Raw genomic sequence first — 44,559 nt, 5'->3', positions numbered from 1 at the left:
AATTATTTAGTGTATTAAAATCCATATTGTTCCTCTAACCTCATTACTTCATTCCAATGTTATCCATGCTAAATCACTCCTAAATTGATTATTATTAAATTAATGCTTATACTAAATAAACAAATCCTGCTTAATAAATTTCTATTAGCTGATTCAGTTGTAATTGGATTTATTTTAATAAGTATCTTACATATGGTAGATGGTTATTTTTCTTTTACCAAGAATAAAAAAGTTGATGGAGTTGTATTCTTTAATCAAAACTAAGGCTACAGTTCATCACCGTAGCCTTAATAAATGAGTCTATTCAACATTTTATTGTTATTCTTGTGTATCATTTATCTACTTCCATTAAACTCCTTATATAACTTACTAAGTGCCTTCTTTTCAATCCTCGAAACATACCCTACTGTCAAGGAAGGGCTAAAAAGCTTATATGAGTTGTTAAATAAATATCTATGATTGGATAACAGCAAAGTAGAATAATAGTTTATCAGCTGTTTTTAAAATTATAGTTCTCGTTTACCGTGAACTTACTTATTAACTTATTACTTTCCAAGTACTATTAAATCACCTAACGCTCTAAATCCATTTTTCACATAGAATCTATATGACGGATAATCTTTTTCTGTGTTTAATATCATTCCATTCATTCCTTGTTCTTTAATATCTTTTTCTATTGCCTCCACAAACCAGCTTCCAATACCTTTTCCTTGCATTTTATGACTAACACAAAATTCATCAATGTAATACTCTAAACCTTCTATCCACGGCTTTTTCATACCAACACTTAACGCTACTACTTTATCATCTAGCATAACTACATATCCTACAAAATAATTATTAGCATAAAGGTTCTCAAAAAATGTCATTACTTGTTGCCTCGATTCATAAACATCGTTCCATGGCTCTTTAGTAAATGTATCAATAAATAAATCCACACAAGCAGCTATCATTTGCTTATCTATTTTAGCTAAAACTAATCCCTTCATATTTACCTACCTTTCATATTTACCTACATTACGGCGTAAAGCCGTCACAAATAATTTATTAAAAAGTTGTCAACACTACTTGCTTTTAGTAAAATTAAGTTTATTTCCGAGTTACCTGGTATAACAAAGCTATCCGCAAGAATTAGTTAATCCAAAACCTAATGAGCCAAAGGTTGTATTAACTATGGAAACGGCATTATCTTTTATTGCTTCACAAGGTATAGATGTTTCTGTATTGAATATATATGATAATCGTTAATAAAAAATTTAGTTAACCTCTTTATTAAGGTCGGCCTTTTTTTAAGTGTTCTTTTTCAGACTTCATCCTCTTTACACCGTATAATCCAAACCAATGTTCTAACACTTTTATAATTTATATACTGTAAAGGGAATTTCAACTTATATTACCTATATCATTACTAATATCAATATTTTACTAGCCATACTTCTATGTATTTTATCCATGCTAGTCCTATTATGGCCAGTAGTTTTATTACACTTTATAAACAACTTCAAACTCTTCAAATACTACCGGCATATCCTCACTAAACTCATACCCTAATTGTTCACCTTCTTCTTTAAAGAAACGAGTATGTCCATTAACCCAAGATATCAATGTATCATCTTCACCTTCAAGTTTACAAATATCATAGGTGATTTCGCAAAAGGGAATAACTCTTATATTAGTAGTTTTAATAACACATCTAGGTACACCATCCCAGTCAGTGACAATACTAAAAGCTCCAACTTGTGGAACTGGTTCACCTTCTATTTCATATGATAATAAACTGCTTACTGTAGCTTTTTTTTGACCTATTAGTACCAATCTCAATAACTCATTTGCCCATTTTTCAGTTAATTCAAAGTGAAATACTTCTAAGTACTTTGTTTCCTTATCCATACTACGTTTCTTCAAAAACTTTGTCCAAAATATATCTATATCTTCTTGAGAATATTTATGATTTTCCATATGATTACCACCTAGGTACTATCTTTCCTTTATTTTACTAATTTTTGCAAACTAAAAATAACTATAATAATATTTTGTATACTACTATTTAAAGCTATTAATTATATCTTATTATATATCTTTTCAGTTTTCAATCTTTATTCCAAGAAAAAAGCACCTAATGCCTCAAGTAAATAATATGACACTCCTAGTTTATAGATAAACTTTTCTAAAGTCCTTGTAGCAACACTTGATTTATCTTATTTATCATATGTTTAATATCCTCATCAAAAATTGTATGCTCGTCTCCGTCTACATTTAAAACCTGTATATTATTTTCAAAGTATTTTTGCCATATATTAATATTGTTCTCTTTATTGTCTATAGTTATATCTCTGGTAGGGTTAAAATAATAAACTTTAACCTTTACCTTTTCTCTTGGCACATAATATAACCTAGCTCTATGAAGTACTCGCATACAAACCAAATAGTAAATTATATCTTGGACTGTTAGCGTTTTATAATTCGGGATTGAGTGTAATATTTCTTCAGGTACTTTATTTAATATATCAGTATTTTCTATTACATATGGCAATATATTCTGCCACACTTCTTCAACATCCCTAGCTTCACCAGACACCTTGTTCAATAAATCTGCATCAACTATTCCTTTTAAATACTCTATTTCACTTTCCATATTAAAACTAATCTTATCTTCCCATTTTCTTGGTGCTATGGCGTTAAATATTAGGAGTTTCTGTACACTAATTTTCCTTTTCTCAAGGATTTTAGCAATTTCTGTTGCTATTAAACTTCCAATACACCATCCTCCCAAGACTATAGATTCATCTTTGAAATACTTTTCAACTATATCTGCATAGTCATCGGCTAAGTCATTTATGGAAATTTCCATTGGCGCGCAGCTTTTTAACTTACTAAATTTTATGGCGTACACATCATAATCTTTATCTATGCTAAATTTCTCTTCTCTAAATAAGTTTGCATATCCTCCAATAGAGCCGCTTCCTCCATGAATAAGAATAAGCTTTTTACTCCTTTTTTTACTTCCTTTACGTAATAATATTATTCCTTCCTTTACTTTTTCTGATGTTAGCTTCTTTTTATCAATAATCTCTGATAACTCTTGTAGAACTGGATATTTGTACAAATCTCCTATTTCAAGTGAAACCTTTATTTCATTCTGTAATTTATCCAGCATGTTTATTATTAGTAGTGAATTCCCCCCTACTTCAAAAAAGCTATCATTTAAGCTCACACTATCTAAGTTTAAAAGCTTTCCCCAAATCTTTGCTAATACCTTTTCTGTTTCTGTTCTAGGTTCAACATATCCTTCACACTTAATGTAATATTCTTCAAGTTGTTGCAGTGCCTTCCTATCTACCTTTCCACTAGATGTCATAGGCATCTCTTCAATTTCTACTATGAAATCTGGAACCCTATAATTAGGTAATGTATCCTTCAAGCTTTTACGTATATTTGTAATATTGGTTCCCTCACATTTTACAAAAGCAACTAAATATTTTTCTCCAACTTTTCTTTCTTTAACAATAACTACTGTTTCTTTAATACCACACTTTAATATTGCATTTTCTATCTCACCAAGCTCAATTCTAAATCCTCTTACTTTTACTTGGTTATCTATTCTTCCTAAGAACTCTATGTTGCCGTCTGGCAACCATCTTGCTAAGTCCCCTGTCTTGTACATCTTAGTACCTAATTCAAATGGATTGTCTACAAATTTTTCTGAAGTTAGTTTAGGGTTATTTAAATACCCTCTTCCTACCCCATCACCTGATACACAAAGTTCACCTGGTACTCCTATTGGTTGTAATTTATTATTATTTACTATATATATTTTTGTATTTCCTAGCGGTTTTCCTATCGGAACTGATTTATCTTCAATCTCACCTTGATTTACATTATAGAATGTTGAACATATGGTTGTTTCTGTTGGTCCATACCCGTTTATTATTTCCATGCTTTTGTTTAATTCGTAAAAGTTATTTAGTGTTTTTCCTCTTATGGCTTCTACTCCAACTAATAGCTTGTTTAGCTTTATTTCCGATTTTGCACTAGATATCTTTAGTTTTTCATACACGCTTGTTAATAATAGAGGTGGAATGTAAGTAAACGTAATCTTATTCTTCATTATTAACCTGCTTATCTCATTAGGGTCAAATGTTTTGTGTTTATCATTTATAACTAATGTTGCTCCATTTGTTAGTGCTGAAAATATTTCGCATACACTTACATCAAATATATAGTTTGTTAGTGACAGTACTTTGTCTTTATATCCAATTAGGTCTTTAAAGCTTTTGTTTAAGCTCATTATAAAGTTGTTTAGGTTTGAGTGCTTAAGCATGGTACCTTTAGGATTACCCGTTGTTCCTGAAGTGTATATGACATATGCTAGATTGTGTGAACTATTTATTTGAGGTAAATTTTTTAAGCTGTCACTAAATGATTCTTTGTATAAATCTATAATTTCACCACCGAATCCTATTTCCTTAACTTGTGATTCTGTCGTTAATAATATTTGACTTTGGCTATCCTTTAGCATATATTCTATTCTTTGCTTAGGATGGTCAGGTTCTATTGGTAAGTAAGCTCCCCCTGCTTTTAAAATTCCTATAATTCCTATTATCATTTCTAATGATCTATCTATCATTATTCCTACTATGAAATCTGCTTTAACCCCTTTATTTCTTAGTAGTTTTGCTAAACTATTTGCTTTTTCATTTAATTCTTTGTACGTTAATTTGTTATCTTCAAATACTACTGCTATATTGTCAGGCGTCTTTTCTGCCTGTATTTCAAATAGCTCTTGTATTGTTTTGTTTCTTGGATACTCTATCTTGGTGTTGTTAAAATTGTGTAGTATTAGGTTTTTTTCTTCATCACTTAATAAATCAATTTGTCCAAGTTTCATTTCTGTGTTTGTTGCTATATTTTTTAATATGGATAAATAGTGCTTACCTAGCCTTTCTACGCTACTTTTGTTAAATAGTTTTGTATAGTAGTCTATGCTAATGATTATTTTGTTTTCTTGTTCTAATGCATTTAATGTTAGATCAAATTTGGCTACTGTATTTTCACTCATATACGGTGTTAGTTCCATATTGTTAAGTTTAATGTTTACATCTGTTACTGTGTCTAACATGTTAAACATAACATCAAATAGTGGATTTCTACTTGTGTCTCTTACAATATTTAATCTTTCTATTAATATGTCTAGTTGATAGCTTTGATTATGATATGCTTTTAATGAGTTTTCTTTTACTTCGTTTAAAAAATCTAAATATTTTTTATCTTCTTCTGGTCTATTTCTTAGTGCTAGTGTGTTTACAAACATACCCATTATGTTTTGTAAGTCTACATAGGGTCTTCCTGCTATTGGCGTTCCTATTACTATGTCTTCTTGTCCACTGTATTTGGATAATAGTATGTTGAAAGCTGATAATAGTACCATATGCATTGTTGTTCCTGTTTTATTTGTTAGCTCTTTTAGTTTATTTAATGTACTGCTTTCTATTTCAAAACTTACATTATCACCTTCAAAGCTTTTTATGGCAGGTCTTTCATAATCAGTTGGCATATTTAACACTGGTATTTCATTATTAAATTTGTTTATCCAATATTGTTCTTGATCTTTTATTTCTTCTGATTGTAAGTATTTATTTTGCCATGTTGAAAAGTCTCTATACTGTAATTTTAGCGGTTCTAACTTTCCGCCATTATGTAGTGTGGTAAATTCATTAATTAAAATGCTCATAGATACTCCATCAGATACTATGTGATGCATATCTATTAATAGGTAACTCCTCCCTTGTATTTCAACTAGTTCAGCTCTAAATAATGGTGCTTTTCCTAAATCAAATGGTTGAACAAAGTCCTTGGCTATTTGCTCAATATGGTTTTTTGAGTTTGTTAAAGCACTAAAAGTTTGCCCTTTTAATATGTCTAACTTAAACTCATATTTATTATCTATCTTTTGTACTATTTTATCATCAACTGCTTCAAAGTAAGTTCTTAATGCTTCATGTCTTTTTACTAATTCTTTTAACACACTTTCTATTTTTTCTTGATCTATTATACCTTGTAGTTTAAAGATTTGTGGCATGTTATAGGCTACACTTTTTTTATCAAAGCCTTGTATTACGTACATTCTCTTTTGTGCTGATGATGCTTCATAATATTCTCTGTCTTGTATCTTTTCTATTTGAAAGTATATATTTTCCTCAGCATCTTGTATAACCTTGCTTATGCCTTTTATTGTTGGTGAATTGAATAGTTCTTTTAATGACACTTCTTTATTTGTCTTTTTATGAATCTTAGAGATAAGTGTCATCGCCTTTAATGAGTGACCTCCCAGTTCGAAGAAATTATCATCTATTCCTATTTTATTTATTCCTAAAACTTCACTCCAAATTTGTGCTAGATTTTTTTCTAGTTCGTTTCTTGGTGCTTCATAATTAGTTAGGCTCTCATCTAGTTTAGGCTTAGGAAGTGCTTTTCTATCTCGTTTTCCATTAGATGTTATTGGCATCTTATCTAGTTTTACAAAGTATGATGGAACCATATATTCTGGTAAACTTTCTTTCAAGTATTCTCTTAAGTTTAAATTACTTATGGATTTTTCGCTTACTATATATAAGCAAATATGCTTATCTCCATTTTTATCATCTATTACTATAGCCGTTGCTTCTTTAACGTCCTTATTCTCCAGTACTTTGTTTTCTATCTCACCAAGCTCTATTCTAAATCCCCTTATTTTTACTTGGTTATCTATTCTTCCTAAGAACTCTATGTTGCCATCTGGTAACCATCTTGCTAAGTCCCCTGTTTTGTACATCTTAGTACCTAATTCAAATGGATTGTCTACAAATTTTTCTGAAGTTAGTTTAGGGTTATTTAAGTATCCTCTTCCTACCCCATCACCTGATATGCAAAGTTCTCCTTGTACTCCTATTGGCATTACTTCATTGTATTCACTAAGTATATATAGATTATAATTAGTCATTGGTTTGCCTATTGGTATAAACTCTAAATCATTTATTTTATCTGAGTTTATTTTATAAATACTAGAATCAACACAACATTCTGCTGGTCCATATACATTATTTATATAAGGCTTTATTTTTTGTCCAAAAGCTTGATATAAATCTTTTACACTATTTAGATTTAGCTCTTCTCCACCAATTATATATTCTTTAATTTTAGTACTTTGAACCTTATTTTCCTCGCAATTTAAAAGTATTTTTATATGCATTGGGGTCCCATCTGAAATATGAATGTTATTATGTTTATAATACTTTATAAGCTTTTCTGCATCTCTTCTCGTATAATCATCTGTTATGTATAAGCTATGACCGTTTAATATAGCCGCAAATATTTGTTGAACTGATGCATCAAAGTAATAAGGTGCCACTAAGCATACATTAAGGTATTCGTTATACTTTTTATAGATGTTTTCATCTAACGCTAACATTAAGTTATTTATACTTCTGTGCTCTATCATTACACCTTTAGGATTACCTGTGGTTCCAGATGTGTACATAACATACGCTAAATCATTACAATTGTTTATTATGCTCAAATTAGTTGAGTTATCTTCAGATAAACTACTACTGTCTTTGAACAAATCTATTGCTATTCCTTCAAAAGTTATTGAATCTACTAGATTTGATTTGCTTAATAAAATATTAGTGCCACTATCTTTTAACATATACTCTATTCTATCTTTGGGACATGAGGTATCTATCGGTAAGTAGGCTCCACCTGCTTTTAATATAGCCATTATTCCTACTATCATCTCTATGGATCTATCCACCATTAATCCTACTATAGAATCTGTGCGAACACCTTTACTTCTTAAAATCACTGCTAGGTTATTAGATTTTCTATTTAACTCTTCATATGTTATTTTTTCTACATCAAATACTACTGCAATATTATCTGGTGTTTTTTCTACCTGCTCTTGAAAGATCTCTTGTATAGTTTTATTTTGTTCATAGTTTTTACTAGTCTTGTTAAATCCATATAGTATTTTATTTCTATCATCTTCATCTAAAATTACTATGTCTTTTATTTTCTTATTATAATCACTTAAAACCGTATTAATAACCTTTGTAAAAGTTTTACACATGTTATTAATAGTGCTTTCAGCAAATTTATTTGCATTATATATAGCATCTAGTTTCAAACAATTCTCCTTTGATGATTCAAATATAAAACTTATATTATTTTTATCTGAATCAACAATATAATTAATATGTTTCTCATCATGAATATTGGTCATTCCTATGCTTACAGGAGTTAATTCTCTAACATCTGAGCACTGCGCTATTTCTAACAAAATATTTTTCTTTAAATAGTCCTGATTCACATATATTTCTAGTATCTTATCTTTTGTTGTAACCATGTATTCTTTATACGTTTTATCATGATTTATTTGTGACGTTAACGGCAGTATTTTATTGTATACAACTTTCTTTGATTTTTTGAGGTTATAATGTGGTATACCTAGTGTAACTGATTTTTTGCCTGTATATTTTGCCAGATTAATTTTCATTGCTGAAACTATAAAAGAGTACATCAAAAACATATTGCCTTTACAAATAACATTTAATTTTCTTGCCATTTCTCCATCTATATCTATTGAATACTTTGCCTTTTTATATCCGTCTTTATGATAATCCCATTGTACAGTTTCTTCTTCTAGATCACTTAGTTCATTAATCCAGTAATTAGAATTATCCTTCTCCGTTAAATCCTTCTCCATAATATCTCCCTCCTATAAGCCTTATCTAACTAGCTATTAGTAGTTATCTGATTGTATCACGCAAATTTATTTAAAGCAACACATTATCTCAACATGCTGCTTTAAAATTTTACTCAAAATCAAATTCAAACTCTTCTATATCAATTACCTTATCGCTAGTCTCTTCTATTTCTATTTCCCCTATGTTCACATTTTTATCAAGTACAATTGAATTTAATATTTTAATATAATAATCTTTTAATCTTTCTATTGTTTCTTCATCAAATAGCTTAGTGCAATACTTTAAATCCAGTTTTATACTACCACTATCCGTTTCTTGAGCACTCATCTCAAGCTCAAATTGTAAGGTTATTTCTTCATACTCATATGGAGTAAATTTTAGACCTTCAAACTCATTAATATTTGAATTAATATTTTGGAAGGAGAACATTGTATCAAAAATAGGATTTCTTCCTGAATCTCTATTAATATTTAAATCTTCTACTAGCATTTCAAATTGATAATCTTGATTTTCATATGCCTTTAATAGCTCTAAATGTACCTCTTTTAAATAATGTTCAAATTCCTTCACATCTGACAGTTTAGTTCTAATTGCCAATGTGTTTACAAACATACCTACTGTACTATCTATATCTGCATGAACTCTTCCAGCTGAAGGTATTCCTACTATAATATCTTCATCCGATGTGCATTTTGATAATAATACGTTATACGCTGCAAATAAAACTGTATGCATAGTAGTTCCACATTCCAAGGCGACCTTATTTAACCCTTGTATTAAATCTTCTTCAATATAAAATTCTAACTTTCCGCCCTTAAATGATTGAATTTCAGGTCTTTCATAATCCAATGGTAGATTCAATGTTGGAATCTCACCTGAAAATACATCTAACCAATACGCTCTCTGCTTTTTAAATACTTCAGATTTAAACATATTATTTTGCCAAATTGTAAAATCTTTAAACTGAATTTTCACTTGTGGAAGCTCATTGCCAAGATAACAATTCACAAATTCTCTTATTAATATCTCAACTGATACCCCATCAACTACAATATGATGCATATCAATTAATAATATATGTCTATTTTCCTCAAGCTTTATAACGGATGCTCTAAATAGTAGCTCTCCACTTAAGTTAAAGGGTTTTATGAAATTTAAGATAACTTTTTTAACAATTGACTCATCTACTTCCATATATTCAACATTGATTTTCATGTTTTTCTCAACTTTTTGTACAATTTCATTGCCTTTCATATGGAATGAAGTTCTTAATGCTTCATGTCTATTTATTAATGTATTGATTGCTTTCTCCATTTTAGTTTTATTCAGGCTACCTTCTATTAAAATAGCCTTAGTTATATTGTAATTTATATTATTATCAAGTTCATTTATTATATAAAGTCTTTTTTGAGCAGATGATGTTGGGTAATACTCTCGCTCCTCTATTGGAATTATAGGCATATGAGTAACCTTCATCTCTTGTTTAATGTATTTGGACATCTCCTTTATAGTAGTAGCTTCAAATAATTTTCTTAATGACACCCTAACATTAAACTCTTTTTCTATTTTAGAAGTAAGTAATGTTGCCTTTAACGACTGCCCTCCTATTTCAAAGAAATTATCATTTATACTCACATTTTCTAAATCCAATATTTCACTCCACATTTTAACAAGAGCTTTTTCGATATCATCTTTTGCTTGCTCAAACTCTGTTTTTATTCTTCCCACCAAATCTACCTTAGGTAAATTCTTTTTATCTATTTTGCCCACTGGTGTTAATGGAATTTGAGTCATAAATATGAATTTATAAGGCACCATATATTCAGGTAAGTATTTTCTTAAAAACCCTTTAATACCATTTGCATCAATGTACTTCCAGTTGTATTCTTCATGGGAATAATACGGATGTTCCATCCATACACAGGGGTCATAATATTCACCAGTCCCTTTATCCATATCAATTTTTACTGGTTGTAACGTGTCTTTAAAATTGTACTCTCCAGACTCATTAATATCTTGTCCAGACCATTTTCCCCACTCTTCTATAGTTCCAACAACATATTGGGACTGAGTTTCAATTCTTAGATTTTTTCCGCCTATTCGTTCATGAATTCTTAACCAATTATCCTCTGGCATTCCGTCTGGCCTTTTTCTTTCGCACCATTGTTCAAATACTACCTCTGGATGATTTGCTTTTCCTGTAGGTCTAACTGGCACAATAATTCTTGATAAGTTATATCTATGTCCTAATGATTTAAACGCCTTTAGAATTAAAGTACTTAGGCCTTTATTTTGATGCTTTTTGTCCACAACTGCTGCCAACACTAATAGGCAATTAGGTTCTTTGTTATTCTCTCCATCAATAAATCCTTTTTCTAAACCTTCATCCCATCCTTTAGGTAAAGTTTCAGTAGTTCCTTCCCAGCAAATTGGTATAGAATTTCCGACTGCTACTATATCCCCATCTTTATTTCTTAATGCCATTTGATACTTTGGAAACTTATCAAATAATTTGCCCCAATATTTTTTATTAGTTTCATCTCCTATGAAATACTCAGGCCACGCATCTACATGCATATTTTTTATTTCATCTTTAAACTCAGATAGCTGAGAAACTGTGAACATTTTATATACGTCATTGTCTCTAGATATAAAACTATTTAACTCTTGCTCAAGTTCAACATATACAACTATCCTGTCTTCATTCTTTTCATCTTTATTTGTTACTACTGCGCACTTATTAATTAGCTCATGGGAAACTAGTTTATTTTCAATTTCATCTAACTCTATACGATTACCAAGTATTTTAACTTGATTATCTAAGCGTGAAATAAATAAAATATTGCCATCTTCTAAATATTTGCCTACATCACCAGTCTTATATAACCTTGTATCTGATGAAAACGGACTTTGAATAAAACTATTCTGTGTTTTCTCAATATCATTTAAATATGATCTTGTACTACCTATGGATTCAATATAAATTTCTCCTGCAACACCTATAGGTGCTAGTTTTAAGTTTGAATCAAGAATATACACTTTGGTGTTAGCGATAGGTTTTCCAATAGGTACAACTTCCCCTTCAAAGTCATTTGAACAATCAAAACTTATTGCATCAACGGTTATTTCCGTTGGCCCATAGTGATTATATATTTTACAATCAAATTGATTTACAAGTTTATCTCTCAAGTTCCTAGTAAGGATAGCTCCCCCACAGATAATAAATCTTAAAGATTCAAGATTTGGGAATTCATTATTTTGTGCCACATCAATAAATGAATCTAACATGCTTGGAACAAATTGCAACCCTGTTACATTATGTTCATATACAAGTTTTCCAATCTCAATTGGGTTTCTTCGTTGTTCTTCATCTGCAATTACAATTTTTGAACCTACTGCCAATGGCCAGTATATATCTAAAATAGACGCATCAAATGTAAACATTGTAATAAACAACATTGATTCATCATCTTTTAAACAATACTTATTTTGTATCCATTCTATTAGGTTAACTACACCTTTATGCTCAATCTCAATCCCTTTGGGCGTTCCTGTTGTGCCAGAAGTAAATATAATGTATGCTAGATTATTTGACTTTACCTGAACATTAGGATTTAAACCTGAGCATTTGCCAATTTCATCCCAATAAGAATCCACTAATACTACTTGTCCATCAAAGTCTATATTTTCAAGGTCAATGGTAGTACAAGTTAATAAAATCTTCATTTCACTTTCATCTATAATAGCTTTTTTTCTTGCATTTGGATAATCATATGCCATTGGAACGTATGCTGCCCCTGCTTTTAAAATTCCAAGTAAACCTACTATCATTTCTATTGACGGTTCCATAACTATTCCAACTTTATCTTCTACTTTAACACCTAGGTTAATTAAGTGATTAGCTAACTTATTTGCTTTTTCATTTAAGCTTTTATAAGATAAAGATTTATCTTTAAATGTTACTGCAATTTTCTCTGAATTTAATATTGCCTGTTGTTCAAATTTATGGTGAATACAAAAATCTTCGTTAAATACAGTCTGGGTATTATTAAATTGCTCCAACATCATGTTACGTTGTTCTATGGACATCATTTCGTAGTTATTTAATAACTCATTTGGTTTTTCAACAATCTGTTCTAACAATGTAATATATTGATCAACCATTCTCTTAGCAGTAGACTTTTTAAAAATATCTGAATTATAATTTAGATTTAATTCTATATTTCCCTCTATCTCATCAACTGCAAGAGTAATATCAAATCTTGAGCTATTTTCAATGAATTCAATAGTTTTGTAGTCCACTTCCATGCCATTAAATTTCGTGTCTACGATTAAATTATTTTTATCATTTTGTACTCCAAAAAATACATTAAATAATTTAGCACGTGATAAATCTACCTTTATATTCATCTCTTCTATGGCTAAATTACTTGGATACAAATGATTTTCATATGCTTTAAGTGCAGTTTGCTTTGTTTTATTTAATAAATCATTAAAAGAATCTTTATTATCTATAGTACATTTTAAAGGAATTGCACTGGCAAAAAGTCCAATTATTTTTTCAAGATGCACATTATCACGGTTTACTATTGGCGAACCAATAACAAAATTATTTTGTTGGCTCAAACGATACATTTGTAAATTTAACACTGCTAAACACAGCATATATAAGGTTACATCTTCGTCTTTGCAAAATTCATCAACCTTTACTTTCAATTCTGGGCTAATACTTTTTAATATAGTTCCTCCATTAAAGGTTTGAACAGCAGGCCTTAAATAATCTGTTGGCAAATTTAAACCATCTGGCACAGTAGAAAATTTGTCCAGCCAATATTGCTTTTGCTTTTCAAATAAGCCGTTGTTTATTGAATTATTCATCCACCTTGCGTAGTCAAGATAATCTACTTGTAATGATGGTAATTTAGGCTCACGATTTTCTGTAAAAGCATTATACAATTCGTTAAATTCATTCATTAAATTCATTGATGATGTTTCATCCCAAATAATATGATGAGCTGTAAAAAGAAATAAAAATCTTTTTGAACTTAATCCTATTAATTTTATGCTGAATAATGGTCCATTTCTAAAATCAAAAATTTGGTTTGCATGGCAATAAATAAGCTTTTTAATTTCTTCTTTCTCATTAGCTTTATCTATATTTTTACCATCTAAAAATATATCACTAACCTTAAAATCTAATTTTGGATATACCTTTTGAATAGGTTTTCCATCAATATCAGAAAAATATATTCTTAAAACTGGATGACGTTTTATTATGGTCTGCCAAGATTTTTCAAAAGCTTGTATATTCAATTCTCCATTAAACATTAAATCAAATGTTACATTATAAAATGGATTGTCTGGTTCAAGTTCATGGAGAAACCATTCTGGAATCTGTACTGGAGCAAGTTCGTAATATTCCTCTTCTGGCAATTTAATTATTGGGTTTTCATCTACTTCTACTTTTGTGTTTTCTAGTACTACTTCATCAATATATTGTCCCAGTTCTTTGACTGTCTTATTGGCAAATATATATCTTATCAAAATATCTATTTTAAAAGTTTCTTTAATCCTACTTGCTACCTGTAGTGCACTTACAGAGTGTCCACCTACTTCAAAGAAATTACTTTGACTGTTAATATTACTTATGCTTAATACGTCTTTCCAAATTTCAATAACTTTATTTTCTGTCTCTGTAAGTGATTCAGTACATTGAATTTCCTCTTCAATTTTATACTCTTCTCCACCAGAATATTTTTTTAACGTTTTTCTATTGACTTTTCCATTGGGCGTTAATGGTATTTTTTCTATTTTTATAAATTTTGATGGTATCATATAATAAGGAATTTTAGTCTCTAAGTACTTTTTAAACTCATCAATGTGTAAGCTTTCACTATCACTAGTAAAATACCCTATTATTTTATTATCATTGTTTTCCTTTTTAATAACCGCAACTAATTGGTCTATATCTTTGTAGCTATGAGCTACATTTTCTATTTCCTCCAGCTCTATTCTAAATCCTCTTACTTTAACTTGATTATCTATCCTTCCAAAGAATTCAATATTTCCATCATCTAGCCATCTCCCCAAATCTCCTGTTTTATACATCAAGTAATCTGACTCAGTATAAAGTGGCACTTTTATAAATCTTTCATTGGTCTTTTCAGTGTTTTTTAAATATCCAGCTCCTACACCTATTCCAATAACACATATTTCACCTTTAACGCCTATTGGTACTAATTTATTATTTTTATCTACAATGTAAATTTTCATGTTTGTTACAGGTTTTCCTATGGGAACTCGTTCAACACTTTGTCCCAAAGATTTATCAATGATATAATGTGTTATATCATCTGATGCTTCCGTTGGTCCATAAGCATTTACCATCTTAATATCTTTATAAAACTCAAACCACCTGTTGACTATTTTTACGGAGACTTCTTCCCCTGTTGGAACACACCATCTTAGATGTTTTAGATTTCTATCTTCTTCATCTTTTTGGCTTACCATATCTAAAAATGCAGATAATAAACTAGGTACTATCTCCAATATAGTTATTTTTTCTGATTTCAAATGATCAAAAAGTAATATGGGTTCCCTTGATACATCAAAAGAAACAATTGATGTTTTTCCCCCAACTAATACGGCTGTTAGGAATTGCCACACAGATATATCAAAACTAATAGATGCATTTTGAACTATTATATCTTCTTCAGTAATTTTAAGTTCTTCTATTTTTCCATATATGTGATTTACCATTCCGTTATGTCTAACCAATGCACCTTTAGGCATACCTGTTGAACCAGATGTATAAATCATATATGCTAAATCCGTTGGGTCATTTATATTATTAATTCCATCCTCACATTGCTCATCAATATAGTTTTTATCAAAGATTCTATACTCAATATCATGGTTATCATAAGTATATTCATCAACACATACATAACCTTTAAAACTATCATGATTGTTAATACCCTTTAATTTTTCTATATATTTTGATTGGGTTATTACAAGTGATGCTTCACTATTGCTAAGTATATAATTAATTCTTTCATTTGGTAGACTGGTATCTACAGGTACATATGCTCCTCCAGCTTTAAATACTCCCAAAATCCCACTTAATACTTCTATGCTTCTGTCACATACTATTGCAACAAATTTATTGTTTTCTATCCCTTGAGAACGAAGCAATCTAGCTATTTGATTAGCCCTTTTGTTTAACCCCTCATAGGTTAGCTCTTTTCCTTCATATGACACCGCAATTCTATCTTGAGTTTTTTGTACTTGGGACTCAAACAGTTGATGTAAACATTTATCTACCGAAAACTCCATTTGGTTACTATTAAAAACGTATAATAATTTTTGTTTTTCATCTTTATTTATAATATCAATGTCTGAAATTTTTATATCTATATTTTTTATAATAACCTTTAATAGCTTCATATAGTTTTTAGCTATTCTTTCAATGGTATTTTGATTATATAATTCCTCGCTGTACTGAATAAATCCACCCATACCATTTCTATCTTGGTATAACTCAAATTGAATGTCAAAGAGTGAGCTTTCTGTTTCATAATCACATTTTTCAAATACAAGACCTTTAGTATTGGTTTTATTGTCCAAATATTTGTTTTCTACTTCCCAATTATGCAGTTCAAATATTATATTGAAAATTGGATTTTTTTCTTCTCTTGGTATATTTAATTTCTCAACAATAACATTGAATGGAATTTCCTGATTATCATATAAGTTTAATACTTTCTTTTTACACTTGAGTAATACTTCCTTAAAGCTATCTTCTGAAGAAATATTGTTTTTTATTGGCAAGGTGTTGACAAAACATCCTATTATGCTATTTAATTCAGGATGCACTCTCCCAGAGGTAGATGTTCCCACAATTATATCATCACAGCTTGTATATTTATTTATTAGCACATTAAATACAGAGAGTAAAAACATGTAGTTACTCACGTTTAATTTTTTGCTTAATTCTTTTATTTGGTCAAATGCTGTATTATCTATGGATAGTGGAACCATTTTGCTTTTATAGTTGCTTTTTATAGGTCTGCTATAATCAAAAGGAAACTCTACTTCTTGAATATCATCTGATAATTCCTTGATCCAATAATTTAATTGGTCATCTAGTTCTCCATCTTTTATTAAACTATTTTGCCAATGGGAATAATCACTATATTGAATACTAAGTTCCTCAGGTTCATATTGCGTAGAACCTACAAAGCTGTGGTAAAAGCCTATAAGTTCATTAGCCAGTATATCCATAGACCAAGCATCTGTAATAATATGATGTGCCTTAAGTACACACAAATGCTCTTTATCTCTTAGCTTATAAAGTTTTACATTAAACAATGGTGCTTTGCTTAAATCAAATAAAATACTCATATCCTTTTTGAGCAAATTATAGATATCCCTTTTATCAAATGATAAATGTGTTAAATCTTCGTAATTCACTTTTAAATCTATTTTTTCAACTACACATTGAACTGGTTTATAATCTACCAATTTAAAAAAAGTACGTAAAGATTCATGCCTATCCATTATCCTTTGTAATGCTTTTTCGTAGGACTGTACGTCTAAATTTCCCTTTATAATAAAGGGAAGTAGCTGATTATTTGGCTTTTCAGAAACAACATCATCTAATAATTGTTCATTTATCCAAAATCTAAATTGTGCCTGAGACATTTCATATGTTCTATATACACTATTCATTTTTTCATCCTCTTTCGTCCAAATTTCATTACTTTGGTGTTAAATAATTCTGTTCTTAGTTTATAGGCTTAGCTTTTGGAATACTTCTAAGTTTTTCTTTCTTTTCGCCCTTTGTTAAAGTATCTAAAATGTAGTTACTCAATTCAATAACCGTACTGTATTCAAACAATATGGAGACATCTACTTTAATTCCATATATGCTACTCAGCTCAAGAACAATTTCTATCCCCGCAATGGAATCTCCACCATAATCATAAAAACTTTCTGTTTCATCAATTTCATCTAGATCAAGTTCACTTTTCCAGATTTCTATTACTTCATTTTTAATATCATCTAGACTGATATTTTTAACATCTGATTTAAGTTCCTTTTCCATCTCATTAGGTTTTATAGATTCATCAATTTTATAAAAACAAGTATCTTTTATGTTTTTAATATCATTATCATCAAACTCTGTAACAATAACGTTGTTTGAATTAGATGATAATATAACATCAAATGAACTTAATCCTTCTTCAACACTAAATCCAATTTCTGATTTTGTTATATTTTTTAATACATCTATATTTTCAAGCATATCTGATTGATCTTGTATGCTTGTACTCCTATTCATACCTGTATTTCTCCATCCACCCCAATTTATAGATATAAATTTCTTTCCATATTGTCTATTCATTATTGAGAATGAATCAACAAATGCATTTGCACATGAGTATGATGTTATATCCTTTGATAAATAAGCATCAGTTGATGAAAATGAAACAAAGAAATCCAAAAATTTATTTCTAAATAATCTTTCTAGCACAATTAATCCATAAACTTTTGATTTAAACACCATATCAAAGTCATTCCATGTTGAATTTATAAATGTTTTTCTATCTCCTAATACTCCTGCTCCATGAATTACTCCATGTATTTGTCCAAACTTCTCTTCAATATGCGAAATAGCGCTTTTCATTTCTTCATAGTTGCATACATCCGCTCTAAATATTTCAACATGATTTCCTCTATCTCTTATCTCCTTAACACTTTCAATAATATTTTTCTTTTTGAAGTCCATATTATCTTTTTGGTTTTCATGTTTAATATCCAAATCTATTTGTGACCTGGATATTAAAAATAGCTTTACATTTTTTCTTTTTGATATATGCTTTGATATTTCTAATCCTACTCCACCTGTACCCCCTGTAACTATATACACACCATTATCTTTTATTTGATCTGCTAGCTTTATATTGGTGAAATCCTTTTTACACAAATATGGCAAAAACCTTTCTCCATCTCTATAACATACTTGGAGTTCTTCATTGTCATTGCATATTTCTTTTAACAAAATACTTTGTGAATCATTTGTATTGCTCACCATATATTCATCCATGTCAATTACATGTGATTTAATGCTACTAAGTTCTTGATTTATAGTTCTACTTATTGAAAATGCCATATTTAAATAAGGTGAGATTATAGCATCATCATCAAATACCTTACAAGCTTTCTGGGTTATGAGATAGTTCTTAATGCTACTTGAATTATAAAATTCATTTAAATATTTAAAACTATATATAGATGATAAAATTAATTGTTTTATCCTCACTTCTATTTCATTATGTGGTGATAAGTACCTCTCGTTAAATATGTTGTAATCATCACTTAATAAAACAAACATATAATCCACTACTTTGAAGTCTTGAGATATGCTTTCATATACCGTCTTGTAATTTTGTTCTTCCATACAGTTTATCCTATAGCGATTAATAGCTTCTTTTATGAATTGGCTACTTAAGGTTATTGTAATTAGATCTTTACAATTATTTTTCAAGGTATCAATTAGCTCATTATAAACCGTTTCTTTGCCTTTAATAACTAATACTGTTTTATCTTTTAGCCCTTCAATACTTGAATTAATTAAAGTATTTTCAGCCTTTTTCCATTCTATTTCATGGAGGATATTTTTGTTATTTAATAATTCAATACTTTTCCCAAAATGAATGCTTGAGTTTTTCAAGCTGAGCTCTTTATCTTTTTTAACCCAATATGATTCTTTTTTAAATGGTTCGCTAGGCACTGGTACGACTCTACCGGCTAATATTTTATCTAAATTCAAATCTATTCCACACTCATAAAGCTGTGCAACTAATTTAATAATATCTCTTTTAAAGTTATGTTGATTAACATTAATTAGCTGTTCTCCACTCGTATCACTGATTCCAGAGCTGTCTTCTTGCTCCCCTATAACAACCTTTATCTTATAGGTATTTTTATTGTTGTTATTTAATTTATTAACTGCGTCATACTCACTTAAGCATTGCTTTAACTCTTCTACTGAAATATCATACTGGTTAATAATTCTAAATGATGCTTGTGCTAATCTATCATTGGAATAATTATTTTCTTTAAATCCTAGATTTGAAAATAACTTTATAACATATAAGTAGCTTTTTAGAACAGCATAATCATGATCATTATCTATGGATTCTAAGTAATTTTTATATTTACTATCTAATTGAGTTTCACCATATATTAACTGTTTTAAATTATCTATCTGTTCATTATCAAATATACAGTTAACAATAATTTCTATACTATCAATACTTATTTGCTCATTGTTCTTTGTTGTTTTATTTTGTAAATATGAGTTTATATCCTCTAAAAGTTTAGCTTTACTTGAGGCAATAAATGCTTTTCGTGTGCTATAAGATTTACGGGTAATCCCTAGTGTATAGCTTAGATCTTTTAAAGATATACCTTCGTCTTTTTGCAAATAATCATAAACCGTTCTTAATTGATTTGATAACACTTCTTCATTGTTACCTGAAACAACTATTAATTCATTACTTTCACCGTTGTTACGGTTTTTACCCATGTTGTTGTTATATTCTTCTAATACTACATGACAGTTTGTACCACTAAGCCCAAATGAGCTAACACCTGCTCTACGTGCTACATCTTTTGATTCTTTCCAATCAATTAATTTATTCTCTACATATACTGGAGAGCTTTCAAAGTTTATATATGGATTAGGGTTTGCATAGTTTAATAATGGTACTATTGTTTTTTTGTCCAAACACATTGCTGTTTTAACTACCCCTGCTAGTCCTGCTGCACTATCTAAATGCCCAATATTAGTTTTTAAACTTCCTATTGGTATTGATTGGTTCTCCACATTACTTCCCTTAAAAGCTTTTTCAATACCACTTACTTCAATAGGGTCTCCTAGCTTTGTACCTGTTCCATGTGCCTCTATATAGGATATGGTTTCCGGATTAATTTTACCGTCATTCCACGCCTTTCTTATGCATTCTGCTTGAGCATCAGAGTTTGGCGCCGTTATTCCATTTGACCTATCACCATCATGATTAATTGCACTCCCTTTAATAACAGAGTAGATATAATCATTATTTTTAATTGCCTCATTTAAAGGTTTTAAAATTACTGCAACACAGCCTTCTCCTCCAATTGTCCCATCTGTTTTATCAGAAAAAGTGTTACAATGTTGTGAAGGAGAAACTATCCCTGAGCTTAACGCATACTCTCGTTCAATAGGGTCTATTTGTATATATACTCCACCTACTATAGCCGTACTACATTCTTTGTTTCTTAAAGATGTAATTGCATAATGAAGAGCTACCAATGATGATGAACATGCTGTATCTATCGTAATTGTAGGACCTTGGAATCCCATATGATAAGCCACTCTACCTGCTATGTTAGCTGGTAAATTTGTTGACAAAAGCTCATCTACAGATGTGTTTTTAACATAATGCATATATGTAGGCATTACAGCACCCATAAATACCCCAACATTTTTAGATGGGTTTTTATCCCCAAAGTAGCCACTGTTTTCAAAAGCCAAATGAGATACTTCTAACATCTGCCTATGATGTGGATCCATACTAACTGCTGTCTTAGGAGATATTTTGAAGAACAACGGGTCAAACTTATCAACATTGTCCATGTATCCCCATTTTAAATATTTCTTATCTGTATATCCCTTTAAATCAAATGCTTTTCTTTCTTCAGATATATCAGATATGCCATCTACCCCTTTAGATAATAATTCCCAGAATTCAAATATATTTTTTGATTTAGGAAATCTACCAGCCATACCTACAATGGCTATATCACTGTCACTGTCCACATCATCACTAGCTTCCTCAAATTTCACATGAGTCTCTGGTTCCACTTCCCCTTTTTTTCCTCTATAATATTTTGCTAGTTCCCCTACCGTAGTATATGAAAATAAATCGCTAATATCTATTTCTATATCTTTAAACTCTTTTTTTAACCTCATGTACATATTGACAAGGGTAATTGAGTCTCCACCAATATCATAAAAATTATCATCTTGAGTAAAGTTTTCGTGCCCTAAAATTTCTACCCATATATTTTTTATGGTTGATACTATTTCATTATTGTCAGTGACCACATTTGGGCTTACTGTATTATTTGTAGGATTTGAATCTTTCATTTTTCTCAGCTTATTTCTATCTATTTTGCCATTAGGATTTTTAGGTAAGCTTTCAATTGAAACAAACCTACTAGGTATCATATAATAAGGTAGTTTTTCTTTTAACTCTTTCCTTATTTTATTTACATCAAGACTTTCAGTTGTCTCAACATATAAAATTATCTGTTGAAAATTATTAACTTTCTTGTCTATAACAACTATATTTTTATTTTTGAAAATACCTTGTAAACGCTTTTCAATTTCTTCTAGTTCTATTCTATATCCGTGGTATTTTATTTGATTATCTATTCTTCCTAAGAAATCAATATTGCCATCATCCATCCAATATGCCTTGTCTCCAGTTTTATATATTACACCGTAATCTTCTTCACTAGAAAAATGATTTTCAATAAATTTTTCCTTTGTTTTCTCATCATCATTAAAGTAGCCTTTAGCTATACATACACCACTTATACATAATTCTCCTGGAACACCTATTGGACATATTTCTCCATGCTTATTTGTTATATATACCTTAGTATTTACCCTTGGTTTCCCTATTAAGAATTTATCAATTTTTTCATTTTCGCTAAAGAAGTAAGTTGTAGCAACCACAGATGCCTCAGCCGGTCCATATGCATTTACTATTTCCCCATCAGTATTAAGGTATTTTTTACATTTCTGTGCTACTTCAATAGGCACATATTCACTACCAAGTGATATGCATCTTAACTCTGGCAATAATTTCTGTCCTGTATATATTTTTTCCTGCTCAATATAATCAAATAGTACATTCATTATGGTAGGAATTTCATCTATTACATTAATCTTTTTTTCTTCTAAGTATTTTAAGTACAGTTTAGGATTTTTCCTCTCATCAGGATCTATCAGATTTAAAGTTCCACCTGATATTAACGGAGGGAATATTTGCAATAACGCACTATCAAATGCAAATGGCAGTGATAATGAGCCTTGTGTTCCTTCAGTATATTTATAGGCCTCTTTAACCCAGGACACAAAATCAGTAAATGATTCATTTTTTACCATTATGCTTTTTGGCTTACCCGTTGTTCCAGAAGTCACGATTAAGTACGCTAAATCTTTTTCTTTTGAGTAATTGGTTTGTTTCATCCCATCATTAACTTCTTCAATAAATACACATTCATCTATGCTTAAATCTAAATCTTCACAATACTTTTTTGTAGTTACTATAAAATTTAATTTAGTTTGCTTTTTAATTTCACTAATTCTTTCTTTAGGATACTTTATATCAATTGGTAGGAAAGCTGCTCCTGATTTCATTACCCCTATCATAGATAAAACTGCTTCTATTGATGTATCCATTATGATTGAAACTATGTCATTATGTTTTACACCCTTTTCAATCAATCTGTTTGCTAATACTGACGAACGTTTATCTAAATCTTCATACGTAATCTCTTTTTCTTCAAATGTTATGGCAATTGACTCTGGAGTTTTTTTAGCTTGCTTAGAAAACATCATGCCAACAGTAACTTCTCTTTGGAATTCTGTTTCAGTATCATTAAAATCATTAAGTAGTTTTACTTGTTCATTCTTAGATAGAATATTAATATCCTTAATTAATATATTTTCATTATTTACAGCAGCATGAATAATATTTTTCATATGATTTGCTAATCTTTCAATTACTTTATTACTATACTTAGTAGCATCATATTCCAGTTCAAATTCAATTTTTTCATTATTAAACACTCCTAAAATAATAGAAAAATTATTTTGCTCCACTACTTCAACAGATTTAATATCCATTGACCCTTTTAAACTAGGTATAGGGTAATTTTCAATAACAACTAGCGTGGAAAACAATTCATCCATATTACTTAAATTTGAGTGTTTTTTTATAAGATGTAGTGGTGTAAGGTTATGCTGGGTTACATCAACTTGATCTTTATTTACACTTGTTAAAAGATCAATAAATTTATTGTCTCTATTAATTTTATTTCTACATGGAATAGTATTTGAAAAGAATCCTATGGCCTCTAGAATCCCAGGTACATCAATATTTCTCCCTGATACTACAGTCCCAAATAATACATCATCCTGTGATGTATACTTATGTATCAATATGGACCACATGGAATATATAAATGATGAAAATAGTATTCCTTTCTCTGTTAATAACTTACTTAAACATTCATTATCTCCTTGAGACAAATTAAATGAAAATTTATGTTTTCCTTCTTTTACTCTACCATAAATTTTATCTGATTTTATTTCTAAACCAGTATTACCTTCAAAGCCTTCTAAATAATTTGCCCAATATTTATAACTGTCACCAGATTTTTTATCATTGATTTTTTTCACATATTTCGAATATTTAAACTTTACAGCTTGGTTTCCATTATCGTAATAACCAAATAAACTCTTAACAAGATTCCCTAAACTCCATCCGTCCATTATTATGTGATGGTATTGTACAACTAAGGTATATTGTTCTTGTGTTTTTTGTATCAATAGAAATTTAATTAAAGAATCTTCATCTAGTTTAATTCCTTTATTAAACAAATCAGTACAAATTGAATCTACATATTGAGAGTAACTATGGTTATTTACCCATGAGTAATTGTACATAGTAAATGGTAGCTTTTCTTGATTCAAAATCATACACAATGGATTCTTTAGGTTTTCCCATCTAAAAGTACTCCTTAATATTTCATTATTATTAACAAGCGTTTTAAGGGCATCACAAAATTTTTCTATATTTAAATTGCCTTCAAACTCAATCTTAGTTTGGATTGTATACATATCATTCTGGTTACTTCTTAAACAGTGATATAAAATTCCCAACTGAGAACTTGTCATAGATATAATGTTATTTATTTTATCTCGGTCTATTTTTCTATGCATAATATCTCCTTTCCCTCTATACCTTAGCTATTTCTAATTTAGCGCATATCCTTATCCTTTAATTTTTTTGTATATTCACCAAGCATTCACTATATATTTTAAAATCCAAACTACTAACAATATGCTTCTATTAAGGATATCACTCTATCTAATATATCTTTATTATCTATTTTTTGTACTTCCTCCATCCACTTCTTATCACATCCGCTTTTACATTTTAGACCTTCTATTACCTTAATATCATTTGTCTCGTTAAACTCTTTAATCTTTAATATCATTTCTTCATCACAATCTGGGCAGTTAGATGTATATTGTTTTGGAATAGGAAAGAATTGAAATCCTCCTATTCTCATTAGTAACCCTAGATGATAGGTTTTTTTAATTATTTCAAATACTGTCCAAATCCAAGGAGCTCTATAGTGACCTAATTTTGATAAATAATCAATAAATGTTTCTTCCTGTATACTAACTGGTTCCAAGGAAATATTATCTACACCTATTTTATGTGCAAACTCAATTGTTGCTATGGCATCATCTATGGCTTCTCTTTCAGTAAGAAAGGGAGCTTTTATCAACACATACATTAACAACTTTATTTTTCTATGTTTAAATTTAGCGCTTACTTTCTCATATTCTTCAAGTTCAGTGCCTTTATTCAAAATTACATTACGAACTATATCATTTGATGATTCTAGTCCTATGCCTACTTCTACTACAATGTTTGGTAAAAGTCTTTCTATTTCATCCAGCACTTCATCTGTAACATGTATAGGTCTAGACTCTATAATTAATGTTTTAATATCCGTAACTTCACTTATTCTTTTAAACATATATTGCCTTAACTCTTTACTTATCTCATTTTCATTAAGAAATGATCCTCCATTATATAAACAAAGCATAGGATGCCTTGAAAAATCAAAGCTTTCCATACTGTCATCAAACTGCTTTTTTATTTTTTCTTCTGAAATTTTTGTTCCTCTTGATGACCCTGATAAGTGTCCACACATTGTACATCCACCATTTTGTTCTCTTGCCCATTCACATCCATTGCCTCTAAGAGTGATTATGGCTCTTTTAATAGCTTCTCCTTCAATAGACCCTTCTCTTGCTACACAATCTCCTGCTTTACTAAAATCTATATCACCTATTCTAACTTCTATACCGTCTCTTATATTTTTATTTGTAATATAAATAAGTTGTTTTGCATACTCTACTTTTTCTTCTGTATTTTTTGGAATATCTAATAATTTCATAAACTTGACCCTCCTTTAAGTACATTTCCCACCCAAAATTAGTTGAAAAATTTTAAGTTACTATTGCCAACTTTTGTTTCAACAAAACATTTTCAATTTTACTAAGACTTTTAATAATATTTTCAATATTGTCATGTAAAAGTGTTATCCTAAACCACACTTCATTTTCACTATCTGGCATTCCAAATACATTACCAGGTAGAATCCCACATTTAACTTCATTGAATGTAAAGTCAAAAAACTCATAATCAGTTCCAGTGAAATATTCTGCATTAACTTTTATCAAAAAAACATTTCCTATATTTTGATTAATATAATCTGAAAATACTTTTGAATCTTTAACATACTCAATTACCCCTTTTATTGCTTCTTCTTGAATGTCATAGGATTTATTGATTCTTTCTTTATATTTTTCAAACAAATTTAACCTTGTAATATTTTCAAATAACTTAGCCTGGTCAACAGTTTGACTCCATCCAAAAACTCCATAGCTAAAATAGTGCATATCTTCTAATGTAGGCACCGTATTAGTTAAACATTTAAGTTTAAAATACATATTTAATGAAAACTTTGAAAGAGTATAGGTATTTAAACTGTTTTCCGTTGATGATATATAATACTTATATATGTCCAATAATCTAGGATCTCCAAACCAATATCCTGTTCTATATCCTGAATAAAAAGGTGTATCTTTCGAACTTCCATAAACCTTTATAATATAATCTAATGAATCCACTAAATTAAAAATTTCAGTAAATTTTCTATCCCTAGGATAGAGCATATCTTGATAAATATTATCTACAACTAAAAATACTTTATTTTTTTGACAATACTTTGCTATTTTCTTTAGCTCATCAACACTTTCACCTTCATAAGTAAATTGTGCAGGATTATTGGGATATGTTATTATAACTGCCGCTGTTTTTTCCGAAATTGCATTAACTATTTCTTTATACGTAGGTAAAAAATTGTTTTCCCGCTGAGTGTACACATATTTTGGTTTAACATTCTTACTTAGATTGGATAACTGAGCAGTATACACTGTATAATTGGGAAGTATTAATGCAACCTCATCATCTTTACATGTTTTGCTTTCATTATTGTTTCTAAATTTAATAATGGAATTAACCACCCCATTCATTACATTGGTGCAACCATTACCACAGCCTATTCCCGCTTTATCAACAAGTTCTCTTACTTCTTTACTTTGTACATTTCCACTTGTAGTAAGTCTTGCATACTCCAAATCTCTTATTAAAATATTTAATTCTGTAAAGCCATCTGGGGATGTGTATCCAGGTTCTATTTTATGAAACTGCTCCATTTCTTCACTCTTTATTATTTCAGGAAACATTGAAATATTATAATTCATGTTATCAAGAACATCTACACAGTTTCTTTTATCAAATATCATACTCCAATACTGAATTAATCTTTGATACATTTCCAGTTTATCTAAATCTTGTTTGTAATAATAATTGTTTTTCATTTCCTATCTCCTCTTTAGTTTCCAATATTATATTTACCTGTTTTCATGTTACTAAGCTCTTCCCCATATATTATATTTGTTTATCCTTTATCTCTCCTCATTTTCAACTAACATCCATGCCCATATTTAGCTTAATAAACTTGTCTGCTAAATCAAAATACTGATCATCGTGAGTTATTGCTATAACGCACTTTCCTCTTTGTTTAAGCTCAGGAAGAAGATTGTTATAGAAAAATGCTCTAAACTCTGGATCTTGATCTGCTGCCCATTCGTCAAACAAATATATTGATTTATCTTCTAAATATTATACAAGCAATGCTAGTCTCTTTTTTTGACCTGTTGATAATTTAGTTATGCTAAATTTACCATTTTCTACTTTAACCTTTTTATCAAGTTGCAATATTTCCAAATGCTTTTGTATTCTTTCCTTATTTTTTTCCCACTCTATGCCATAAAGTTTGTTAAACAAATAGAAATCTGAAAAAATAGTAGTATACTTCTCACTTAAATTTTTAGATTCCATTAGCTCTCCATTTAAACATATGTATCCTTTTGTAGGCTTATATAATCCAGTTAATAACTTGGCTAAAGTTGACTTACCGCTACCATTACCACCTGTTATAAATGTTATATCTCCCGATTTGAACTCATGGGTTATCGGTCCCAACTTAAATCCTTTTCCATCCTCTTTTTCATATTCATACTCTATATCATTTAACTTTAGCTTAAAGTTATTTTCCGTATTAATATTTCCAATATTCTCATTACTATTTTCTAATACATAAAGCTCATCAATTAGACCATTAATTCTTTTTAGACTAATCCTAACTTCTATAGCATTAGGTATTGTATCCAATATTGAATGAACTGGTCCTGTCATATAAAGAAGTATGAAAACATAGCTCGCCACACTTGTACTTTCCAAGTTCTTTAAAATCAATGGAAAGATGAGGGCTATGGCACCTATGGCAAGAGTAAATAATAATTAACCTATTACAAACATATTGGCGAAAGCCAAAGATGCTTTTCCTCTTTTGATTCTATATTTGTCACAGCTTTGTTCCATATCATCTTGAAATTCTTGTTTCTTATTCCCATTAAGGCTTAACTCTCTAAAGCCTCCTATCAAATCATTAATAAATTTAAAAAATATGCTTTGGAAATCTCTGGCTTGTTCTCCAATCATATTGGCATACCTACCAACTAAATAGTGAATACTTGAAATTGCCAATATTATTAGTACTGCTAACACTAATGCATATATATTTATAAAGCCTAGATACATAAAACAACATACGAGAGTAACTCCACTTGTAATCCCACTGATTAAAATATTTACAAATCTACTCATGGTTTCAGTGTCATTGTTTAGCGTGGATTGAATTCTTCCTTTTTCAACTTTTTCAAACTTATTATAAGGTGCCTTTAATATATTTTTTACTATTTCCATTCTTTTTGAAAAAACTATATTATTGGTTATTTCTATTAACTTTCCTCTCATAATCTTTTGTCCATAAACATACAAGATTATCCCTAAAACAAAGTATATTAAAAGTCTGACTTTTGTATTGTTATCACTATTTACAGACATGTTTATCGTAAAAATTATCAACGCATTTCCAAATCCACTTGCAACACCTAATAATGATAGTACTAGTATTGGTTTCTCATCTTTTTTTTTAATAGACTTGTTAGTATTACATAAATATATGCTATACAAATACTTATACAGATTAAGTAAACAGCAATTTTTATACTACTCGGAAGCCATACAAATACAAAGTTCCACGATATTCCATTTCCCAGAATGTAAGGAACTAAATATATACAGTACATTACCCCCATAATAATTATTAAGCAAATAAATCCATCTAGTGATTTTCTTACAGATATACCTGTAAATTTTCTGTGCTTTGTTATTATTTCTTTTATTAATTTGCCTATGAAATACAATGTAACTACTATAATCAAACCTACAAACCCTATAATAAATATGGATATACTATCAGCTTTTTTATTTAAATCTTTTATATTTGCTTTATTATACTCTTTACCATTTAATATTGAACTAATTCCTCTACATATAAATCCTACATAGTCTGAATTAATGTTACTAAGTGCTGCAATTCCCTCTTTTTTTTCTGGCTTAAATGTTATGTATGAAGAGTAGTTTGGATTCGAGCCAGTATGAGAAATTCTGCCACCTAATTCTTGATATACATCCCATCCTGCGGCATATGATGCACCGTAGTACGTTGGTGGAATTGTCCTATTAGGTATATGTGATTGCTCCACTAAGGTATTATCAAACACGGTTTCTGTTGATGTCCCCATTTGAATTTTTAGCCATCTAGCCATATCTTCCCCACTGGAAATAATATAGCCTGCCGGCTTATTTCCTCTATAAACCGGTGCGTCATATTCTCTTGGTTTTAGAAATCTCAACTTGTAACCAGTTGACATATGATTAATATTATCTTGGTTTTTAAATAAATAAGTATTATTTAACCCAGATGGTTTTATTATGTTTTCCTCCATATATTTCTCATAACTTACACCTGAGACTTTTTCTATTATTAAACCTAATACATCATAATTTATTGTTGCATATTGAAACTTTTCACCTGGTTTACTATCAAGCTCTATATCAACAAGAGTCTTGACTGTCTGCTCTAATGTATTATCTTTATCCCCAACTGGAATCTTATCTATAGTTTTAAAAGGTATTCCACTTGAATGATGTAATAACTGCTCTAAAGTTATATTTACACTTTGCCCGCTGTAATTTGTCTTAAACCAATTTATATACCTGGACACATTATCATCAAGGTTAATTAATCCATCTTGTTCCAATTTCAAAATTGCCAACCCTGTAAAAGCTTTGCTTGTAGATCCTAACTCAAACAATGTTTTTTCTGTAACAGGAGTTTTTGATTCAATATTTGAGTATCCAAAACCTTTTTGATAAATGGTCTTGTCTCCCCTTACTATAGTTATGGATAGACCTGGGATTTCGCCCTTATCCATATTCTCTTTTATAAATTTCTCTATGGTAGCCTTCTCATCTCGTGTCAGTGAATCTACTTGTCCATTATTGGTTTGTGCCAATGCCACTTGTGGTGATAATAATACACAGATAAAAACACCAAATACCATTAGTAATTTAATTATCTTTTTCATAATATTGCTCCTTGCATAATTATCGTATAACTCAAATTCTTTTAACTGAATAATGCATCTAGATCATCTTGGGAAATATTAACTGTTTCAAAATCTGATGGGGTAAATTCTTTTTCATCTTTATCCCTACAATTCTCTTCAATTAATCTTAGTGTACCTATATAATCATCTATTAATGTTTGAATTGTTTCTTCGCTGAATCTATTCTTGCTAAAAGTAATATTTATTTTTAATTTCTTATTTACTATCCTAGATACCACATCGATTAATGCTGTTAATGCATTTTCTTCATCATTATTTAATCCAAATTCAATATTAGATAGTTTAAACTTTTCTTTATCCACAATATTATCTAAATCACCTAGGTAGTTGAACCTTATAGGTTTATTTTTCATGTCCTCTAGTTCATTTTTTAAGAATCTAATAGCTCCATAATTAAATCCTTGGCTTGGTATATTCCTCAACTGCTCTTTTAGAGATTTTAAGTTACTTTTAATATCTTTAAATTCAACATTAAAATATGCTGGATACATACTTGTAAACCATCCTACAGTTCTAGATATATCAATTAAATTACTTATATTTTCTCTGCCATGCCTTTCAAGCTCAATTACTATATCATTATTCCCAGTAGCATTATTAATAGCAAAAATTAGTCCAATAATTAGTACTTCATTTAAATCCATGCCATAAACTTGATTTACTCCTTTAGATAAAGATTTTAATGTATCTTCATCCAAAATATCCGTTAATTCTTGTGATGTGTTAACTAAGTCTTCCCCCTTGTTAAAATCCAATGGATAGCTAAACTCACTATTCAAAATATTTTCCCAATAAGGTCTTTCATCTTGAAAATCTTTTTTAATATAACTTGTTAACTCCTTTGCCCACTCCTTAAATGAATGAGTTTTCATTGGTAATTGTACTTTGTTGCCCTCTTCCAACTGATTTAATATAGTAATAAAATCATCTAATATAACTCTCCAAGAAACTCCGTCAACAACTAAATGATGAGCTTGAAATAGTAAAATCTGCTTTTCGTCACCTATTTGGAACATGGTGACATTAAACAAAAGATTATTTTCTATATTAAAACTAACATTGTATTCCTTAATTAAGCCCTTCACATCATTACACTGTTTATCATAGTGAGCATCTTTTAAATCAACAAATCTAAACACTCTGTTTGAACCTAAATGTGTGTCATTATAGTATAATTTTTTAGCCTCTTTATCATAGTTAATTCTTAATCCATCGTGATGGTCAATCAACTTATCTATAGCTAAACTAATTTTATCCCTGTCTAAGATTGTATTATATTCTAATAATACATATTGATTATACAAGTGTTCATTTTTAAACCCATTGCTAAAAAACCATTGTTCAATAGGAGTATTTTCTATTACTCCATATATTTTGTCTTGGCTTATGTTAAAGGTTTCCTGATTTTCCTCTATCATATAGGCTATCTCTTGAATAGAATCGTAGCTTAATATATCTTTTACTTTTAATATTAATCCTATATTTTTAAGCTTCGATGATATTTGAATAGCTTTTATTGAATCTCCTCCAAGCTGATAGTAGTTGTCATTCATACTTATGCCTTGTATCCCCAATATTTGCTCCATCGCTTTAACTAATTCCTTTTCATGCAAGCTATTATATTTAACAAATTCTTTATTCTCTACCACTACATCAGGAAGTAGTGAATAATTTACCTTGCCATTTATAGTCAATGGTAAGCTACCCATAAAAACAAAATTAGTAGGTATCATATATTTAGGTAAAAATTTTAAAAGCCGCTTCTTTAATTTTTGTTCATCAACTTCTCCCTTTTTTACAACATACCCATTTAATATTTTATTTCCTAAAGTATCTTCTTTTACTAAAACAACAGCATCTTTAACAAATTTATTTTCTATTAGATATCTCTCTATTTCACCTAATTCAATTCTATGACCTCTTATCTTAACTTGATTATCAATTCTACTTACATATTCAATTTGTCCATCTGCTAAATACCTTGCTGTATCTCCAGTTTTGTACATTCTCTGACCTTTAACAAATGGATTTTTAATAAATTTTTCTTGCGTTAAATCGTTTCTGTTTAAATATCCTCTTGCTACGCCATCCCCTGATATGTATATCTCACCTTCAAGTCCTGTTAATACTGCATTTAGGTCTTTATCCAATATATAAATCTGTACATTATCCGCTGGATGCCCTATTGGTACTGAAGTACCTTTATCCTTTGTCTCATCATATTTATGTATCATGCATCCTACTACTGCTTCTGTTGGACCATATTCATTATATATGTCTACATTTTTACCAAAGCTATTGTAAATCTCTTTTGCCAAATTTACCTTTAAGTCTTCTCCTCCAACTATGAATGCTCTTATGTTACTTTTTGTATTATCCATATCTTTTAATAACGTTAAATGTGCTGGAGTAAGCTTTACCACTGTTGCTCTATTTTCTCTTAAAATTTTATATAGAATAAATTCAGTTTCATCATTATCATAAATAATAATTTTATTACCGGAAACTAATGGAGCAAATATAGATGTTACTGTCAAATCAAAGGATATTGAAGAATATAAAGCCATTGCTTCACAATCACTTTTTAAATACATCTTATTAGCCCACCATATATAGTTTGTAAGTCCTTGGTTTTCAATCATTACGCCCTTTGGTCTTCCTGTTGATCCAGATGTATATATAATATATACCACATCATTTAAACTATTGCATTTTGGCAAATTTTCTTTATTATATTGTTCTAAATCTTTATTATGTATATTTATTATGTTACCATAAAGTTTAATTTCTTTTGTTTTTTCAAAATTGATTAGTAGTATACTACTTCTAGAATCCTCAAGCATATAATTTATTCTATCTACAGGATTGCTAGGATCAATGGGTAAATACGCTGCTCCCACTTTCATACTTGCTAGAATACTCACCATAAGCTCCACCGAGTGTGTTTCCATAATTGCTACCACTGATTTATTGTTTATACCTTTTTGTTTTAAATAGTTAGCTAGCTGATTAGATTTATTATTTAATTCTTTATATGTCACAGTCTTTTGTTCAAACTCTAATGCAATATTATTTGGTGATTTAATAGCTTGTTCCTCAAATAACTCACATACTGTTTTTTCAGGGTAATGACTTATGGTATCATTCAAGTCGTATACTTTGTAATTACTTTCTTTCTGGCTCAAAGCATTCAAATCACTAACTATAGTATTTTCATCTGTTATTACTTGTTTAGATATATTAATTAGTGCTTCATACATTATCTTAATTTCACTATCTGAGTATTCTAACGTCTTATAGTCTAAATTTATCGTTATTTTGTCCTCATCCCACTCTTTAACTGTTAATTGTAATGAGCAACTTTGATTTCCACTATAATATTCCTTAACTTCTACATTTATTTCCTCAATATGATCATCATATTTTGAGTTGTAGTAATTTACACACATTTTGTATAAACTGTCATACCCTTTGTCACCCAATTTTAAATCCTTAATCAAAAGATCATATGGGTACTGTTGATTAAAAAAACATTCTTTTAAATGTCTATTAACCAACTTTATTAAATCAACTGTTTTTAATCCCGTGTCTAATTTTATCCTTAAAGGTACTGTACTAGTAAACATACCTATCATATTTTTTTGTTCTCTATTAATTCTGTTAAACACTGGTGTTCCTATTATTATATCGTTTTTATATGTAATTTTATTTATGTATATAAGTAGCATAGTTATAAAAAAAGTGTTCAATGAGCAACCTTTTAAACCTGAAAACTGTTTTATTTTAGTAGATAGCTCTTTGTCAATATTAAAGCACTGTCTTTTGCCTTCTAAGCTATTATATGTTTTATATAAAAACTCCTCTGGTAAATCTAATAGCTTATCTTTCCAGAAATTTTTATTTCTTACAAATCTCTTTGAGTTTAAATATCCTTTCTCATACTCTATAAAGTCCAAATATGAGCTGTCAGATGTACAAACTTCTTCTTTGTTCATCAACCTTATATATATATCACAAATTTGTTTTTGTATAAGAGATATGGACCAGCCATCAGATATAATATGATAGATGTTTAGTAAAATACCATACTTTTCTTCTCTTATTTTATATATTGCAAAGTAATATAATTTATTATCACTCCAATCAAATTTCTTATCAAATATCTGATTTGACCATATTTTATGCTGTTTTTCTGGATCTTCATATTTACTAAAATCTAAAAAATCTATCTTTTCATTTTGAAAATCTTTAACATATTGAAATGGTTCCCCTTCTTTTTCAAAAATCCTTAGTCTTAAACCTTCATTATTTTTTATTATAAGATTTAACGTTTTTCCCATTACTTTAACATCTATGTAGCCATGTATATTTAAACATCCACCAATATTATGTAACGGTGAGTTTGTGTTTATTTTATCTATGTACCATATTCTTTTTTGTGGATGCGTTAAATTATAAAAAACCCTCTCCTTGTTTTCCATCTTTATTCCCCTTCGTATGCCAATGTATTGTTTATAGTAGGAAGAAACAATTGTAGTAACTCTTCATTGTCTGCTAATTCTTTTGGAGTACCGCTCAAATTAACTAATTCTTCAATGAATTCATCATCTGTCAACAAATATATCTGCTTTTTCTTTCTTGGTATGCTAGGTGACTTACACCCTGAAAAAAATATATGTTTAGGTCTTTTAATATTTTCATTGGATATTTTATAATATAATTCATAGGCTAAAATACTCCCCATACTGTGACCATAAATAGCATACTCCTCATTAACTATTTTGTCCTTTATATTTTTAAATATATCTTCAACAACCTCATCTATATTTTGGTAAAAATCTTCATAAAATCTCTTCCCTCTACCCTTAATCTCTATTGGCTCTAGCTTTATTGAAGAATTTAAATATTTTTTCCACTTATAATATATAAATTCTGTCCCTCCTGCATACGGTAAACAAAATAATATCATTCACTATCCCTCATCTACTTTATATTTTTCACCTCTAAAAGAACAAATTAGCTTACAAATATTAGCAAATAACGACCTTGTTAACAAGTTTTTTGATGAAATTAACCTAAAATTTTATTACTCGAATACAGTTGTTAAGCATCTAAAAGAATTTTTAGTAGCAGCAACATCAAAAGGATTTACTGCTAAGACTACTGATATTGCTGAATATAGTGTAAATCATAGTACCACTATTGGGCACTTTCTATCCCATGGTGTATGGGATAAAAAATATATAGATAGAACTATCAAAAAACAGTCTCTTAACCATGTGGTCGATTTATCAAACCACACAAACAACCTATTTTTGTAAACACTGATGATACAGTTAATGTAAAGACTAAGCCTTTGTCACAGGTGAAAGCACCTATTCAAAAGGATGGTTTTCATCATTCTCATCTATTAGGTAAGACTGTTTGGGGACATCAGGTTCTCTCTACAATGGTTAGTTGTATAGGGCATAATCCTAACTACGATATTTACTTATATGATAAGGAACACGGTAGTAAAATCGATTATATTACACAGTTATCAGAATCTTTACCAACACTCCCTCATATGGGATATGCGTTGTTTGATGCATGGTTTACATGTCCAAAGGTTATAGATGCTTATACCTCCAAGGGTTATCCCTGTATTTGGTGTCATTAAATCTAATCAAATCCGCTCTATAAAAGGTATTGAGAGACTTTGCCTTTTACTATCCTTAGTGCATTTATTCTGCACTATAGGCACTGGAAGTATCATGCAATTTGGTGAAGGATTACGCAAGGCTCGTTGCCAAACTAAAGTGAATAATATTTCTTGGATTTATCAATGTGCTAAAATGATGTTCCTTTGGATCCTGTTCTAAAAGCCTTTAAAGTTGCGTAGGGTTGGTCCAACTAGGTACTGTAAACATTTGTAATCTAATTTGCTCGTTTAGAGTTTTTTACTTTACTTATACTATTAATACCTTTTTCTACAAACTAATTCTTTATAGTGTTAGCTACCACCTTATTATATCTCTTTATGCCATCATTCGACCTATTGCCCCTATGTTTGTATAAATGTTAATATTTAATATATTATATTATATAAATCCTATTTTATTATATATTTTTATATTTTTCAACCTTTATTTTCACTCTTTTGCAGTAACTTTTGTACTATTGGCAGTTTAAACCATTGATTTTACTATTAATTTTCAACTTTTTCATTTTATTTTTTTATCATATTTTGATAAGTTGGTCTATTGAAGTATTCTTTAAACAGGAGAAGAACCAATTAGGATTTGATAAATATCAAATCCGCTCTATAAAAGGAATAAAAAGACTTTGGCTTTTGCTGTCCTTAGTGCACTTATTCTGCACTAAAGGCACTGGATGTACCATGAAATTTGGTGATGGCTTACGTAAAGTCCGACACCAAACAAAAGCAAATAATATCTCTTGGATATATCAATGTGCCAAAAATAATGTTCCATTAGATGCTGTTTTAAAAGCCTTTAAAGTTGCATAAGGATTAATCTAATATCAACTGTAAATATTTGTAAGTTGATTTGCTAGTTTAAATTAAATAAGCATATATTTAAATACCATGATTATCTTACCATGATATATCACACTTGCCTACGTGGGTTAGGATTGACGCTTACCTTCAAAGCTTGAGGAGTCTATTTTTAGAACAAATAAAAGGGGTTAGTCCTAAATACATATCTACCATCAAAAGTCAATTACAGTACTGGATTAATCAACAAGCCAGCTATATCAAGGCTTTATTTGCAAATTTATGCTGGGAAAGTTGAGTTACTACATAATAAAACGAAAAAATTGACACAAAAAAAGCAGGTTCTATATGACCCACCAACAATTTTTTGCTTTATTAAACTGTCAAACTCCTGAGCCTTTTCTAAGAAACATAAAATCACCAATTTCTTTTAATTATACCACAAACATCTAATTTTATTTATTAGTGTAATACTCGAAAATTGTTGATGTATCTAACGATACATCGGTACAAAGAAATGCTTTTAGTGCTTTGGAATTACCAAAGGCTTTTTCAGGTCAGCTTTTTAAAACAACGGCATTATCTATATCATTTAATGCACCTTCATAACGATATAATGATAGCCCTTTGTAGAATAAGCATCTATAACCTTTGGACATGTGAACCACGCATCAAATAAAACATAACCCTTATGAGGGGGTATTGGCAAGGATTTTGCTAATTGGATGATGTAATCTATTTTACTACCATGCTCCTTATCGTAGAGACTAATCTCATAATTAAGGTTATTGCCCATACTGTTAATGGCATAATGAATAAGAATATAAATGGCAAAATGAACATGTAGGATAAAGTACAAAAAGCTGATATACTTTTATAAAAATTATAAAGAGTATATCAACATGAAAAAAGACGTATTAACAGAAATAGAAAGGTTAAAATTAATGGATATTAAAATAAATTTTGCAGAACTAGGTATAAGAATGAATTGTGATCCTAGAACTGCTAAAAAATATTACATAGGAGAGACTAAAACTACAAGAAAACCTGTTATCAAAGAATCTATTCTTACAGATTATAAAGGTTATCAATGGTATCTAGAAGTCCTGCAAGATGATAATTAACGCTACCACGCCAAACAAAGGTGTATCGATTAGCATTGGCTTCAATCTTTGTTCCGTCAATAAATAAGGCTTCAAGGGTTATAAGCCCTTCCTTATGAAGACATCTAATGAATTGATAGTGTAATTCATCTAAAATGTCAATGGTCAGTTTATCATTAATAAAATTATAAAAGGCGTCACGCTTTGGTTTTTCACCTTTTGTCAGCCAGATAAAGGCAATATCTCTTTCACATAGTTCTACAATTCGATCAACAGCTCTAACACCTCTCATATTTGCATAAGTCAGTACTGCAAACATCATAATAGGATTATAGCCTTTTCTTCCCTTGTTTGAATATCTAGCCAATAGACTAGAAAAATTTAATTCCTCCAATATTTTTTTAAGGGTATAGACTGGGTCGTTGGCTGGTAAACCTATTTGATACAGATTAAAGTTAATTTTCTGTTGCCCTATCTCAAAAAATTCGTTATAATAAGTATTCATATGTAGTTACATTATACAATGTATATGTAGCGGAGGGAAGATGCTTATCGTTAGGCATCTTTTTTTCTTGCTAAAAAAGTCAGCCTAACTCTTAATGAGTTACACTGACTTTTTTTGTGGGAGCTGGTCTATTTAACGACAGCCCCCTCATTGATGGAATATATAGATTCAGGTATTACCCTCGCCTTCCCACGGTTAATTACAGTTTACCTTAAAAGCATTCTTTATCAATACCCTAATTGTAAAATTTTTTATTCATCTATAGTTCCTGCAATTCCCGATGTACCCTTCGACTTTAACTATTTTATTCTTACCAACCAGTTTTGTGGTTCTAAATTATATTGAATCTCGTCAAATGGAGGATCGTATATTATTAAGTCTCCCTTACCAGTATGAACATTTAAGTTGTATACTCTGTATATCTTATAATTTTTCTTCTCTTTATACATTTCCTCTGCTACTTTTTTTTCTTCCCTTGAAATGTAGAAATTTGCTGGTTTATTTTGCTTTGTTTTTTAACTTCTATAAATAGAGGTTTTCCATCACTTGAGTAAGACTTTATGTCATACCCAAGACCATCTCCTTTAACCACAGCTGAATGCTCTATCTTTTCAGCTAGTTTGTGCAAACCTTCTGATTTAAGCCTTTGCTTTTCATAATTTAAAACAATTGCCTCACCAAGATTTCCAATCCTCTTTTTATCTGCATTAAGTTTAACGTAGTCAACATTAACTCTTAGATTATTATACGCTACTGTACTCTTTGAATTTTTCCCCTTTGATATAATATTTCTCCTTTGTTGAACTGTAAGAGTATACTCAGTAGTTACAGAATCACCAATACTCTCAACTTCATCTCGATCAGTCATGCCTTCTACTATATCCGAATCAAAATATATCCGAATGTACCAATGCTTCAAATCAGAAGAGTCAATGTTCATTGACGCACTATTAAAATACTCACACACTTTTAAATTGTTCGCTACATAGTATTTTTTGTTATCTACAGTAATTATACATGTCCCATCTTTGATTCGTGTACTATTCTTTTGTTGATTATCAAAATCCTTAAATTGCTCCTCTGTGTATATACGAAATTTCTTTGCCCTATTGTTTAAGAAATTGTGTAATGTTTTTGTAGATAATGAACATGCTTTTTCTACTAACTCGAAGTATGCCCATTTGGAACCATCGGTCTTCCCTTTGAAAACTTCTTCAATCCCATCTTGCTTATGGACAAATTCCATTCTTTCAAATTCCATTTCGTCCTCATAAACATATCCGTTATGTACACAGGAAAAAGATTTAGATGATCCAATATTCTTTTTATGTTTCTCCCAATAGTTTAGGCTAATTTCATCATATATATTTGCCATTAGAACCTCCTAATCTTGTTTACCAAGCAATAAAACTTATAGAAAATTTATAACATTTACAATATATTTCTATTAATTCATTTTACTACATTATAACTCTCAATCATTCTAGCAGAAATTTGATTAATTTAAAATTTGATAAGGCTAATCTCGGTAATACCAAATAAATTAGAAGTATTAAGTGACGTCAATAACTTCTCTTTTTAGAGCTTTATTATGTTAGCGCCAAAATCATAGTTTCCTACTTAGGATTTTAAAATAAAGAGACCCCTATGAAAAGGAGACTCTAAAATATATCCTCAAAATTCCAAACAACGCCCAACCTACCTCTATGATCTATTTCAATATGGTCAATAAATACCTCAACCATTTCTCTGTTAAGCTTCTCAAAAGGAGACAATCTATCAAATTCTTTTACCGTATCCTCACTATCTTCTACATTAGATTGTAATAACGCTATCTTCTGAGTAAGAGTTTCTATCTTATTATCTATTATAGCTTCTCTTTTCTCATAATTTCTTTTCTCTTTCTTAAATACCTCAAGTGAGATATTCCCAGCCTTATATGCTTTATAATTATCAAACTTCTTATTCTGTAACATTAGCAATGTATTTTTATAGATATTAATATCTTTTTCATCTATCATGTTCTTAACACATTTATGTACGTCTACACCGCTATTAGTATTACAAACATACCTTACCACTCTACCGGCTTTATTATCGTATACCTTGGTTACTAAAGTATGATTACATCCTGCACACTTGATTTTAGATGTAAATAGCTCTGTGTTCTTTCTTCTACTCTTCTTAGAGTACTGACTGAACATGCTTTGCACCTTTTCAAAATCTTGACGACTTACGATTCCTTCATGAGCATCTTCTACTACGATCCATTGGCTCTCTGGGACTTTTATATCTTTCTTGCTACCAATGTCAGCTCTCTTATATTTGCCATATACAGCATCCCCTACATACCTTCTATCTTTTAATATTGCTTGTATCCTAGCTGCTCTCCAGTATGTTATCTCATTTGATCTATTGCATGGGAAATTATCCTTTCTAATCTTTCTAAGCATTAGGGGTGATGGAACTTCTTCTTTATTCAGAGTCTTAGCTATCTCTGTTAAAGTTTCGCCATCTAACCGCATATCGAAGATTCTTTTTACTACACATGCACTTTCCCTATCTGGAGTTAGTTTTTTATTCTTATCTTTCACAAATCCATAGGGTGCATAAGCTGTCATATGAATGCCCTTCTCTGCATTAGCTCTCTTCGCACTTATGATCTTCTTAGACAAGTCCTTGGAGTAAAAATCGCGAATCATATTTTTAAAAGCAACGTCAATACCACCTGTACCAGATACCTTTTGACTATCATAGTGATCATTAACGACTATAAATCGAATACCTAAGAAGGGAAATATTTTATCTATATAAGTACCTGTCTCTATATAATTACGTCCGAATCTTGAAAAATCCTTTACAATGACACAATCAATTAAGCCATGTTTAGCATCTTCTATTAATGTCATAACTGCTTCTCTCTCGAAATTTGTCCCACTTATTCCGTCGTCCACATATTCCTTAAGAGAGGCATTTTTTAATTCATTATGATTTGCTATGTAGTCCCTGATTCTTTCTCGCTGAGATACGATACTGTTACTGTCGCAATCTGAAGCTTTCATGTCTTCTGATGAAATTCTAAGGTACACACCAACAACATATTCTTGTCTCATAAGCTACACCATTGCCCCTATGTAGTTAGGATTTTCTAATAGACTCTTTACTGAAGAACCTCGCCATAATGCTTTTTCTTCAATATCCTTACTACCCCGCAACCCCTTCTCCCATAAATATCTATATTGAGATGGGATGTTTATATTATTAAGTCTATGAGCAATGGCCGTTACGCCAAATCCTTTTAGCCTAAGGTCAAAAATCATCGTTACAACATCTTTTGTTTCTTCATTAACTTCTAGAATATACTTATTATCAGCAGATTTTTTATATCCATATGGTGCGTACTTACCTAGAAATTTGCCACTCCTCTTCTTTGCATCTAAAGAGGTACATATCTTCTTTGATATGTCCTTCGCATAGCTATCGTTTATAATCGACTTTAAAGCGATTTCTAGGTCTTGATTATCCTTTATATTCTCACTATCAAAATTATCATTGACAGCAATAAACCTAACTCCTATATTCGGAAATATCTTTTCAATATAATGTCCTGATTCAATATAATTTCTACCGAACCTGGATAAATCTTTTACAACAACAGTATTAATTATGCCCTTTTTCACATCTTTAATTAACTCATTTAATGCTTCTCTGTCAAAATTGGTACCCGAAAATCCATTATCTATGTAGGTCTTTTCATAACTGAGTTGCTCATTCTTTTCTATATAGGTTTTCAACATAGTGATCTGATTTTCAATAGAATCTCCACCAGTTATATTGTCTTCTATGGACAATCTTGCATAGATACCTACATTATATTTTAGAGTGATGTTTGGTTGCTTTAATCTTTTTCTACTAATGCGTGCCATTCTCTACACCACCCTTTATATCCTTAAGTTTACTATCTATTCCTTTATTGTTTTTACTATGCTTTAAAGCGTTCTCTACATAATTAATAGCATCCTTATATTCATCTTGAAACCTAAAATCTATGATGATCTTATTCTTATCTACCACGACTATCTTTTCAACTAATGACACCACTATGGCTCTCGTAATTTCCGTAATGTTTTCATTCCTAGTGAATTTTTTAATCCACTCACTTTTGCCTTTACTTGTTATTAATTCATTAGCACGATTTTCAAGTTCCATTAATTGCTCTTCTATATCGTTGCATCTTATTTCAAAATCTGTTTTCATCTCCATATAATCAGACCTGGTTATAATGCCATCTTTGAAGTCTTCGTAGAATCCTGTTCTTAGATTATTATACTTCTCTAGTTCCTCGATCTTAGCCACAATTCTCTTATCTACTTTTTTATACCTAGTGTTACTATGGGGCATTTTTTCTATGTGATCTAGTAATTTATCAAGTTTAACAATCAAACCTATCTGATTTTTCATGACTGCTAGAACCGTCTTTTTCAAGGCTTTATTACTAATTCTATGGTTGGTACATTTATGCTTATCTGCTTTATATGTTGAACAGATATAGTATACGTATTCTTTACATTTACTTCTTACAATTTTTCTTACCATGGTATTTTTGCAACTATCACAATATAATACACATCATTGATAATATTTTTAAAAGGAATAATGATACTGTCTGTACTAGACATGTTTTTCGCACTATCATAACTATCATTAATAGCAATAAATCTCACTGCCAAGAGTGGAAAAACTTTCTCGATATACCTTCCCGTCTCTAAGTAATCACGTCCAAATCTTGATAGATCCTTAACTATGATACAGTTCAATGATCTGCATCTAATCCACTTACATACCATATGGTGTCTTTATTTTGTAGATAAATAGAATATGTATCAATATAATTAACTATCTTATCTTTATCTGGTGTTAACACTCCAACTTTACCAAGTCTAATGTAAGCTTTTCTATCTAGGATTACATCAAATATTATTCTTAGTTTTTTACATATTCTTTTATTTTTTTCATCAGCTCCTTTACTGAACTAAACTTCAATTTACTAACAATCTCTGATATAATGTTCTAATAATGATATGGAGGTTGTTTGTTATGTCTTTAAAATATTATAAAGTTATTTCTGGAATATTGGCTTCCTATTTTCTTGGATTTTTTATATTTAGTAAAGCTTATGCAAATAGTTCTTATTTCCCTATTTTACTTGGTTCATGTGTTTTTACAGCCACTATGTTTGAAACTAACTTAAATAGAATAAAGTCCTTCTATAAAATTTTCTTATTATCTTCAATTCTTATATCTATAGGAATTTACCTTGTAGAGCACACTCACTAAACATAATATTTATCTTAATCAAATAGCTTTCTCTTGGATTTCTTCATCCTTTGAATAGTCCAATCCATCTTGTCTACCCTTTTGATAAGAATTATAATCAATCTGCTCTTGATTAATTCCTTTACCTTTGAAGTCACCTGAGAATCCTTTTTCAATTTCATTATATTTTTTTATGATTGGTACTGGCATTACTGCGACTAGTGCATATTCCTCTTTATTCTCATTCTTCATTTTTATTGATTGTTCTTTTAACTTCTTATCAAGTCCTTGGATGAAACCAATGGCATATGATTTTCTATCAAGTCTTTTTCTTCTACTGGACACGTTAATAATATTAACTACTTGTC

General features: G+C 29.8%; 20 protein-coding genes and 2 pseudogenes. 3 read left to right on the top strand and 19 right to left on the bottom strand.

Annotated elements, in window-relative coordinates:
- Positions 1-545: 545 nt before the first annotated feature.
- From ACX6CF_RS01190 to ACX6CF_RS01135, 12 genes are all read right to left on the bottom strand, one after another.
- A complete protein-coding gene (locus tag ACX6CF_RS01190; RefSeq protein ID WP_458783461.1) occupies positions 546-989 on the bottom strand; it encodes an N-acetyltransferase family protein in 444 nt (147 codons plus the stop codon).
- Between the two features lie 493 nt (positions 990-1,482).
- Positions 1,483-1,959, bottom strand: coding sequence for an ASCH domain-containing protein (locus ACX6CF_RS01185; RefSeq protein WP_458783460.1), 477 nt, complete (start codon positions 1,957-1,959; stop codon positions 1,483-1,485).
- Between the two features lie 208 nt (positions 1,960-2,167).
- Positions 2,168-8,740, bottom strand: a complete 6,573-nt coding sequence (locus tag ACX6CF_RS01180; RefSeq protein ID WP_458783459.1) for a non-ribosomal peptide synthetase — start codon at positions 8,738-8,740, stop codon at positions 2,168-2,170.
- A 109-nt stretch (positions 8,741-8,849) separates the two neighbouring features.
- Positions 8,850-17,471 (bottom strand): amino acid adenylation domain-containing protein, encoded by an 8,622-nt coding sequence (locus ACX6CF_RS01175; RefSeq protein ID WP_458783458.1) that lies wholly within the window; start codon positions 17,469-17,471, stop codon positions 8,850-8,852.
- A 55-nt stretch (positions 17,472-17,526) separates the two neighbouring features.
- A complete protein-coding gene (locus ACX6CF_RS01170; RefSeq protein ID WP_458783457.1) occupies positions 17,527-24,807 on the bottom strand; it encodes an amino acid adenylation domain-containing protein in 7,281 nt (2,426 codons plus the stop codon).
- 113 nt (positions 24,808-24,920) lie between these two features.
- Positions 24,921-26,060, bottom strand: a complete 1,140-nt coding sequence (locus ACX6CF_RS01165) for an archaeosine biosynthesis radical SAM protein RaSEA (protein WP_458783456.1) — start codon at positions 26,058-26,060, stop codon at positions 24,921-24,923.
- A gap of 52 nt (positions 26,061-26,112) precedes the next feature.
- On the bottom strand, positions 26,113-27,549 hold the full coding sequence (locus ACX6CF_RS01160; RefSeq protein WP_458783455.1) for an aminotransferase class I/II-fold pyridoxal phosphate-dependent enzyme: 1,437 nt from the start codon (positions 27,547-27,549) through the stop codon (positions 26,113-26,115).
- A 304-nt stretch (positions 27,550-27,853) separates the two neighbouring features.
- Positions 27,854-28,459 (bottom strand): ATP-binding cassette domain-containing protein, encoded by a 606-nt coding sequence (locus ACX6CF_RS01155; protein ID WP_458783454.1) that lies wholly within the window; start codon positions 28,457-28,459, stop codon positions 27,854-27,856.
- 75 nt (positions 28,460-28,534) lie between these two features.
- Positions 28,535-29,161: an ABC transporter transmembrane domain-containing protein gene (locus tag ACX6CF_RS01150; RefSeq protein ID WP_458783462.1), complete on the bottom strand. Its 627-nt coding sequence runs from the start codon at positions 29,159-29,161 to the stop codon at positions 28,535-28,537.
- A gap of 41 nt (positions 29,162-29,202) precedes the next feature.
- Positions 29,203-30,729 (bottom strand): serine hydrolase domain-containing protein, encoded by a 1,527-nt coding sequence (locus ACX6CF_RS01145; protein ID WP_458783453.1) that lies wholly within the window; start codon positions 30,727-30,729, stop codon positions 29,203-29,205.
- A 41-nt stretch (positions 30,730-30,770) separates the two neighbouring features.
- Positions 30,771-35,252, bottom strand: a complete 4,482-nt coding sequence (locus tag ACX6CF_RS01140) for an amino acid adenylation domain-containing protein (RefSeq protein WP_458783452.1) — start codon at positions 35,250-35,252, stop codon at positions 30,771-30,773.
- 2 nt (positions 35,253-35,254) lie between these two features.
- Positions 35,255-35,740: a thioesterase II family protein gene (locus tag ACX6CF_RS01135; RefSeq protein ID WP_458783451.1), complete on the bottom strand. Its 486-nt coding sequence runs from the start codon at positions 35,738-35,740 to the stop codon at positions 35,255-35,257.
- 46 nt (positions 35,741-35,786) lie between these two features.
- Between ACX6CF_RS01135 and ACX6CF_RS01130 the strand changes: the two are divergent.
- The 3 genes and pseudogenes from ACX6CF_RS01130 to ACX6CF_RS01120 all read left to right on the top strand — a co-directional run bounded on the left by ACX6CF_RS01130 (position 35,787) and on the right by ACX6CF_RS01120 (position 38,391).
- A pseudogene (locus ACX6CF_RS01130) lies at positions 35,787-36,632 on the top strand (transposase family protein).
- 314 nt (positions 36,633-36,946) lie between these two features.
- Complete coding sequence (locus tag ACX6CF_RS01125) at positions 36,947-37,279, top strand: hypothetical protein (RefSeq protein ID WP_458783450.1); 333 nt, start codon at positions 36,947-36,949, stop codon at positions 37,277-37,279.
- Positions 37,280-38,169: 890 nt separating this feature from the next.
- The gene (locus ACX6CF_RS01120; RefSeq protein WP_458783449.1) at positions 38,170-38,391 is read left to right on the top strand and encodes a hypothetical protein; all 222 of its coding nucleotides are present in this window, start codon (positions 38,170-38,172) and stop codon (positions 38,389-38,391) included.
- On the opposite strand, the pseudogene ACX6CF_RS01115 reads toward ACX6CF_RS01120, so the two are convergent.
- The 7 genes and pseudogenes from ACX6CF_RS01115 to ACX6CF_RS01085 form a co-directional block, all read right to left on the bottom strand.
- Positions 38,345-38,875: pseudogene (locus tag ACX6CF_RS01115) on the bottom strand (transposase); the annotation flags it as partial. The gene ACX6CF_RS01120 and the pseudogene ACX6CF_RS01115 overlap by 47 nt on opposite strands.
- A gap of 457 nt (positions 38,876-39,332) precedes the next feature.
- Entirely contained in the window at positions 39,333-40,250 is a 918-nt protein-coding gene (locus tag ACX6CF_RS01110) for a protein NO VEIN domain-containing protein (protein ID WP_458783448.1), read from the bottom strand.
- A gap of 286 nt (positions 40,251-40,536) precedes the next feature.
- Positions 40,537-41,988 carry a recombinase family protein gene (locus ACX6CF_RS01105; protein WP_458783447.1) on the bottom strand — a complete coding sequence of 484 codons (1,452 nt, stop codon included), beginning with the start codon at positions 41,986-41,988 and terminating at the stop codon, positions 40,537-40,539.
- A 3-nt stretch (positions 41,989-41,991) separates the two neighbouring features.
- Positions 41,992-42,801 (bottom strand): recombinase family protein, encoded by an 810-nt coding sequence (locus ACX6CF_RS01100; protein WP_458783446.1) that lies wholly within the window; start codon positions 42,799-42,801, stop codon positions 41,992-41,994.
- Complete coding sequence (locus ACX6CF_RS01095) at positions 42,788-43,471, bottom strand: recombinase zinc ribbon domain-containing protein (protein ID WP_458783445.1); 684 nt, start codon at positions 43,469-43,471, stop codon at positions 42,788-42,790. The genes ACX6CF_RS01100 and ACX6CF_RS01095 overlap by 14 nt, the downstream gene beginning before the upstream one ends.
- Positions 43,465-43,692, bottom strand: a complete 228-nt coding sequence (locus tag ACX6CF_RS01090; protein ID WP_458783444.1) for a recombinase family protein — start codon at positions 43,690-43,692, stop codon at positions 43,465-43,467. Before ACX6CF_RS01090 ends, ACX6CF_RS01095 begins: the two co-directional genes overlap by 7 nt.
- A gap of 538 nt (positions 43,693-44,230) precedes the next feature.
- Positions 44,231-44,559 (bottom strand): hypothetical protein (locus ACX6CF_RS01085; RefSeq protein ID WP_458783443.1); only part of this gene is annotated, 329 nt, incomplete at its 5' end.

Source organism: Vallitalea sediminicola (assembly GCF_054408565.1).
Note: the sequence above shows the minus strand (reverse complement) of the source record. Positions and strands in the feature narration are given on the sequence as shown.

Excerpts from the sequence above, each read along its gene's own strand:
- ACX6CF_RS01190 (WP_458783461.1), bottom strand. The coding sequence starts at position 989 with ATGAAGGGATTAGTTTTAGCTAAAATAGATAAGCAAATGATAGCTGCT.
- ACX6CF_RS01185 (WP_458783460.1), bottom strand. The coding sequence starts at position 1,959 with ATGGAAAATCATAAATATTCTCAAGAAGATATAGATATATTTTGGACA.
- ACX6CF_RS01180 (WP_458783459.1), bottom strand. The coding sequence starts at position 8,740 with ATGGAGAAGGATTTAACGGAGAAGGATAATTCTAATTACTGGATTAAT.
- ACX6CF_RS01175 (WP_458783458.1), bottom strand. The coding sequence starts at position 17,471 with ATGAATAGTGTATATAGAACATATGAAATGTCTCAGGCACAATTTAGA.
- ACX6CF_RS01170 (WP_458783457.1), bottom strand. The coding sequence starts at position 24,807 with ATGCATAGAAAAATAGACCGAGATAAAATAAATAACATTATATCTATG.
- ACX6CF_RS01165 (WP_458783456.1), bottom strand. The coding sequence starts at position 26,060 with ATGAAATTATTAGATATTCCAAAAAATACAGAAGAAAAAGTAGAGTAT.
- ACX6CF_RS01160 (WP_458783455.1), bottom strand. The coding sequence starts at position 27,549 with ATGAAAAACAATTATTATTACAAACAAGATTTAGATAAACTGGAAATG.
- ACX6CF_RS01145 (WP_458783453.1), bottom strand. The coding sequence starts at position 30,729 with ATGAAAAAGATAATTAAATTACTAATGGTATTTGGTGTTTTTATCTGT.
- ACX6CF_RS01140 (WP_458783452.1), bottom strand. The coding sequence starts at position 35,252 with ATGGAAAACAAGGAGAGGGTTTTTTATAATTTAACGCATCCACAAAAA.
- ACX6CF_RS01135 (WP_458783451.1), bottom strand. The coding sequence starts at position 35,740 with ATGATATTATTTTGTTTACCGTATGCAGGAGGGACAGAATTTATATAT.
- ACX6CF_RS01120 (WP_458783449.1), top strand. The coding sequence starts at position 38,170 with ATGAAAAAAGACGTATTAACAGAAATAGAAAGGTTAAAATTAATGGAT.
- ACX6CF_RS01110 (WP_458783448.1), bottom strand. The coding sequence starts at position 40,250 with ATGGCAAATATATATGATGAAATTAGCCTAAACTATTGGGAGAAACAT.
- ACX6CF_RS01105 (WP_458783447.1), bottom strand. The coding sequence starts at position 41,988 with ATGAGACAAGAATATGTTGTTGGTGTGTACCTTAGAATTTCATCAGAA.
- ACX6CF_RS01100 (WP_458783446.1), bottom strand. The coding sequence starts at position 42,801 with ATGGCACGCATTAGTAGAAAAAGATTAAAGCAACCAAACATCACTCTA.
- ACX6CF_RS01095 (WP_458783445.1), bottom strand. The coding sequence starts at position 43,471 with ATGGTAAGAAAAATTGTAAGAAGTAAATGTAAAGAATACGTATACTAT.